The sequence below is a fragment of the Virgibacillus halodenitrificans JCM 12304 genome, from assembly GCF_001310895.1.
In the GTDB taxonomy this organism is placed as follows: domain Bacteria; phylum Bacillota; class Bacilli; order Bacillales; family Amphibacillaceae; genus Virgibacillus_Q; species Virgibacillus_Q halodenitrificans.
The window spans coordinates 1-42,326 of the sequence record NZ_BAZS01000034.1; the positions used below are offsets into that span (position 1 = coordinate 1).

At 37.6% G+C, this 42,326-nt stretch carries 32 protein-coding genes, 4 pseudogenes and 1 riboswitch; of the genes and pseudogenes, 19 read left to right on the plus strand and 17 right to left on the minus strand.

All coding sequences use genetic code 11. The annotated features are described in order from the left end of the window. Positions 1-285: 285 nt before the first annotated feature. Positions 286-1,321 (plus strand): annotated as a pseudogene (locus JCM12304_RS15445) (lactonase family protein). 42 nt (positions 1,322-1,363) lie between these two features. Here JCM12304_RS15445 and JCM12304_RS15450 read toward each other — a convergent pair. From JCM12304_RS15450 to JCM12304_RS15490, 9 genes are all read right to left on the minus strand, one after another. Then, the gene (locus JCM12304_RS15450; protein WP_060681369.1) at positions 1,364-2,629 is read right to left on the minus strand and encodes an MFS transporter; all 1,266 of its coding nucleotides are present in this window, start codon (positions 2,627-2,629) and stop codon (positions 1,364-1,366) included. A 276-nt stretch (positions 2,630-2,905) separates the two neighbouring features. Then, the gene (locus tag JCM12304_RS15455; RefSeq protein WP_060681371.1) at positions 2,906-4,183 is read right to left on the minus strand and encodes an MFS transporter; all 1,278 of its coding nucleotides are present in this window, start codon (positions 4,181-4,183) and stop codon (positions 2,906-2,908) included. 243 nt (positions 4,184-4,426) lie between these two features. Next, a complete protein-coding gene (locus tag JCM12304_RS15460; protein WP_369813176.1) occupies positions 4,427-5,185 on the minus strand; it encodes an ABC transporter permease in 759 nt (252 codons plus the stop codon). A 67-nt stretch (positions 5,186-5,252) separates the two neighbouring features. Beyond that, the gene (locus tag JCM12304_RS15465) at positions 5,253-5,894 is read right to left on the minus strand and encodes an ABC transporter ATP-binding protein (RefSeq protein WP_019376881.1); all 642 of its coding nucleotides are present in this window, start codon (positions 5,892-5,894) and stop codon (positions 5,253-5,255) included. Between the two features lie 170 nt (positions 5,895-6,064). Further along, positions 6,065-6,865: a pyridoxine/pyridoxal/pyridoxamine kinase gene (gene pdxK, locus JCM12304_RS15470; RefSeq protein ID WP_019376882.1), complete on the minus strand. Its 801-nt coding sequence runs from the start codon at positions 6,863-6,865 to the stop codon at positions 6,065-6,067. Between the two features lie 239 nt (positions 6,866-7,104). Next, a complete protein-coding gene (locus JCM12304_RS15475; protein WP_060681373.1) occupies positions 7,105-8,310 on the minus strand; it encodes an MFS transporter in 1,206 nt (401 codons plus the stop codon). Further along, positions 8,307-8,738, minus strand: coding sequence for a MarR family winged helix-turn-helix transcriptional regulator (locus JCM12304_RS15480; RefSeq protein WP_060681375.1), 432 nt, complete (start codon positions 8,736-8,738; stop codon positions 8,307-8,309). The genes JCM12304_RS15475 and JCM12304_RS15480 overlap by 4 nt, the downstream gene beginning before the upstream one ends. 197 nt (positions 8,739-8,935) lie before the next feature. After that, entirely contained in the window at positions 8,936-10,084 is a 1,149-nt protein-coding gene (locus JCM12304_RS15485; RefSeq protein WP_060681377.1) for an AI-2E family transporter, read from the minus strand. 721 nt (positions 10,085-10,805) lie between these two features. Next, positions 10,806-12,596, minus strand: a complete 1,791-nt coding sequence (locus JCM12304_RS15490) for a cation:proton antiporter (RefSeq protein WP_060681379.1) — start codon at positions 12,594-12,596, stop codon at positions 10,806-10,808. A gap of 183 nt (positions 12,597-12,779) precedes the next feature. Between JCM12304_RS15490 and JCM12304_RS15495 the strand changes: the two genes are divergently transcribed. The 5 genes from JCM12304_RS15495 to JCM12304_RS15515 all read left to right on the plus strand — a co-directional run bounded on the left by JCM12304_RS15495 (position 12,780) and on the right by JCM12304_RS15515 (position 20,314). Next, a complete protein-coding gene (locus JCM12304_RS15495; RefSeq protein ID WP_060681382.1) occupies positions 12,780-13,457 on the plus strand; it encodes an HAD family hydrolase in 678 nt (225 codons plus the stop codon). Positions 13,458-13,806: 349 nt separating this feature from the next. Then, entirely contained in the window at positions 13,807-14,991 is a 1,185-nt protein-coding gene (locus JCM12304_RS15500) for an exonuclease SbcCD subunit D (RefSeq protein ID WP_060681384.1), read from the plus strand. A gap of 22 nt (positions 14,992-15,013) precedes the next feature. Then, positions 15,014-18,106: an AAA family ATPase gene (locus JCM12304_RS15505; RefSeq protein WP_060681385.1), complete on the plus strand. Its 3,093-nt coding sequence runs from the start codon at positions 15,014-15,016 to the stop codon at positions 18,104-18,106. Between the two features lie 275 nt (positions 18,107-18,381). Continuing rightward, a complete protein-coding gene (locus JCM12304_RS15510) occupies positions 18,382-19,428 on the plus strand; it encodes a tellurite resistance/C4-dicarboxylate transporter family protein (RefSeq protein WP_231478628.1) in 1,047 nt (348 codons plus the stop codon). A gap of 133 nt (positions 19,429-19,561) precedes the next feature. Then, the gene (locus tag JCM12304_RS15515; protein ID WP_060681389.1) at positions 19,562-20,314 is read left to right on the plus strand and encodes an SDR family NAD(P)-dependent oxidoreductase; all 753 of its coding nucleotides are present in this window, start codon (positions 19,562-19,564) and stop codon (positions 20,312-20,314) included. A gap of 585 nt (positions 20,315-20,899) precedes the next feature. On the opposite strand, the gene JCM12304_RS15520 is transcribed toward JCM12304_RS15515, so the two are convergent. From JCM12304_RS15520 to coxB, 4 genes and pseudogenes are all read right to left on the minus strand, one after another. Continuing rightward, positions 20,900-21,472, minus strand: a complete 573-nt coding sequence (locus tag JCM12304_RS15520) for a cytochrome c oxidase subunit 3 (RefSeq protein ID WP_060681391.1) — start codon at positions 21,470-21,472, stop codon at positions 20,900-20,902. Beyond that, a complete protein-coding gene (locus JCM12304_RS20430; RefSeq protein ID WP_369813177.1) occupies positions 21,465-21,884 on the minus strand; it encodes a hypothetical protein in 420 nt (139 codons plus the stop codon). Before JCM12304_RS20430 ends, JCM12304_RS15520 begins: the two co-directional genes overlap by 8 nt. Positions 21,885-21,934: 50 nt before the next feature. Further along, positions 21,935-23,385: pseudogene (locus JCM12304_RS15525) on the minus strand (cbb3-type cytochrome c oxidase subunit I). Between the two features lie 44 nt (positions 23,386-23,429). Continuing rightward, positions 23,430-24,125 carry a cytochrome c oxidase subunit II gene (coxB, locus tag JCM12304_RS15530; protein ID WP_060681393.1) on the minus strand — a complete coding sequence of 232 codons (696 nt, stop codon included), beginning with the start codon at positions 24,123-24,125 and terminating at the stop codon, positions 23,430-23,432. Between the two features lie 192 nt (positions 24,126-24,317). Between coxB and JCM12304_RS15535 the strand changes: the two genes are divergently transcribed. From JCM12304_RS15535 to JCM12304_RS15545, 3 genes are all read left to right on the plus strand, one after another. Beyond that, on the plus strand, positions 24,318-25,214 hold the full coding sequence (locus tag JCM12304_RS15535) for a c-type cytochrome (RefSeq protein WP_060681395.1): 897 nt from the start codon (positions 24,318-24,320) through the stop codon (positions 25,212-25,214). 208 nt (positions 25,215-25,422) lie between these two features. Continuing rightward, the gene (locus tag JCM12304_RS15540) at positions 25,423-26,001 is read left to right on the plus strand and encodes a cysteine dioxygenase family protein (RefSeq protein WP_060681398.1); all 579 of its coding nucleotides are present in this window, start codon (positions 25,423-25,425) and stop codon (positions 25,999-26,001) included. Positions 26,002-26,155: 154 nt separating this feature from the next. After that, positions 26,156-27,661 carry a glycine betaine uptake BCCT transporter gene (locus tag JCM12304_RS15545; protein WP_060681400.1) on the plus strand — a complete coding sequence of 502 codons (1,506 nt, stop codon included), beginning with the start codon at positions 26,156-26,158 and terminating at the stop codon, positions 27,659-27,661. A 104-nt stretch (positions 27,662-27,765) separates the two neighbouring features. Here the strand turns inward: JCM12304_RS15545 and tenA are convergent, their stop codons facing one another. Next, the gene (gene tenA / locus JCM12304_RS15550; RefSeq protein WP_060681402.1) at positions 27,766-28,464 is read right to left on the minus strand and encodes a thiaminase II; all 699 of its coding nucleotides are present in this window, start codon (positions 28,462-28,464) and stop codon (positions 27,766-27,768) included. A 127-nt stretch (positions 28,465-28,591) separates the two neighbouring features. After that, a riboswitch (TPP riboswitch) is annotated at positions 28,592-28,685 on the minus strand. 210 nt (positions 28,686-28,895) lie between these two features. Between tenA and pruA the strand changes: the two are divergent. From pruA to JCM12304_RS15570, 4 genes and pseudogenes are all read left to right on the plus strand, one after another. Then, positions 28,896-30,442 (plus strand): annotated as a pseudogene (gene pruA / locus JCM12304_RS15555) (L-glutamate gamma-semialdehyde dehydrogenase). 313 nt (positions 30,443-30,755) lie between these two features. Beyond that, on the plus strand, positions 30,756-31,547 hold the full coding sequence (locus JCM12304_RS15560; RefSeq protein WP_019377911.1) for a transporter substrate-binding domain-containing protein: 792 nt from the start codon (positions 30,756-30,758) through the stop codon (positions 31,545-31,547). Between the two features lie 188 nt (positions 31,548-31,735). Beyond that, positions 31,736-32,395 (plus strand): amino acid ABC transporter permease, encoded by a 660-nt coding sequence (locus JCM12304_RS15565; RefSeq protein WP_060681403.1) that lies wholly within the window; start codon positions 31,736-31,738, stop codon positions 32,393-32,395. Then, positions 32,392-33,113 (plus strand): annotated as a pseudogene (locus JCM12304_RS15570) (amino acid ABC transporter ATP-binding protein). The gene JCM12304_RS15565 and the pseudogene JCM12304_RS15570 overlap by 4 nt, the downstream one beginning before the upstream one ends. Before the next feature lie 102 nt (positions 33,114-33,215). Here the strand turns inward: JCM12304_RS15570 and JCM12304_RS15575 are convergent. Further along, positions 33,216-34,052: a YitT family protein gene (locus tag JCM12304_RS15575; protein WP_060681405.1), complete on the minus strand. Its 837-nt coding sequence runs from the start codon at positions 34,050-34,052 to the stop codon at positions 33,216-33,218. Positions 34,053-34,287: 235 nt separating this feature from the next. Between JCM12304_RS15575 and JCM12304_RS15580 the strand changes: the two genes are divergently transcribed. The 6 genes from JCM12304_RS15580 to xsc all read left to right on the plus strand — a co-directional run bounded on the left by JCM12304_RS15580 (position 34,288) and on the right by xsc (position 40,536). Continuing rightward, positions 34,288-35,013, plus strand: coding sequence for a GntR family transcriptional regulator (locus JCM12304_RS15580; protein WP_060681407.1), 726 nt, complete (start codon positions 34,288-34,290; stop codon positions 35,011-35,013). 216 nt (positions 35,014-35,229) lie between these two features. Beyond that, positions 35,230-36,363 (plus strand): alanine dehydrogenase, encoded by a 1,134-nt coding sequence (ald, locus tag JCM12304_RS15585; RefSeq protein ID WP_060681410.1) that lies wholly within the window; start codon positions 35,230-35,232, stop codon positions 36,361-36,363. Positions 36,364-36,405: 42 nt separating this feature from the next. After that, entirely contained in the window at positions 36,406-37,761 is a 1,356-nt protein-coding gene (locus JCM12304_RS15590; RefSeq protein WP_077358474.1) for an aminotransferase, read from the plus strand. 38 nt (positions 37,762-37,799) lie between these two features. After that, a complete protein-coding gene (locus JCM12304_RS20160) occupies positions 37,800-38,129 on the plus strand; it encodes a LysR family transcriptional regulator (RefSeq protein WP_256200845.1) in 330 nt (109 codons plus the stop codon). Continuing rightward, positions 38,083-38,709, plus strand: a complete 627-nt coding sequence (locus JCM12304_RS15595) for a LysR substrate-binding domain-containing protein (protein WP_256200846.1) — start codon at positions 38,083-38,085, stop codon at positions 38,707-38,709. Before JCM12304_RS20160 ends, JCM12304_RS15595 begins: the two co-directional genes overlap by 47 nt. A 51-nt stretch (positions 38,710-38,760) precedes the next feature. Next, positions 38,761-40,536 carry a sulfoacetaldehyde acetyltransferase gene (gene xsc, locus JCM12304_RS15600; RefSeq protein WP_060681414.1) on the plus strand — a complete coding sequence of 592 codons (1,776 nt, stop codon included), beginning with the start codon at positions 38,761-38,763 and terminating at the stop codon, positions 40,534-40,536. 42 nt (positions 40,537-40,578) lie between these two features. Here xsc and JCM12304_RS15605 read toward each other — a convergent pair whose 3' ends face one another. Together JCM12304_RS15605 and JCM12304_RS19640 are read right to left on the minus strand one after the other, a co-directional pair. Beyond that, the gene (locus tag JCM12304_RS15605; RefSeq protein WP_060681416.1) at positions 40,579-41,553 is read right to left on the minus strand and encodes an N-acetylmuramoyl-L-alanine amidase family protein; all 975 of its coding nucleotides are present in this window, start codon (positions 41,551-41,553) and stop codon (positions 40,579-40,581) included. A 558-nt stretch (positions 41,554-42,111) separates the two neighbouring features. Next, positions 42,112-42,326, minus strand: a 215-nt coding sequence (locus JCM12304_RS19640; protein ID WP_218185792.1) for a hypothetical protein, incomplete at its 5' end; no start/stop codon positions are given.

Here is a 42,326-nt window from a genome sequence, read left to right on the forward strand (position 1 = left end):
ACTTCCCCTCAAATATTTTACTGAGCTTTTCATCAATAAAGTTACGTCGCAGTTTCCTCCAAATACGAAAATAGAATGTAGAAGTTACGTTTATGACGTGGCATTACATATTAGAAAATTTTCCATTGCCGAGATGAGACAAGTAGTTTTGTTTAGTATTTATAATTGGTAGATAATGATATTTCTGAAAAGAATACCTGGTCCCTAAACATACAAGATGCTGTCATTAGAAATCAATGCTATACTCAACAGAAGAATATCACTAATGAAAGGATGTCAATATAATTGGGAAAAACAGTTTTTGGTTATGCAGGTACATACACCCGTAAGACAAGTGAGTATTTACAGATTTTCACTGGATACAGAAACAGGTGAATTACGTGAAGTTGAACTCGCAGCTAACGTGGGAAGTCCAACCTATTTAACGATAGATCCAGAGGAAAATAGGCTTTATTCCGTTGCACAAGATAATGAGATGGGCGGTGTACGCGGTTATGTGATTAATAGGGAAACAGGCAATTTAAATGAAATAAATGGACAGCTTGTGGAAGGAGCACCACCATGTCATGTGGATTTTGGTAAAGATGCCCTTGTCACAGGTAATTACCATAAAGGTACAGTAGGATTACATGCTGTTAATGAAGCAGGAGAGCTGGAGCAAGGGGTGTTCAGAAAACATGAAGGAAGCGGTCCACATGATCGACAAGAAAAGCCACACGTCCATTTTACTGGTTATACACCGGAAGGTAACTATATTGTTGTTGCTGACCTTGGCACAGATGAATTGGTAACTTACCAGTCGAGTGAAGAAGGGCTAGAGCATGTATCCACGTTGAAAGTGAACCCTGGAAGCGGCCCACGTCATCTCACCTTTCATCCAGACGGTAAGCATGCTTTTCTATTGACAGAGCTTAGCTCAGAGGTTCTTGTACTTGACTATGATTCAACCACAGGGACATTTTCAGTAAAGCAATCTATTAAAGCGATACCTGGTGACTTTAAAGGAACAAATGATGCAAGTGCCATTCATGTCACTACAGATGGTCAGTTTCTTTATACAGGGAACAGAGGACATAATAGTGTAGCAGTTTTTCAAATAGATCCAAAAACAAAAGAGCTTTCACTTATCGAAATCGTTCCATCTGAAGGAGAATGGCCGCGCGATTTCGTTTTGAGTCCTTGTGAAAATTACCTCGTGGTGTCCAATCAGCATTCAGGAAATATTGTGCTATTTAAGAGAGATATACAAACAGGAAGATTAGAGAAGACTAATTCGCAAATTGATGTACCTGAAGTAGTGTGTGTAAAGTTTCTAGCTTAAAAAAAAGACTGCATATGGAGCAATCCACATGCAGTCTTTCTTTTACTTCCAGAGACCTTGATCTTCAAGTTTTTTCTTACCATTAAAGGCAATAATAATAGCTATTATATTTACAATAAACATACCGATAATAGCATATAACACAGTAGTATAACTTCCAGTGAAATCATAAACGTATCCATATACAGGCAATGCTACGATAGAGGCTACTGCTAATCCTAACGAAGCAGTTGCATAAATCTGACTGTATTCCTTATTTCCGAATAATGCAGTAGTTAGTGTCGGAGCCAAGGTACCAATGGAAGAAGCCATAAATCCAAGGATAACAGCGGCAATACCGATGATTAATGTGCTTTCTGCAAAGAATAAGAACATGATCACCGAAATGATTCCAAGTACCATAGCAAAAAGGGATGTGTTTTTTGCCCCTAGCTTATCACTAAGGAATCCTAATACCAATGCACCGACTAACACACCAATCATGTAAATCCCCATGATATTACCTGCAAAAGTAACGCTGTACCCTTGGTTGGTAAGGTATGTTGGAATATGAATAGAGAAGCTGGCAATTGCTGTAATAAGGAAGAAGAACACTGCCAATGCATAAAAAGCAGATGATTTCTTTGCTACAGCCATAGTTACTCCCTTATCTTCTATTTCTTCATTCGATGGGTTGCCTTCAGCACTAGTAGAAGCTGCACCATATGGAAGTAAACCTTTTTCCTTTGGTGAGTTTCTTAAGATTAATAAAATAATAGGTACTACCACTACAATAACTGCAAGACCAACATATATATATGCACTGCTCCAACCTTGATTAGCGATCAAACCACCAACAACTGGTTGGGCAATAGCACCTACTGCACCACCGGCAGCCCCCATAATACCAAGCGCAAGTCCATTACTCTTTTTAAACCACTGATTGATTAATACTGGGCCTGCAATAACAGTAATAAATACACCACCTACTGCTAATGGTATGGATAAAATGTACCAGCCCCATACTGATCGCATCAAACCAAAGGCCGCAAAGGCACCAGCTTGAAGTATAATAGCGATAGTTAGTAGCATTCGAGTATTATATTTCGCCATCATTTTACCACCAATAGGCAGGAAGATTAGTGTGACGATAGAGGAAATACTTAGATATAATGTTAAGCTTCCCATTCCTATATCCAAATCTTTAGCTACCGGAGGCAGATACAATCCGGCTGAGTTGTTTAGTGCACCTTTACCTAAACCAACCATAACACAAAGACCAATTAGTATTAGCCATGCATAATGAAATTTACTTTTTGACTTACTCATATAAACCCCTGCTTTCTCTAAAATGAAAATCTTCTTCTCCACAATGCCCCGAACCAAATTTATTATTCTTATCTATGAAAATAAACTGTGTAAGAAAATTATTTATTATTGTTTAGGACTGTATAGTTTAACGGATTATATTTTAACATTAAACTATTTTGCTTCTCGATGATATTAAAAAGTAGGCGCAATGTCAAGATATTTTAAGGACAATTGTCGAAATATGTCAATTAAAATTAAAAAAGCACAAAGATTTACTTTGTGCCAAAAGTGCAGTTAGTTCCACAACCCAGCTTTCTTTAATTTTTCCGTACCTTTAAATGCAAATAGAATTAGTAATATATTGATTCCCATCATAGCAATTATTCCAATTAAAACAGGGGTATAGCTTCCTAAAAAGTCAAAGATATAGCCATATAATGGTAGAGCAATAATGGATGCAACGGCTAATCCTAAAGACGCCGTAGAATAAATCTCACTATAATTCTTACTTCCAAATAAACTTGTAGTAAGCGCTGGGGCCATTGTACTAATGGCATTAGAAGCAACAAATCCAAATAGAATCACAGCGATTGTTACTAATACAGCATTACCAGTAATAAAGGTTAAGATAGCGACAGCCACCATACCCAAAAGCATTGCAGAAATAGCTGTTTTCTTTGAACCGATTTTATCAACGAAAAAACCAATCGCTAGAGCACCAAACAGTACTCCAAGCATATAACCACCCATAACATTACCTGCAAAAGTCACACTATATCCCTGATTAATAATATATGTTGGGATATGCACAGTAAAACTTGCAATTGATGTCACAAGAAAGAAGAAGATAGCAAGTGCATAAAAAGCAGAAGATTTTTTTGCGTCGGCCATAGAAACTCCTGTTTCTGTTAATTCTTCTATAGGTGACCCCTCTTTATTTTCATTTGCTAAGACTTCTTTAGCACCATATGGAGAAATACCAATAGCTTGTGGTGATTTCCTGAATAATAGGACGATAACTGGTATGGAAATTATTATTACGGCCCCGCCTAAAGCGATATAAGCAAATCGCCACCCTTGGTCCGCTATCATATTCCCTACGGCCGGTTGAGCAAGAGCGCCAAGAGCGCCCCCTGATGCACCTAGAATTCCTAGTGCCAGGCCATTTTTTTTCTTAAACCATTGATTGATTAGCACTGGGCCCACAATTACAGTGGTAAAAACGCCACCAACTGCTAATGGGATTGCAAATATATACCAGCCCCATATGGAGCTCATGAAGCCAAATGCAACGAAAGCGCCTGCTTGAAGAAGAATCGCTGTGACTAAAACAGCTCTCGTATCATACTTTGCCATTAATTTTCCACCAATAGGTAGAAATACCATTGTAATAACAGCAGCCACACTTAAGTAAAGAGTCAGATTTCCCATACCTATATCCAGATCTTTGGCAACAGGGCTTAAATACAATCCGGCTGAACCATTAAGTGCTCCTTTACCTAATCCAACAACAATGCAGAGCCCAATTAATACCCACCAAGAATAATGAAACAAACCTTTCTTTTTCCCCATCTTTCTACCCCCGAAGTTCTTCTAATTATTTTTCTGAATTCCCTCAGCTACATGCTATTTATTATTGTTTAATGGATTGATGTAGCAGAATTAATTCCTTACGTCAAGAACTTCTAGATCATACATAAATAATGACAGCCTGTCAATTTAAATTTGAGAATAAATGTAGAAATTTGTCAATCGGGAAATGTGAATTTTGTTATAAAAGTAGTGAGCATTCTCTAACTATAAACCTAAATTTCCTTAATGAAACTCTACCGGCTTATCTCCTTTAGAAGGGTTTCGTTTAGATAGCAAAAACTGTTTTTGTTCATTAAAAAAAGATTTATAGGCTAGATGAAGGAAAATTAATACCGTAATAGATACAGTACCTGCCACACCAAGCATAACAGCAATTTGGTATTTCACTGCGGTAACGGGTTGTTGACCTGCAATAATTTGCCCTGTCATCATGCCTGGAAGAAAGACAATTCCCATACCGACCATTGCGTTAATCGTCGGTAGCATAGCAGAATCAAATGCCTCGTTAATAATAGATTTAGCAGCTTGTTTTGGTGAAGCACCAAGCATCAAAGCACCTTCCACTTTATCCTTTTGATCTCGCATTCCATGAATTAAATTATTAACACCAAGAGCTACACCAGTCATTGTCTTTCCTATAATCATGCCACCAATAGGTATAAAAATTCGCGGATCATACCAAGGGTCTAATTGAAGAACTATTAGCATCATGTAGGTTAAACTAATACTAATACCAATCACCATAGCCAATGCTATCATTTTTTTTAAGGGAAGCTGAATGGTTGCTTTTGTACGCTGATAAACATTAAAAATAGCAAAGCCTAACATGAATAAAATAATTCCTACTGTAAGTAATGGGTGGGGATGATCAAAGATATAGATGAGGATATAGCCTACAAGAATTAATTGCAATGTCATCCTTAGAGTTGAGATAATAATTAATTTTTTACGTGGAATTTTCTTTATATGTACAATTGCCAAGACGACGAGGATAAATAAATAGCGGAAACAACCTGCCAAAAAACTAAGTCCATTGCCTCACTATTATTCATACTTTTTCTCCTTCCACATTGTAACTGTACATGTCCATTTTAATTAACTTATCTGCATACTTCTTTGCTAAATCTTGATCATGGGTTACCATAATAAGCTGCTTATCATGATTCTTTGAAAAGTCGATTACCTTTCCTAATACATGCTCAGCTGTTTTATCGTCTAGAGCAGAGGAGGGTTCATCAAGTAAATATACTTCAGCAGTATCCATTAACAATACCCTTCCAAGGGCTAAGCGTTGTTTCTCTCCTCCAGACAGTTCGCTTGCATTTATATATAGATCTTTGTCTAACTGCAGCATTTGTAGCATTTCCTGCAATTCTTTCTCTTGAGGACTTCTTTGGCCACAGAATTCATGGCCAATTACCAAATTATCATATATGGTTCCATCAAAAATAACCGGTGTTTGAGGTACCATTACGACTTTTTGGCGAAGCTTTATCGGATCTATATCAACCAATGATCTATCGTTATAATAAATGTTACCTTTTGATGGTGTATCAAGGTTATTCAGTAACCTGAGAAAGGTAGATTTTCCACTACCACTCTGACCGACAATACCTGTCACTTGTTCTTCGATTTTTACATGGTTCATTCCGAAAATGGAGGCTACTTCTACGTCTACTATTTCAAACAAGTTGCTTATCTCCTTTCAATTTTCACACAAAAACAGAATACATCTTATTCTATACCCCAAGGGTAGGATTTTAATCTTGTATTTAACAAACTGTTATGAGATGAATGGAATGAATACAATAAAAAAAGCTTGGCACGAATTCATGCCAAGTCTTTTATTCTACGCTTTTTTTATTGATTATAAGCACCGTGCTTAACAGGACCCACATATTCATTAAGCTTCCAACCATGTTTAATAGCTTCATACACAAAATCTTTTGCTGTCTCAACAGATTCTTTTACAGACTTTCCAAGTGCAAGATTAGATGTAATAGCTGCTGCAAACGTACAGCCAGCTCCATGGTTGTAAAGGGTGTCAATTTTCTCATTTTCTAACCAACTGAAATCTTTCCCGTCATAAAAAAGGTCAATAGCTTTATCATGTTCCAAAGCTTTTCCACCTTTTATGACAACATTTTTCGCGCCTAGTTCATAAATTTTCACTGCAGCATCTTTCATTCCGTCCATTGTTTTAATTGGACCTGTACGAGCTAATTGACCAGCTTCAAATAAGTTCGGAGTAATAATATCAGCACGAGGGAGAAGTAGCTCCCGCATTGCATCTGTGTTCTCCGGCTGTAATACCTCATCTTCCCCTTTACAAACCATAACGGGGTCAATTACCACATTTTCCAATTTATGTTCATCTATTTTCCTGGCGCCTAGCTCGATAATCTCTACAGATCCAAGCATCCCCGTTTTCATTGCATCTATGCCAACGGATAAGATCGTATTTAGTTGCTTTTCCACGATTTCTACATCAATTGGATATACTCCATGGCTCCAATTGTTATCCGGGTCCATTGTTACAATAGAAGTCAAAGCGTTCATGCCGTAGACCCCGTGTTCCTGGAATGTTTTCAAGTCTGCTTGTATTCCTGCTCCACCACTAGAATCAGATCCAGCAAGTGTTAGTGTTTTTTTCATTGTCATGTGAAAGCCTCCCTTAACAAGTAAGTATAATTCGTACTATGTTAATAGGATATAATAAAAATAATGAGAAAAAAAGAAATACAGACTGAAATTTTTAGTTTACTTTTATATTCATTTCAAGGATAGTGAACACATCCCTTTAAGTCCTTATACTGGCTTTAACATTTAATTAACAATAAATACGGAGGTACTGTGCATTAACGAAGGCTGATGTTCATAACGTACCTTAGCTATGTTAATTAATTTTCTCCTGCAGCCTTGCGAGCTACATTTTGTTTTTTATTAGCTTTTGTATAATAAAAATTAAATAAAATAGCTGTTAAAATGACTAGAACCGCACATATCAAATAAAGGTTTTTAAAGCCAAATCCTGCAACTACGGCTCCCCATATAAAAGAACCTAAAGCAATACCGGCGTCATATAGCATAAAAAAAGTAGCTGTTGCATGACCACTTCGGGCTACTGAGGCGGTCTGAATGGACATGGTTTGAAAACTTGGCAACAATGTACCGTAGCCCAACCCGATTAACCCAGCGGCAACTAATAGCAATAAGGCTGTTTGCGTGAAACTAAGCACGATAAGCCCAACTGCGAATATAAGAAGACAGGGGATAATAACAACCCGCGGGCCCTTTGTATCAAATGCCCTACCAAAAGAAGGTCTTGAAAGAATCATAACTACTGCAAAGACAAGAAAGAAGAAACTTGCGGCAGAAGCAAGTCCGAGGGAATCAGCGTATACAGAGATAAACGAAATAATACTTGCATAAGATAGTGATACAATGCTGCTAATTAATGCAATTGGTATCGCCTTTACTTCAATTAGTTGATGGATGGAAAAATTTTTAGCAGGTTTAGTATCCATATTTTCAGTGCCTGGAGATACTTGAACAAGCATGGAACAAAACACACCTGTTACCATAATGATACTTAAAATGATAAAAACAGTTTTGAAGGACACAAACTGAAGTAAAGATAGACCGATAAAAGGACCTACTACTACTGCAAGGTTCATTGCCATAGCAAAATATCCAAGTCCTGCGCCTTTACGGGAAGCAGGAATTATATCAGCTGCAATAGCTCCTGTCGCGGTGGTTATTACCCCAAAAGATAATCCGTGAAAGAATCGGATATATAGTAACGGTGTAAGGCTGTCTACCCAGATGTATAGAAAAGTAGTAGCGGTAAAAATAGAAACACTTCCCACCAATCCTTTTTTCTTACCGACTTTGTCTAGTAGATTTGCTGAGAATGGCCGCACAATAATTGCGGCGATCAACATAACGGTAACAATCAGACCACCCTCAGCCTCTGAACCATCTAAATTATTAATAACATAAATTGGTAGGGTAGTAAGTAGTAAATAAAACGCAATAAATACTAAAAATTGTGTTAGTGAAATACTTATAAAGCTTTTTGTCCAAATCTTAGGTTGGTTGTTCATTCTTTCGATGCTCCTGTGTTTGTCATTTTTTTTAATAAAAAGTAAAGTTGTTTCTTTTCCTGCTCTGATAATAAAGCAAGCATATCGTGATCAAATTGATCCATTGTTTGGCGTAAAGCCGAATATTCGGTTCTAGCTTTTTCTGTTAATTCAATGACGCGTTCTCTTTTATCTTTACCAGGTTTTCGAATTAGCCAGCCATTTTTCTCCATACGTGAAACGGTCCGTGTAATTGTGGGAGCTTCTGTATGAAGGTATTTCCAGATTTCAGTTTGAGTCATTGGCCCAAAACGGTTAAGACAGAAAATAACAGACCATTGAGATGAATAAAGGTTATGTTCCTGTAGACGGTAATTCATTTCCTTATTTAAATGGCGATACCGCTGGTTAAATAAGTGGATAATTTCCCAATTATCTAAGCTGCTCATATTTACACTCCTTAATTACTTACCTAGGTAAATAAGTGATTTAACTATCCTATCATACTAGCTTATTTATTTCTATAGTTTTATTACAAAGGTTGATAACAAAGTAGTGTTTATAAAAATTAAAAAAGTCGATTCCATTCGAACATACAAAATTCGAATGAAATCGACTTTTACACTTACACAGCACCTATTAGGCGTTATTTATATAATCCATATTTATCTCCATAGTATTCATTATGTCTTCCTTTAAGCTTCTGGAACATGTGGACAACAAAAACTTTAAGTATTGCATAGCCCGGAATACCAAGTATTACTCCGATTAATCCAAATAAATTTCCAGCTACCAAAAGGATCAAAATGATGGTAAGTGGATGAATGTGCATGTTTCTACCCATTACGTTTGGTGTTATAAAATGCCCTTCGAAAAATTGAACAGCTGCCCAAACAATGATCATTTTGACAAGCATAAAAGGGGAATCGACGATCGCGATGATAATTGCCGGAGATATTGCAATCATAGGCCCTAAATATGGGACGACACTCGTAACAGCTGCGATAATTGCCAGTGTAATCGCGTAAGGAAGCCCGATGATCAAGTAACCTATAAACAATAAAACACCAATACAGGATGCCACTATGATTTGACCTTGAATATATGTTCCCACTTGTCTGTCCATATTTATTAAAATTTGATTTGCATCGTTTCTAAATTGAGGAGGCAGCAACTTCAAAGTATGTTGCTTAAAGCGTTCTCCATCTTTTAATAAGAAAAATAGAACAAAAGGAAAAGTGATAATCGCAATTACTACCTGTGTTATTGTGCTTGCTACATTACGAATTCCTTCCATTGCACCACCAAAGTAGTTACTGATCTTGCTTGGCAACTCACTGAGGTTTGTTGTTACCCACTGGTACGCATCATCGTAGTATGGAGCGAGAAAGGAGTGTGAAATCCAAGACTTTATTCCATTGCCCATTTCCTTTAAATACTTGGGTAGCTCCACGGCTAATTCCTTAATTTGTGATTGTATAGCAGGTGCAGTTAAGAGAATGATACCTGTTAGTAGTCCACTCACTCCAAGCAGAATAATAATAATGGCTCCCAAGCGATTTATGCGTAATTTCTCTAGTAAATGGATAATCGGTTTCACTAAATAGTATGCAATTAATGCTAAAATAATTGGGGCTGCCAGAGTTGAAATAATAACAAGTAATGGGTGGAAAATAAACGAAACTTTATCATAAATATAAATTGTTATACCCAGCAAGAAAAGGATCAGTAATCCAAACAGTAAGTCTCTGCCACCAAGAAATTTTATAAAGCGAGTGTTAAAAAATGATTTCATGTGACTCTCCTTTATTATTGTTTAATATAAAATCGAGTTATCACGGTCCCGCTAGGTTTATCACTGCTAGGACAGTGTTTGAACGTGGTTGAAAATTATGTTGCTCCAACTCTTATAATAACTATATCATGGTTACATATGGGGTAGGTAATAATTAGATAGGTAGCGAAAACTCCAGATAAGTAATTGATAATTTGCAAACCTTCTCTTAGGTCTCTCCTTTATATTTCCTGGAGACATATGAGCTAAACATAAATATTAGATTTTATCTCAAATGTTGTGGGATAAAAAAATAATACATTTACTACACAGTAGGAGTAAAGTGCGAACTAAATAGGAATATAGAGGCTGCGTAAATCACCGCTACGGGGAAATATTCCGCTTTCCCATATTTCCCCTTCGCTAAGGGTTACTTTTTAGCAATAAATTAATTTAGTATTAGGTGTAAAAAGGTCGCTTTACATCGTCAAGAAGCAAGTGAAAAGCCCACTTCGCATTTGAGACTTTAAAGCTCATACAAATTGATTGGAGTGGAAGGCGTCCGCCTGAAACGCAAATCAATGGGTGCTTACTCTGTAAAATTAATTACTCCATCCACAACAAGTTATTTCGCATTTTATCTATTTTATGAATTATTAGAAGGCCTTAATATATTTTTGAATCTATAAAAGAGCTAAAAAGCCGTTGGGGAAATTTTTATGTATCCCCCAACGGCTCATTATTATCCTTTCTTTAACACTACAAGCTGATCTCCTTCATCTAAAACCAGTTTCTTTTTTAAGGTGATAAATTGGATATTCTTGTTTTCTTTAATAATAAACAAAGGGATTACATCTTGAGGGATATGATCCTTTGTTATTTTATTTTTTTCGGTAATGGCTATCTCCTGTATTGTATAACCAGTGTTGATCTTGCGGTTTAGCTCGGTAAAAATAGCCTCTTCCGCAAATAATATATGGGCCTTTGCTGAATGGGATACATTACCTTGATTAATTCGTTTGAAACTCCCTGCTGGAAGAGAAAACGTATTATTGTACCCAAATTCAGGTGCATACGATTGACTGACAAGTGCATTGTATGAGACGTCACCTGTCATAGAAAGAATTGTTTCATATGGTGTTAAGTCAACATCATATTGTGTATGTTCTGCAAGAATTTGCCCTTGGTATGTTGGAATTCCCTTTTCAACTGCTCCACGCAGCCTTCCGCCAGAGGAATCACTAATCAATACAGGAATGTCCAGTTTTCTTAAATATTCTGCAAAGGCAATCGAGAAGCTGCTTGCTCCTACAATTAAAACCCCTGGAGCTTCCGTATTGCCAAGTTTTAATGCCTTTGCTAAAGGCCCTAGTGTAAAACCGTGCGCACAAACCGTTATAAATACAAGTGCAAAGGTCAGTGCCGTAAGCATAGACGCACCTTCATGGCCCTCTTCAATTAATATTGCAGCAAAATAACCGGAAACTGTTAATGCTACAATACCACGTGGCGCAACCCATCCGATTAAGGTTTTTTCCGGCTTTGTGAGCTCTGTACCAATTGTGGAAATCCATATCGATGCAGGTCTTACTATAAATAGCATGACAAGAACAAATCCGATGATTGGTAAGGTAAACACTTCTGCAATTGTTTCTCTGGAAAGAGAAGCTGTTAGCAAAATGAAAATGGTAGAAGTTAAGAGAACCGATATGTTTTCAACAAAATGACTGACATTCCCAATTGCTGAAACATAACGTTTTGTACGAGCCATAGTTAACCCCATCACTGTTACGGCAAGCATGCCTGTTTCGTGCATGACTACCTCTGCCAGAGTGAAACAGAGAAGTACAAAAGCAAGTATAATCGGGGATTTTAAGTACTCAGGTAAATACCCTTTACTCACCAATATACTTACAAGCATTCCTATAATATAACCAAAAACAATAGCTACTAAGGCACTAAAGAAAAATTTAAGTAAATAATCGAGATGCAATTCAGGTGTAGTAAGTACTTTTATTACCTCATAAGCGAATAGTGCGAGTAATGGACCAAAAGGATCTACGATAATTCCTTCCCATTTCAATACTGCAGCTGTTCGTGGTTTTAATTTTGCATTACGTAGGAGAGGTATAATTACCGTGGGGCCAGTAACTACAAACAAACCACCAATAATAAAGGATATTTCCAAACTTAATCCAGCTATCATATGTGCTGCGAGTGCGCCTCCGACCCAAGCAAGGAAAGCTCCCAGGGTTACGATACGGAAAACAGATTTAGATATTCCTTTTATCTCTCTAATATCCAAGCTGGAGCTGCCTTCAAAAAGTACAATAGCAACAGCGAGTGATATAAGGGGACTATACAAATCACCAAGTGCTTCCTGAGGGTTCATCAATCCAAATATAGGGCCAATTAACAGACCAGTAATCGACATAATCACAATTGACGGCCATTGAATTCTCCACGCAAGCCATTGAGAGAATATCCCCAGCACAAGGATTACTACCATACTTACTAAAACTATCTCTTCCATGAGATCACCTTCGTTCATACGTAATATAAAACAGTTTATCAATATTTCTATTTCCTGTCGAAGCAAAAGAGGCAGTTGTTTACTAATATAATGAACTGCTAGCTATAAGTGGAGAAAGGGAGACTTTAATGTAAATGTGTTAAACTGAAGATACAGGTAAAACAAATAGAGGAGAGGTGTATCATGGCTATTGTAACTGTAGATTTCGATGGGACCCTTTACAAGGGAGATTCCTTTAAAATTATGTTTCAAATTGCTAAAAAGGAATACACAAGTAAGGAATGGATCCCTGTGATAGGTGGATTGGGTAAAGCTGGTATATCGGGCATAATAAATGGAAAAAACGCTTTTAAAAAAGAATTTTTTAAAGCATTTGCAAAGGGATTTAGAGGAAAGACAAAGCAGGAAATGGATACCTTTTTTGAAAAGCTGGTAGATTTGGGTAAAACGGAAGTACATACAGAACTTATTGACCGAATCAAGGAGCATCAAAGTAATGGAGATACCATTATCTTATTGTCTGGCGCCCTACAGCCATTTTTGGAGGCATTCGTAAAGGAAGTTGATCTTAAGAATATTCATATTATAAGCACAACGCTGGCCTATTATCCAAATGGTGTTTGTACGGGTGAACTAGGTAACATAGTAAATGGAGAAGGAAAAGTAACAGAAGTAAAAAAATGGATTATGCGTGCAAAGAAAGAAGGCCATATTTCTAATGAAGAGCTTAATGAAATATGGGCATACGCCGATAGCGAGACAGACATCCCGTTATTTCAGCTCGCTGACTACCCTGTAGTTGTAAATCCAACTCCAGCAATGAAACAAGTAGCTGTTAATAATGCTTGGCCATTATTTTAAAAATAGCGGAAATGTAGATTTTAACCTATCTAAAAGATATAATTTTAAATTTCTCTTAAGCGAAAAGAACAATTTCCTTAATCATATTGTCAACCATTTGAATAATTGTCAAGTTTACTTCCAGAATGGAATTGTTTATGCTAGAAATATAATTAACAGTCTGAGCCGGTCTCTCCTGGATCGGCTGATTTTCCACTTTTTTTCACCATCTAACTAGAGGCTACACTTCCCTTTAATCTCCTAGTACAACCACAACTTAAATAAGAACCTTGCATGTTACAATAGAAAAAAACTATGAATCTTTTAATAAGCAAATATAAGTAGTCAATAAAATAAGAGGGGGATGTATATGAAATTTTTTCACACTGCAGATTGGCATTTGGGTAAGCTAGTTCAAGGTATTTATATGACAGAGGATCAAGACTATATTTTACAGCAATTTATAAAAGCGGTGGAAGAAGAAAAGCCGGATGCAGTCATTATTGCAGGAGATCTATATGATAGAGCTGTCCCTCCAACAGAGGCAGTACATCTGTTGGATGAAGTGCTAGATACAATTGTTTTAAAATTAAAGACACCGATTTTAGCGATTGCTGGAAACCATGATAGTCCCAGTCGATTAAATTTTGGCAGTAAGATCATGCGAGACAACGGCTGTCATATTGTTGGGAATTTCACAAGCGAACCTAAGCCCGTTGTATTACACGACGAGCATGGCGAAGTGCATTTTCATTTAATTCCATATTGTGATCCAAGTGTAGTGAGGAATTCGTTTCAAGATGACAACATACGCACCCATAATGATGCAATGGAGAAAATTACACAGCAAGTTACCTCTACGATGAATATGGAAGCACGTCATGTTTTTGTAGGTCATGCATTTATTACTCCATATGGCGAAGAAGAAGAAAACACAAGTGATTCAGAACGGCCATTGTCTATTGGTGGCTCTGAGTATGTTGACGCCAAGCATTTTACAGATTTTCATTACACTGCACTTGGCCACTTGCACCAGGCGCACTTCGTATCGAGTAAGACAATTCGATATGCTGGTTCACCTCTAAAATATTCTATTTCTGAGGAAAATCATAAAAAAGGCTTTCATATTGTGGAGATGAATGGAAATGGTGAGGTTGAAGTAGAAAAACGCCTGCTTTCACCTAGAAGAGATATGCGCACAATAGAAGGAAAGTTGGAAGAGCTTCTCTTGCTGCCAGTCAGTAATGATTATGTGTTTGTTCGGCTCATGGATGAGACTCCTGTGCTTTCACCAATGGAAAAAATCCGTTCGGTGTATCCAAATGCGATGCATGTTGAACGTAAAAACTATTTGCTTTCCCCGGCTGAAGAACTGAATGAAAATACAGAACGGACGCAAATGAGTGACTTAGAGCTATTCAGAGCATTTTACAAAGAAGTTAAAGGGATAGAGGTTGGGGAAGAGACAGAAGCAATTTTTAAAGAAGTTCTTGATGAGCTGTTAAAAGAAGAAAATGAAACAACAGCTGAAAGAAAAGAATTTATTACCAAGTAAATTCTATTAGGGGGGATTTGTTATGAGGCCATTAAAACTAAAGATGACCGCATTTGGTCCGTATAAGAGAACGGAGATTGTTGATTTTAACGAATTAGCAGATAATCGTTTATTTGTTATTTCCGGAAATACTGGAGCAGGAAAGACAACAATTTTTGATGCAATTTGTTTTGCTTTATACGGAAGTGCAAGTGGACAAGACCGGGAAAATACATTGATGTTGCGTAGTGATTTTGCAGAGGATGATACACACACTGCGGTTGAACTACTATTTGAATTAAAGGGTCGTTATTATCGAGTGCTCCGGCAGCTTGGTCATATTAAAAGAGGAAATAAATCCAAAACAGGAGATCGATTTGAATTTTATGAACAAGTGGAAGGACGAGAGATTCCATGTGTAGACAGGCAAATTGTCTCAGAAATAGATAAGAAGATAGAGATGTTAATTGGGCTCACTCAGGATCAGTTCAAGCAAATAGTTATGCTTCCGCAGGGAGAGTTTCGAAAGCTATTGACGTCGCAAACTGAAAATAAGGAAGAGATTTTAAGAAGACTTTTTAAAACACAAACATATCAACATATCAATGAACGTTTACGTATACGAAAAAGCAAAGTAGAGGAAGCATATAATAAAGCATTACAAACCAGGGATACATATATTCAGCATATTAGTGCTACGCTCCCTTTTCGAGAAGATGCACAACTGTATCAGGTGTTGAGTGAAGAGCATTTTAATGAGAATCAAGTTGTATCAGGTTTAGAGAAAGAAATTGAGTTTTATGAGGAACGGATTAAACAAGATGAGGAAACATATGAACAAGCGTACAAGCTACATGCACAAAAACAAGTAGAATTTTCCCGCGCGGAGGCAATTAATAAGCAGTGGGAAGAGCTTTCAGATAAAGAAGCACAGCTAAAAGAATTGCAGGAAAAAGCTCCTCAATATAAAGAAAAAGAAAATAAACTTCAACAAGCTGAACGGGCTACACAAATTTATCCATATGAGAAGCAACGTGTTGATTTAAAGAAAGATTATCAACAGAAAGAACAAACACTGCACCAAGTTCAAAAAGAAAAACAAATTGCTGCTAAAAAAGTAGATGAATCTCTTGCTTCTTTTCAAAAGGAAGAAAAGAAGCAAGAGGAACGGGAGGCGCTTCGTAAAAAACTTGATCAGTTATATGAGTTTTTGCCAATTGTAGAAGAAATAGATAAAACAAAGCAATTATTACAGCAACAAAAACAAGATGGAAAACAGATAGCCGAAAGACTTAAAGAATTGACTGCTACACTTAAGAATTACAAAAATAGACGTGATTCTTACAAAAATGAGATAAAGGTGTTAGATCAATCCCCAAACGAGTTAGTAAAAAAGAACAATCAACGCAATGAAATGTTGAATCAATATAAATTAGTTGAAGAGTTTATTGATACGAAAAATAAACAGGCTAAATTGGAAAAGGAAGTTCAACAAAAGCAAGCTAATTATAATTTAATAAAGGAAAAATATGAGAACATAGAAAATACGTGGTTGAACGGTCAAGCAAGCATACTTGCAAGCCATCTCCATGAAGGTGGAGCCTGTCCCGTTTGCGGAAGTGAGCACCATCCAAACAAAGCAGTTGGTGAGGAAGCTAGTGTAACGAAAGAGGAATTAGAGCAGGCTCGCAAGGAACTAGAAAAAACAGATGATATTTACCGCAATAGTGTTGCAGATTGGAAAGCGGTAAAAGCACAGTATGAAAAGAGAGCTGTAGAATTATCTGAGATTAACATCCCAGTAAATGAGGCTGAAGAAGCAAAGACTACTATTTTGCAGCAAGGCCGCCAGCTAAAAAAAGATATTACAAATTTGGAAGCTGCGACAGAAAAAGTTGCACAACTCAAAAAAGAGTTGGAAGAAATGGAGCAGCATATTGAACAGGTAACTGTACAGGAAGAAAAACTGGAGAAACAATACCAAGAATTAAATGAGAAGTATAATACTACTTATGCAGTTTATCGGGAGCGCATTGGTAAAATTCCTGAACAAATTCGGCAGCTTTTTGAACTAAAACAAGCTATTACCGAGACCACTAAAAAGAAAGAGGAAATGGAAGAAGTGTGGGAAAAGGTTCAGCGAGAGCTTCAGAAGTCAAAAGAAGAGCAGACAAAGGTAAACACGGATTTAATTCATGCTACAAATCAACTTGAAGAGACAAAAAGAAAACAGCTAGACGCTGAACGTGAATGGAACAATGCGCTTGACCAAGCAGGTTTTATGAACACAAAAGCGTATGAAGAGGCGAAGATGTCGGATATTGCTCGTGAAGAAGCAAAGCAAGAGATCGAAGAATACAATCAGAAACGAGTAACCCTACAATTTCGGGTAGATGAATTAAAAACTGCATTAAAAGACAAAAAACAATTGAATCTTTCTTTGCTGGAAACTCAACTTCAGGAACTTAAAAACGCTTATGAAACAGCACTTAAAGCAGTACAACAATCAAGAGAATGGTTTAAGGAAGCTCAACAGCTTAAAGATAATATATTAAAAGCAAATGAGCAGGTTCGCAAAATAGATCAACAACTGCGCACAGTTTCTGACTTGTTTAATATTGTGCGTGGACAAAATGATCGTAAGATATCGTTTGAGCGATACTTGCAAATTGAGTACCTTGAACAAATTATAGATGTTGCGAATCATCGTTTGCGGAGATTATCCAATGGACAATTTCAACTTATTCGAAGTGATCGGCAGGAATCGCACGGAAGGCAAAGCGGATTAGCTCTTGATGTGCATGATGCCTACACCGGCCAAACAAGAGATGTAAAGACTTTATCCGGGGGAGAAAAGTTCAATGCTTCCCTATGTCTTGCGTTGGGAATGTCAGATGTAATTCAGAGTTTTCAAGGAAATATTAAGATTGACACGATGTTTATTGATGAAGGATTTGGCACATTGGATGAGGAATCACTTAATAAGGCAATAGATACGTTAGTTGATTTACAACAATCAGGTAGAATGATCGGAGTTATTTCTCATGTCCAAGAACTTAAAGCTATTTTCCCTGCAATATTAGAAGTGAAAAAAACAAAGGAAGGCTCAAGTGAAACGGCTTTTGTTTTAAAATAATCGTGCATTTCATAACTCACATTCATTTTTTTACAGAAATGAAGCAACCTATGATTAAAGGAGGTTGTGATGATGAGTGATAAAAATAAAAAGAAGAAAAATAAGAGTAAACAAGAGTTGAATGATATGAAGGATGATAAGAAATACAAACAAAATCGTCCACCAAAGTAAAAGTAAGTTAGAAGGGAGGTCAGTATGCACTGATCTCCCTTATTGATTACTTATATGTGTTAATCTAGTAGTAGAATTTAATTTAGATGAGGGGAGGGTGTGTGGTGATTTCGTTTATTACGAAAAAAGCAAAGTATCTTTTTCCAGGGTATTTTGCATTAGTCATGGCAACTGGAGCTTTATCCATTGGTTCCTACATGCTGGGATATTCGCTTTTTTCAACTATATTATTAGTCATTAATACGGTAGCATATTGTGTATTATGGGTGTTGACAATTATTCGGATTCTTTTTTACTTCCAAAATATAATTCATGACGTAACACATCATATGAAGGGCCCAGGCTTCTTTACTCTCGTGGCAGGTACTTCTGTTTACGGAAGTCAATTAATTATTGTGGGTCATAGTCATCTGATGTCTCAAGCATTATGGGTTTTTGCCATCATTCTTTGGGTTATTATTATGTATACTTTTTTTACAGCTGTCACAATACGAAAAGAGAAGCCGACCATAGAGGAAGGGATAAATGGAGCGTGGCTGATTGCGTCTGTTGCTACTCAGTCTGTGTCTATTTTAGGGACATTGTTATCCCCTTATATGAACGGACAAGCACGGGAGGCAGTATTATTTTTCACATTAGCTATGTATTTTCTCGGCTGTATGTTATATCTGAATATAATTACACTGATTTTTTACCGTTTTACTTTTGTGAAATTTAAATTTGAAGCTTTGACACCACCTTACTGGATCAACATGGGGGCTGTTGCTATAACTACTTTAGCCGGATCCACACTGATCCTTCATGCGGAACTTTGGCAACTGCTTAATCAGATTACTCCATTCCTAAAAGGTTTTACATTGTTCTTCTGGATTACAGGCACATGGTGGATTCCATTATTGTTTATATTAATGATCTGGCGACACGTTATTAATCAACATCCCATCAGCTATGAGCCACAATATTGGGGGATGGCGTTTCCTTTGGCTATGTACATGACAAGTACATATCAATTTTCAAAAGCAGTAGAAGTAGAATTTCTCATGTTTGTACCCCATGTCATGTTTTATATTGCTATAGCTGCGTGGTTATTTGGTTTTATAGGTCTGTTTCGACGTTTATGGATGGAATGGAAAGGGGAAATTTATTTATAAATGTATGATTAAGAAATATATAATAGGCAAAAATAACTTGGATTAACCATAAAGACATAATAATTTACCGTTAAATAGTTTAGTGATAAAATATAATAGAATTGTTTATTTCAGTATTAAAGGAGTGTTTTTAATGGGTAGATTAGATAATAAAGTAGCTATAGTAACTGGTGCAGGTGGCGGCCAAGGTAAATCAGAAGCATTACTTTTTGCAAAAGAAGGTGCAAAAGTTGTTGTAACTGACGTACAAGAAGACAAAGTAAAAGAAGTACTTGAAGAAATTAAAAGTAATGGTGGAGAAGCAATTGGATTTTTCCACGATGTTTCCAGTGAAGATGGTTGGAAGGAAACAGTTGAAAAAGCTGTATCAGAATTTGGGAAAATTGACGTACTTGTCAACAATGCAGGTATTACTATTCAAAAACCAATGCATGAAACTACTGTAGCAGAGTGGGATAAAATTATGAACATCAATCTTACTGGTACATTCCTTGGTATGAAGCATGTTGTCCCAGTTATGCAAAAAAATGGTGGAGGAAGCATTGTTAATATCTCTTCCACTTCAGGTTTAACTGGTGGTGGCGGCGCAAGCCCTTATACTGCTTCTAAAGGTGCAGTAAGAATGCTTTCCAAAGCTGCAGCAGTTGATTATGCAAAAGATAGAATCCGTGTTAATTCTGTACACCCTGGTATCATTATCACTCCAATGACAGAAAAAATGTTCCAAGATGAGCAAATGAGTAACTGGGCTCATTCTGTAACACCACTTCCAGACCTTGGTGATCCAGATGATGTAGCTTATGGCGTATTGTACTTGGCTTCAGATGAAGCAAAATTTGTAACAGGTATTGAATTACCAATCGAAGGCGGATACACAGCTAAATAATGAAAATAGAAAACTGCCGGCAAACATATGCCCGGCAGTTTTTTGATGCTTTTTTAATGCTTCTAAAATATATGCTGGAGGTCTCGAATAATTCGCGTAATATATAAACTGCGACGTAACTAAGAATATAGAGGCTGCGTAAATCACCGCTACGGGGAAACATTGCGCTTTCCGCGGGCGGCTGATGAGCCTCCTCACGCTACGCGTTCCGGGGTCTCATCGAGGCCTCTCCTCCCGCAGGAGTCTCCATATTTCCCCTTCGCTACTATGTACATTTATATCTACGAAGAAAAATTGCGTTCACATAGATCCAGAATATGCTATGCACGAATTGATTGGAGTGGGATGCGGCGCCTCCTGCCGGAATAGCATGAGGCGAAGACCCTGGACGGAGCGTAGCGGAGGAAGCGGCTGAGGCCATGCCGGTGGAAAGTGCCCGCCTGAAACGCAAATCAATGGGGCACTTCACCTCAAATATTTTACTGAGCTTTTCATCAATAAAGTTACGTCGCAGTTTACTCCTACTTTGAATATACGAGATAACATTTGCACCGCAACCTTTACAATAGAATCTTTATAAAGCCACTATATTAAATACCTCACATATACGATAAGGATAATAAACACCCAGATCACATCTACAAAATGCCAGTAGTAGGAAAAGATTTTAAATTTTTCCATATAAAGAGAATATGGTATAGCACGTTTGAGTTGAATAAATAGAATAGTCATCCAAGCACAACCGAAGGCTACGTGACTGGCATGTAATCCGACAAGTACGTAATAAGAACTGAGAAAGGAGCTTGTACTTAATGTATATCCTTCACCGACGTATTTAGAAAACTCACGAATTTCCAATCCTAAAAAAATCATACCGAATAATAGAGTAATTCCCAACCATGGTAACAGCTTTTTAAGTTGTCTATCCTTAAGCCCCCGTTCGGCTAACCATAATGTTCCACTACTTGATAACAAGAAAATGGAAGAAATGATCACACTTTTAGCCTCAAATACTTTAGAGGGATGTGGCCCCTCAGAAGAAGGAGTGAATACCAGATAGGTTGCAAACAGGGTGAGAAACATAATTGCTTCTACAAAAAGGTATATGAAGAAACCAATTTGCTTATCCTTGAAAAGGGTAGCTTCGTAATTATTCATCTTCTGTCTGCTCCTTTCCGTAATGCTTTGCTCTCTCATCGTGAAATGCCCTGATAATAAAGAAGGTGAATACGCCTGCTCCAAATATAATTGCTGGTACGTACCATTTATAAATCATACAAAAAGACATTAAACCTAAAGTGATTGTCATAAGAAAAGGAAGTATGGAATTTCTTGAAATAGGGCTGGCTCTATGTTCTTTTGTTGTTTTTATTCTTTCGTTACGCAACTTTGCATACCAAAAAGGATCCATTTCTTCCACAACCGGCATGGGTGAAAAAGTCTGCTCCGGAGAAGGGGAAGCTACCGTCCATTCTAATGTTCGTCCACCCCATGGATCGTTGCCAACTTTTTCACCTTTTCTATGAGTTTTATATAAATTATAAAAGAAAAATAGCATGCTAATTCCCATGGTAAATGCACCTATTGTACTTAATAAATTGGTGATTTCTAAGCCCTCTCCTACTCTAAACGTATAAACCTTCGAGGCATACCATTCAATCCGGAGATATGCATTGGAAAGAAGGTTAGATGAAACCCAATAATAAATAGCCAGAAATGCCATTTTCCGAGTTTATCATCAAGCACCAAACCAGTGATTTTAGGATAATAGTAATAGATGCCTGCAAAGATTCCCAAGATAGTTGAGGCGATAATTACATAGTGAAAATGAGCAACAACAAAATGTGAATCGTGAAACTGAAAATCAGCTGCTGAAACTGACAGCATAACACCAGTTACTCCCCCCATAACAAAAGAAGGAATAAATCCTAAGGAGAACAGCATGGGAGTGGTAAATCTTATTACACCACCTCGCATTGTAAATAGCCAATTAAATATTTTAATCCCAGTTGGTACGGCAATTGCATGGTGGTAATCGCAAATATTGTATTTGTAACAGGACCCAGACCAACGGTAAACATATGATGAACCCAAACCATAAAGGATAAGAATCCAATTAGAACAATGGAAAGGACCATTGCTGGATAACCAAAAACGCGCTTCTTTGAAAATGTTGAAATGATATCTGAGAAAATACCAAATGCCGGCAATGCAAGTATATACACTTCAGGATGACCAAAAATCCAAAATAAATGCTGCCAATACACAGGATCACCATCAGGCCCGTGGAAAAACTTTGTTCCAAACATGCGATCAAACATGAGTAAATAGAGACCAATAGCCAAAACTGTAAATGCAACAAGAATTAAGAATGCTGTAATCAGTGTGGCCCACGTAAATAAAGGCATTCTGGTAAATTTCATGCCAGGTGCGCGCAATCTTACAATCGTTACTATTAAATTTAATGCTGTAAAAATGGTCCCTAACCCGGAAATTTGTAAACTGAAAACATAAAAGTCTGATCCAACTCCTGGGGTAAAAAGAGAAGTTGATAACGGTGCATACCCTGTCCAGCCTATTGCAGGTGCACTATTTAAAAAGAATGCAATATTAAACAGCATCCCCCCTGTAAAAAATAGCCAGAATCCAACCGCATTTAAAAATGGAAAGGCCAAATCACGAGCTCCAATTTGTAATGGTACAGCAATGTTCATTAACCCCAATAACATGGGAGTTGCTGCAAAAAAAATCATCATAGTGCCGTGGGTTGTAAATACTTCATTATATTTCTGAAATTGAAAAACCCAGAAGTCGTTATTAGGTACAGCAAGTTGAGAACGAATAAACAAAGCATCTATTCCGGCCCTAAGGAAAAATATGAAGCCAAATAGTATGTATAGAGTACCGATTTTGCGATGATTTGTTGTACGCATAAATTCCCAAATGACAGGCAACTTCTTATATTTAAAGATAGAAATTAAAACAATGCCACCCATGATAATGGTAAAAACCCATGCGGCTATAACATCAGATGGAATAAATAGTGATTTACCAAAGATTGATAGATTCATGCCTCACACTCCTTACTAATCCATTTATGTTACTGTGCTTCTTTTTAATTGCTTGATTGTTTAAGATATTGGTTATATTCATCTAATGAAACAACCTTCACATCAAATGTCATATTCGCGTGTTGAATACCACAAAACTCTGCACATTTTCCATCATATTCGCCTATCTCTGCGTTTTTAATCACGTATATAAGTTCCTTGTTCGGGATAACATCTACTTTTCCTGCCAGTTCAGGTATCCAAAAAGAATGGATTACATCCTTTGATGAAAGATGAAATACAATATCCTTATTTTCAGGAATAATTAATTCATTATGGACTGTTTTACTATTTTTGTGTTCAAACGTCCACCGGAATTGCTCCGCAGTAACGTTAATATGAACGCCATTTGTATTTGCTTCGGCTGCCATCTCAGGTGATTGATCAAAAGTGATTTTTAATGTTGGAACGGCAAGAACAGCAAGCAATAAAAATGGGACGATTGTCCAGGTTAATTCATATTTTAAGTTTCCTTTTACGTCTTGAGGTATATATTCTGCCTTTTTTTCTGTATACCGATATCTGATCACAAACCGGGTAAACAGAATAAAAACAACAAGCAAAACAATTACCATTATTGCTAAACTGAACCAAATTAAGTAAGCCTGTTCTTTCCCGGTAGAGCTTTTGGGATCGAGTACCGTGATACTCTGGCAGCCTGCAAGCAACATTATAAAAGGAAGTATAGCTATTTTCTTCATTAAACTTTGCTCCCTTCCGATATGTATTTACAAAATAATTTTGCGCTCTAAATCCCTACCCTTGTTGTTTGAAAATTAAACGTTAGAATACTTTGAGCAGTTATTTTGATCAATACATCCAAATATATGTTAGTAAACAGAATGAGTTGGGTATTGGTAAAATAGTACTTTGGCAAGGAAGGAGGAATATGTGTGTTTAAGGAAAAATATGTTTGGCTATTATTTATTTCATTAACATTACTAACTGTCGCATGTAGTGATCAGGCTCGGAGTGAAGGGGAAATGTATGACGCAAACCAAATACGTGAGGAGTTAAGCCAGCTGGATCAAAATAGTGACATAATTTATGGTAAAGAAATTTTTGATGATACTAAGGCAGTGGTACCAGATCATGTAGGAAATGAGCTTTCTTGTTTAAGTTGTCATGGAGATGGCGGTCTTGCCCCGAACTCTCCGATGGTTGGTATTACTAAGAAGTTTCCTGAAATGCGGAGAGGCAAGCTGACTACGATTGAAGATAGAATAAACGGTTGCTTTGTTCGCAGTATGAACGGTGATAAATTAGATGAAGACAGTAAAGAAATGAAAGCAATGGTTGCTTATTTTGAATTTATATCCAAAGATGTTGAATCAAAAAAGGACATTACATGGAGAATGAATAATGATAAAAAGAAAGTACCTGAGCCAGATCTTACTAATGGGGCAAGATTGTTTGTAGAGAAAAATTGTGTATCCTGTCATGCTACAGATGGTTCTGGAACAAGTGACCACACAGGTCCTGCGTTATGGGGAGAAGGATCATTTAATGAAGCAGCAGGTATGACAAAAATTGAAAAGGCGACCGGATTTATTCAAAACAACATGCCAAAGGGGATGGAAGGGACCTTAACAGATCAGGAGGCAGCAGATATCGCAGCATTTCTTCTGTCACATGAACGGCCATCAGGTGATCCTGAGGAATTGACAGATTATCATCTTGATCCAAGTCGTTCTTATATAACGAAAGACCGCAGAGACAAAATCAGAAATGGAAACTTTGACTGGACCAGTCTAGATGTTATTGTACCTAAAGAAAAGAAACAAAATTAATTTTTTTATTGATAATGTTTTATTTTTGTAACTAACCTTAAGAGTTAAGATAATAAATAATTTATAAACTTTCTCGAAAGTATTGATTTTTCTTCTTATTTAATAGAACCTAAAGGTAGTAACTTGTAAGATAACGATGCTATCAGTCAACTTTTGACAACAATTGTTTTACTTACAAAAATTTAATACCTACAGGGAGTGCGAAATTGTGACCACATTAGAACCGTATAGCTTGAATGATTTTGTACAGGATATCACAAAGCTAGTAGAAGGAAATACAAAAGAAGCGACAATTGTGGAAAAAGCAGAAGAATTAGTCGGTGAACTAATAAAAACAGATAGTTGGTTGCCTAAATCTGTTTACCAATTAGATGAAGATGGTTATACAAGACATTCTTTATATCGTGACCCTGAGAATCGTTTTGAAGTTTTGGCATTAGGATGGAAATCCGGTCAAAAAACTCCTCTTCATGATCATGATGGTACATGGGGAGTAGAGGGGGTAGTGACCGGTATGATGAAAGTCAAAAATTTCGTGCGGGAGGAGAGGGAAGAAGACGAATTTGTGAAATTGATCCCCGCTGGCACGGTACGTCTAAACGAGCAAAGTACCGGTGAATTATTACCACCTGCAGATTGTCATATACTTGAATCTGTTGGGGAAAAAATGGCGGTGACCATTCATGTATATGGAAAACAGCTTAATAAATTTCGTATATTTCAACTGCAGAATGATCAGTCGTATAAGGTGAAATGGGTAGAGGTTGGTTATACAAAAGAATATTAGGAATGTTTGGCAGATAAGACATATTACTTGTCTGCCTTTATTTTTAACTATAAACTGAAACAGTTGCTTAATTCACAAAATAGCATCTATACATATTTTGTGAATACTGGAGGAAAATAATTAAAACTTTATTCGTCGGAAAGGAGAGATAGTAATGAAAAGAGCTACATCAGTCTTTTATATATCTGCCTCCATCATTGCAGTAATGGTTATTATCGGGGCTATTATGCCAGAAGCCTTTCAAACAGTAACAACAAATATCAAATCTTTTATTGCCACATCTTTTGGCTGGTATTATTTGATAATTGTTACGGCCATTACGTTAGTATGTATATTTCTATTAATTAGTCCTGTGGGTAAGATAAAATTAGGAAAGCCAGATGAAAAACCTGAATTCTCCCGGCCAACATGGATAGCTATGTTATTTAGTGCTGGAATGGGTATTGGATTGGTTTTCTATGGTAGTGCGGAACCACTTAGCCATTACGCTCTCAGTTCACCTACTGGAGAGACCGGCACGAATCAGGCTATTAAGGATGCTTTACGGTTTACGTTTTTCCATTGGGGTATTCATGCATGGAGTATTTATGGGATAGTAGCATTAGTGTTAGCCTATTTCAATTTTAGAAAGGATGAGCCTGGTTTAATTAGTGCTACATTACGTCCTGTTTTAGGAGATAGAGTAAAAGGAACGACTGGTAGAGTGGTGGATATTATTGCTGTAGTCGCTACTGTACTTGGTGTTGCAACAACTTTAGGCTTTGGAGCGGTACAAATAAATGGGGGGTTATCTTTTCTTTATGACATCCCTGTAAATATTGGCGTTCAATTTATAATTATAGCTATCGTAACCGTTCTGTTTATGATCTCTGCTTGGTCAGGTCTTGGAAAAGGGATAAAATATTTAAGTAATGCCAATATGGGGCTTGCTACGATTTTGCTTCTACTTATTTTTATATTTGGCCCAACCATTTTCATTCTAAATTTATTTACGGATACAATAGGTACGTATCTTCAATCATTACCGAAAATGAGTTTTCGAATTGCTCCACTTGATACGGATATTCATCAGTGGATTAATGATTGGACTATTTTTTACTGGACATGGTGGATCTCTTGGTCTCCATTTGTTGGAGTGTTTATTGCCAGAGTTTCAAGAGGAAGATCGATACGTGAATTTATATTAAATGTATTGTTCGTTCCTTCAATTGTGAGCTTTTTCTGGTTTGCTGCATTTGGTGGTGCTGCCATCAAGGTTGAAAATTCAGGTTTAGCAAAGATTTCATCACTTGCAACAGAAGAGGTTTTGTTCGGTATGTTTGAACATTACCCAGCAGGCTTAATTGCTTCTATTATTGCAATGCTGTTGGTAGCTACTTTCTTCATTACGTCTGCAGACTCTGGTACATTTGTGCTTGGGATGATGACAACAAATGGTTCTCATTCGCCGAGTAATCAGATTAAAATTGTGTGGGGTGTATTACTATCAGCTGCTTCGCTCGTTCTTTTATATTCTGGAGGATTACAAGCACTTCAAAATATGATGATTATCGCAGCTTTACCATTTTCGGTTATTATGGCCTTAATGATCGTCAGTTTATTTAAATCCTTATCTGATGAAGCAAAGCAATTAGAAATAACGAAGAAAAAGAAAAATTAATACTGACTAAACAAGAAAAGTATATACCCAATAAAGCGATCTATCTTAACGATAGATCGCTTTATTATATTGAATAATTTTATATGGAGAACTAACTACGTTTATTAATTATTATGGGAAACAGTTGCATGCCATTGTCTGTCAGAAAACCATTGTTCCTTTGTATAGGCCATTTCCCAGAAAGCCAATTCGTACTCCTTAGCAATAACAAATTGTTCTTTCATCTTCTCTTTTTCACTCTCGCTGGATTTTTCGGCTATAGAATTTAGTAGATCGATTTGCTCTTGAGTAGAGGTGTGAAACCAATCGTCGGCATACGTATTAATCCAATTCTGATATATTTTCTCTTTTGGTTTGGCGTCTTTATAGGTTTTGCCAATATCCGCATATAACCAATAACAAGGTAAGAGTGCGGCAACGGTTTGTCCAAGGCTGCCTGAAAGAGCTGCTCGATATAAGTGTGCAGTATATCCATAAGCTGTAGGAGCAGGTTTAAAATTTTCAGTATCTTTTTCATTAATATTAAGGATTTCTGCATGCGCTTTATGAACAGTTAGCTCAGCTTGTGCCGTACTTTTAGCTTTTTCAGCAAGCATTGCGGTTACATGAAAATCCTCAGCCTGAGCTGCAGCCATAGCATGCACTTTTCCAAAATGCTTCAAGTAATAGATATCTTGAAGAATGTAGTATTTAAAAGTTTCCAGCGGTAAGTCACCATCCACAATTCCTTTTACAAATGGATGATTTAAGCTTTGCTCCCAGCTTTTCTCAGTTGCTTCCCGTAATGTGTCGGTAAATTGCATAAAAAATCCTCCTCTTTTTAATTTCTGGCTGATTGAGGAGGGAACGGATGAACTTAAGCAAGCGTCAATTAATTCAAGAGTGCTTTAAGACAATATCTTCAACTCAAAAAATAAATTGATTGCAAGAATAAGCATTTTTCCACTTCCCTCCGCTGGTGTTAACCAGTTCAGGTTCCAAGGGTCTTCATTCTCAGCCATCATAGGCTCCCCTAGCAGAAATAATAGTTAATACAAATGTAGCATATCATATAAAAAATTAAAGTCAACTTACTTATCGGAATAGTTATGTAATTTTAAAATTAAATGAAAACGTTTTAGATAAACTTTTGATGGGAACCGTTTACTATAATGATTATTTGTTGTGCTTGCTGTTAATAAAGTTGAGCATGAACAGCAAATGACATATTTTATTTAACTAGAGGAGGTAAAAGATGGTTTTACCATTTAAACATGAACCTTTTACTAATTTTAATGAAGAAACAAATCGAAAGGATTTTCGCCAAGCGTTAAAAAGCGTTGAAGAACAATTAGGTAAAGAAATACCTCTTGTTATTAAGGGCGAAAAAGTGTATACGGACGATAAAATTACTTCCGTCAATCCTGCTAAGAAGGATCAGGTAATTGGAAAAGCTTCTATGGCTACGAAAAAACATGTCGAGCAAGCAATGGAAGCAGCAGAAGAAGCATTTAAAGATTGGGGTAATTGGAGTGCAGAGGCTCGAGCGAGGTAATGTTCCGCACCGCAGCCATTGTAAGAAAAAGAAAGTTTGAATTTGCTGCCACTCTTGTATATGACGCAGGTAAGCCTTGGGGACAAGCAGATGCAGATGTGGCAGAAGGCATCGACTTTCTTGAATACTATGCCAGAGAAATGATTGAATTAGCGAAAGGAAAGCCAATGGAAGATAGACCAAATGAAAATAACAGCTATTTCTATCAACCACTTGGTCCAGGTGTAGCTATTCCGCCATGGAACTTTGCTTTTGCTATTGTATGTGGAACGACAGTTGGCCCATTAGTGGCTGGAAACACGGTGCTATTAAAGCCTTCAGAAAATACACCTGTGATTGCATATAAGCTAATTGAGGCATTAGTTGAAGCCGGCGTGCCGGATGGAGCAGTAAATTTTGTGCCAGGTGATCCTTCTGATATTGGGGATTATCTTGTGGATCATCCAAAAACGAGATTCATTAATTTCACGGGATCCCGGGCAACAGGGACACGAATTATAGAACGGGCTTCTAAAGTTCAAGAAGGCCAAGATTTTCTGAAGCGTGTTGTAGCTGAAATGGGCGGTAAGGACACAATTATTGTCGATGAGAATGCTGACCTTGAACTTGCTGCAGATTCTATCGTACAATCTGCTTTCGGCTTTCAAGGCCAAAAATGTTCTGCTTGTTCAAGAGCTGTTATTCATGAGGCTGTTTATGATAAAGTGCTCGAAATGGCAATCGAAAAAACAAAAGAGATTACAGTAGGAAATGCTGCTGAAAAAGACGTATTTATGAGTGCAGTAATCAATCAAAAACAGTTTGATAAGATAAAAAACTACATTGATATTGGTAAAAGCGAGGGCGAGCTTGCATATGGTGGCGAGACGGATGACTCCGAAGGATATTACATTTATCCAACCATTTTTAAAGATGTTGATCCAACAGCCAGAATTATGCAAGAGGAAATATTTGGTCCAGTGGTCGCATTCGCCAAAGCCAAAGACTTTGATGAAATGCTTGAGATTGCTAATAATACCGAGTATGCCTTAACAGGCGCAGTTATATCCAATAATCGTAAACATCTGGATCGCGCTCGCTATGAATTTCAGGTTGGAAATTTATATTTCAATCGTGGTTGTACTGCAGCTATCGTTGGATATCAGCCATTCGGCGGATTCAAAATGTCAGGAACAAATGGAAAAGCAGGTGGACCAGATTATCTTCCGCAATTCTTGAATGCTAAAACAGTTTCTGAAATGTTCTAAACGAGGAAATTAAATATCGATCTAGAAGGCCTATTCTCAAAAAGGATAGGTCTTCTTTTGTTTTATAAACTTTAAGCTTTTGACTATATTCATCATATATGAATTTTATTATTAAATAATTGTATAAATTTTCAGTATTCGGAAGTAAAACGTACTATATAAAAGAATTTCAACATATTAATGGGTCAAGGCCTTGTAAAAGACCAGTATTCACGTTTATTGCTAATAAACCGAATTTTTCTAAAAAATCAATATTTGATAAACTAAAATGGTATTAGTGCAGATTAACCAGAAAAGAGGGGGCAACTAAATAATGATTAATAAGAACTGGAGATTAATCTCTACATTTCTGCTCACAGCACTTTTGATATTGGTGCTTGCAGCTTGCGGAGCTGAAGAAAAAGCAGATGGAGAGGGGAAATCAGAATTAAAAGAGGAATATACCGTAGTAAGTGATACTTCCTTCGTTCCTTTTGAGTTTAAAGAGGATGGAGAATATGTTGGCTTTGACATTGATCTGATCAATGCAATTGCTGATGAGGCAGGATTTAAAATTAATATGGAAACAACAAATTTTGATGGTATCATTCCTGGCTTGCAAACAGGACAATTTGATATCGCAATCGCGGGAATTAGTATTACAGATGAACGTGCTAAAAAGATTGATTATAGTGAACCGTATTACCAATCCGGACTGAGTATTGGGGTGCGGGAAGAAAATGAGGACATAAAGGGTATTGAAGATTTAGAAGGAAAGACAATTGCAACAAGGTTGGGTTCAACAAGTGCTGCATATATTGCTGATAACATAAAAGGCGCAGAAGCAAGTCAATTTGAACAACTGGATCAAGCATATATGGCTGTTGAAAATGGAAGCGCGGATGCTGTTCTTTATGACGCTCCGAATGTCGCCTACTATATTAAGACAAAGGGCGACGGATTAAAAGTTGTTGGAGACTTGTACCAAGCAGAAGACTATGGAATTGCTATTTCAAAAGGAAATGATGAGCTAGTAGCTGCTATTGATGATGCACTTGCCACATTAAAGGAAAATGGAAAATATGATGAGCTTTATGAAAAATGGTTTGGAGAGAAGCCTGAATAACACTTTACTTAAGAGGGTGTAACTAGCCTGATGTTACACCCTTTTCTAATTTATAAATATAAGTGATTTGTAGAATTTTGCCAGGGAACTTTTTATTATAACGCTTCAGCTAAATATTATTTTAGCAAAAGATGACTAGTATGAGATAGAAATTAATTTAGTACAGTATACATTGAAGAGGTGAAAGCATGTTAGGTAGGTTTGATTGGGCAGGTGTTATAGATTTTTTACCAGAACTGGGGATAGGGTTGTACTATACCTTACTAATCTCCGTTCTAGGATTGCTTATTGGTTTTATATTAGGGGCAATCTTTGGTATTGGAAGAATTTCCAAGAATAAATTGGTTTATGGACTTTCAACTGTATATGTGGAAGTGATTCGAGGAACGCCGGTATTGGTACAGGCGATCTGGATTTTCTTTGCATTACCATTAATTATTGGACAAAACTTAGGCTCCATTACTGCAGGGGTCATTGTTATCGCTCTAAATTCAGGTGCATATATCGCTGAGATTGTCCGTGGTGCAGTAGATTCTATTGAGAAAGGACAAATGGAAGCTGGAAGATCGCTTGGATTAAATCAAGGTCAAACGATGCGTTACATCGTATGGCCACAAGCATTTAAAAGAATGATACCACCACTAGGTAATCAATTCATTATCAGTATAAAGGATACCTCATTACTATCTGTCATCCTTGTTCCTGAACTAATATTTCAAGGGCGGTTGATTGCGGCAAATCATTTTAATGCTGTTGAAATTTATACCACGGTAGCGTTATTCTACCTTGCGATTACCTTGAGTTTATCTGTTGTATTAAGGTATGTAGAAAGAAGGTTGACGACATGATAGAGATTAAGAATTTACATAAAAAATTTGGTGATTTAGAAGTATTGAAAGGAATAGATTGTTTTATTAAACAACAGGAGGTTGTTTGTGTAATTGGTCCCAGTGGGTCAGGGAAAAGTACCTTTTTACGCTGCTTGAATTTATTGGAGGAAGTGACAGAAGGAGATGTAATTATTGATGGAAGCAACTTGGTCGCTCCACAAACAGATATAAACAAAATTCGTACGGAAGTTGGCATGGTCTTTCAGCAATTTAATCTATTTCCCCATAAATCGGTTTTGGAGAATATCATGCTCGCACCAAAAAAGGTTAGAAAAATAAGTCACGAAGAAGCTAAGAAACGTGCACTTGGTTTATTGGATAAGGTTGGTTTGAATGATAAAGCCACTATGTATCCAGGTCAATTATCTGGAGGACAGCAGCAAAGGGTAGCAATTGCGAGAGCACTTGCGATGGAACCCAAGATTATGCTTTTTGATGAGCAACTTCAGCGTTGGATCCCGAATTGGTGGGAGAAGTGCTCGAGGTTATGAAGCAGTTGGCACATGAAGGAATGACTATGGTAGTAGTTACACATGAAATGGGTTTTGCGAGAGAAGTGGGAGACCGTGTTCTTTTTATGGATGGCGGGGTCATTGTAGAAGAAGGCGATCCAGAGCAAATTTTTAACCAACCACAATCTGAACGAACACAGGACTTTTTAAATAAAATCTTATAGCAAGTTTCGTTTGTCCAATGTAGTAGATAAATAGGAGAGCTGCATGCGTTATCAAGTCATTGATAAAAACATGCAGCTTACTGTGTTGAACAAAGCATTATGCTATTTAGCTCCTTTATAGCCTTTTCGTAATATTTCTTGAACGGTATGGACGGTGACATAGGCATCTTCATCAATTTCTTCGATGATTTTTCTGAACTTAACAATCTCCTGTTTATTAATAACGAGATAAAGTACTTCTTTATTCCGATTTGTATATCCGCCTCTTCCTTCAAGAATAGTAATTCCTCTAGCCATATTTTGCGTAACTGCTTCTAAAACTTTATCAGGATGCTTAGAAATAATTAAAACGGAAGTTCGTTCATTTGCGCCTTCAACAACGACATCAATAACCTTAGCACCAATATAAACGGCAATTAGTGTGTACATTGCTTTTTCTTGCCCGATTACAAAAGCGGAACCGGCAATTACGAGAATATCTATAACAAGCATTCCTTTTCCCATGCTCCAACCTAGATATCTGCTTAATATTCGAACAATAATGGCCGTTCCACCTGAGGTACCGCCAGTTCGGAAGATCATACCAAGACCAAGACCTACCGTACCACCTGCGAAGAGGGCTGCTAACAGCGTATCTCCATTTATTTCACTCCCCACGCCGGAGGTGAAGTGAAGAAATCCGGATGAAAAGATAATCGCAACAATCGTATATATCATTACACGATGATCAAAAAATCGATAACCAACGAGCAACAATATTGCGTTAATCACAAAGTTTACCAACCCTGGTGACCATTCAAAGAGATAATAGGTAACAATGGATATACCAATAATGCCGCCTTCGGAAAGGTTATTTGGTATCGCAAAATAATTAATACCGAGTGCGAAGATTAATGAACCTGAAACAATAAGAAACATGTCTTTTATTACTTTTTGCATAAATCGACCTCCTACGTGACATATTCTACACTAAAAAAGTAAAACTGTGAAAATAAATACATAATAAAAGTCACCTACTAATACAAGCTTAAGTGCACCAGTCAACCTTAATGTTCTTTTAGTCTATTAAAGATTGGAATTCTTTCATAAACAACAAATATAATAAAGAAAATTACAATTTTCTTTATTATTTGCTAGAATAACAGATAACCAAACAATTAGGAGGAAATTTTAGGTGACACTTGACTTCAACAGTTCATTACCACTACATATACAACTAAAATCATCTATTGAATATAAGATAAGCAATGGGGTTTATTCTGATCAAATCCCTAGCGAGCGGCAATTTATGGAAGAATATAATGTGAGTAGGAGTACAGTTCGAGAGGCTATTAATTTGCTGGTACGTGAAGGAGTTTTAGAGAAAAGACATGGAAAGGGCACCTTTGTATCGTTTAAACCTATTCATGAATGGCTTGGCAATTTAAGTAGTACGACAGAAACTATTCATCAAATGGGAATGAGACCGGGAGCTAAGTTAATTACCCATTACAGAACAATACCACCTGCTTACATTCAAGAAAAAACAGGATTTTCAGAAGCATATTTTATAAAACGACTACGTTATGCTGACGATATTGCAATCGGTATTGAGAGACACTATTATCCTGTCAGTATTGGAGAAAAACTCATAGAACATGACTTGGATAATGCAACTTTATACGATTTATTGGAAAATGAGTTAGGTATGAACTTCGCAGAAGCGTCTCAGACGATCCGCAGTGGTGAACTGTTTGAAGAAGATAAGCAATATTTAAGGATCCCATCTCATGGTCAAGCATTAATTGCAGAACGCATAATAAAAGGCGCTACCCGAGATGTAATTGAAGTTGAAGAGGCTTTTTACAGAAGCGATATGTATAATTTTAAAATTAATCTTTCAAGAAAACTTGGCTCTTGATCTTAAAAGGTAGAGCATGTAAAACATTCATAAAGGATTTAAATATGTCTTATTATATTTTTAAATGTTAGAATTTATAAAATATATTGAAATATTTTTAACCATCCCATATACTTTAAGTAATCTACTACAACATAACTGGTACGGACGTCACGATGTAAGCATAGCTTGGAAGGTTTATTGTAGTGGTTAATTACGAATGTAGGAGGGATTAATATGATCGTTGGTGTTCCGCGTGAGGTAAAAAATAATGAACGGCGGGTTGCTCTTACTCCATCAGGTGTAACTGCGTTTGTTAATGCCGGACACACAGTCCTAATTGAAAATTCTGCAGGAAATGAAAGCGGTTTCCTTAATGAAGAATATAAAGCTGCTGGTGCTACTATTGTATCTTCAGCGGCAGAAGCGTGGGCTGCTGAAATGGTAATGAAAGTAAAGGAGCCACAGCCTCAAGAATTTCAATACTTGCGTGAAGGACTTATTCTATTCACATATCTTCATCTTGCAGCAGAACCTGAATTAACCGAACAGCTACTTAAGAACAAAGTGACAGCAATTGCTTATGAAACAATACAGAACAGTGACCGATCCCTGCCATTATTAGCCCCGATGAGCGAGATAGCAGGAAGAATGGCTGTGCAGATAGGGGCGCAATATTTAGAAAATGTCAAAGGTGGAAAAGGAATACTCTTAGGTGGCGTTCCTGGAGTTCAACCAGGAAATGTAGTAATTATTGGCGGAGGAGCGGTCGGTACCAATGCAGCCAAGATGGCACTTGGATTACGAGCAAAGGTTACTATCATTGATATTAATGCCAATAGGCTTCGAGAGCTTGACGATCTATTTGGCGGAGCGGTAACCACATTGATGTCGAATCCTCTTAATATTAGAAACGCGGTAAAAGAGGCAGATCTCCTTGTCGGAGCTGTGCTAATCCCTGGTGCGAAGGCGCCGCAGCTTGTATCAGAAGAAATGGTGAAAGAAATGATGCCAGGTTCAGTCATTATTGATGTAGCGGTTGACCAAGGAGGTTCTATTGAGACAATTGATCGTGTGACGACTCACGATGATCCTATCTACAAGAAACATGGGGTGCTTCATTATGCTGTTGCGAATATGCCAGGAGCGGTAGCACGAACAGCCACTTTATCTCTAACGAACAATACAAGTCAATTTGGTGTGTTTCTAGCGAATAAAGGATTAAAGAAAGCAACAGAAGCAAATCCGGCATTTGCCAAAGGTGTTAATACGCATGCAGGTATGATTACGCATGAAACAATTGCCAATGCTTTCACCAAAGAATACACTCCACTGGCTGAAGCTTTGACAAACCCGGTTGCATCGTATTAAAGAATTGTTTTTTATCATTTTACGAGAATGGAGGAGTTAATGATGAAGACAGAATCCGAAATGAACACAGGAGTAGGGGTAGAGACCCCGCGTTTATGGAATGCGATGCATCGGTTTAACCCAGATGCACTGCAAACAGTAGCGGCAAAGGGAGAAGGCGCATGGTTCACTGACGAGGCAGGAAATAAATACTTGGATGGCGTATCTGGACTTTGGTGCTTAAATTTGGGGCATGGTCAACAAGAGATCGTGGATGCTGCAGCAGAGCAAATGAAAAATCTCTCTTATTTTCCTTTAACGATGAGTCACCAGCCTGCAATTAAATTAGCAAGCAAAATTAGCGAATTGTTGGGTGCAGATTACCAGACGTTTTTCTCAAATAGTGGTTCAGAAGCAAATGAGACTGCATTTAAAATTGTAAGACAATATCATAACCAAACAGGTAATCCAGGAAAGTTTAAATTTATTTCCCGTTATCGGGCATACCACGGTTCTACTTTGGGTGCATTAAGTGCGACTGCACAGGCAAATCGCAGGGTGAAATATGATCCAGGAATACCCGGATTTTTACATGTGTATCCACCATATAGTTATCGTTCGATTTTTGGAGGAGACCCAGAAGAATCCGATTTGAAGGCTGCACAGTTAGTTGAAGAAATGATTAATTGGGAAGGGGAAGAAACCGTAGCAGCATTTATTATGGAACCGTTTATTTCGGGTGGAGGGGTAATTATTCCATCAATGAAATACATTCAGCGTATTGCTGAAATATGTAAACGTTACAATGTCTTGCTGATTATGGATGAGGTTGTCTCAGGGTATGGCCGCACAGGGGAAATGTTTGGTTTCAAACATGCTGAAGGCGTTCAGCCGGATATTGTAACAATGGCAAAAGGATTAACTAGTGGATACCTGCCACTAGGAGCTACAGCTGTTAAATCAGACATCTATGAAGCATTTAAAGAAGCAGGTAAAGACAATCATTTTCGTCATGTATCCACATATGGCGGTCACCCGGCAGCATGCGCTGTAGCACTTAAGAACATTGAGATCATTGAAAGAGAGAACATAGTGGAACGGGTTCGCGAACTGGGTAAAACAAAACTTGGTAAACTACACGACCTAATTAACCATGAAAATGTTGGAGAAGTTCGCCAAGTTGGCTTTTTACTTGGGTTAGAGATGGTGACGGACAAAGATTCCAAGCGGCCGTTAGACGATGCAAAAATGAATGAAATTGTAGGAGCTTGTAAAGCAAGAGGTTTAATTATTGGAAGAAATGGAGATACCGTTCCAGGCCAAAACAACGTTATTATTGTTGCACCTCCATTAACTAGTACAGAAGAAGACTTGGATTTCCTGGTAGAAACAGTAGATTCAGTAATTCGAAACATTTAGCGATGAGTAGAAAGGTAAGCTGAAGGGATGGGTTTCACTTGAATTACGAACGCTTAAAAACATTTATTGCAGTAGCGGAAAAGAAAAGCTTTTCCGAAGCTGCGAGAATTCTTTTTGTAACTCAGCCCACAATTACTTCACAGATAAAAGCATTGGAAGAGGAATTAAATACAAAGCTATTTGAAAGAACAACAAAAAAGGTGAAGATGACACAGTCAGCTAAAATTCTTCTTCAACATGCTAAAGAAATTGTTCGTCTTAGTGACCTTGCAAAGAAAGAAATTCAGGATATTGAAGAAACGACCTATGGAGAACTTGGAATTGGCTGCAGCTTTACAATTGGAGAATACATTCTTCCATCTTTTTAAAAAGTTTAAAGATTTATATCCACTTATTCAAATGCGGATGGAGATTTCCAATTCAGACAGAATTGTGACCCATATTAAGGATCAGATAATCGATGTAGGTTTAATAGAAACGCCGATGGATGACCCACGGATTATGATTGAGCCTTTCTTGGAAGATGAGCTTATATTAATCACTGCACCAAATTACTTCGATAATGAAGATGAGATTACATTAGAGCAATTAAAAAACGTGCCGCTCATTACTCGTGAAAGAGGGTCGGGAACAAGAGCGGTAGTGAATCAATATCTTAAACAGGCAGGGGTCACCATGGATGACCTTAATGTAGTAATGGAGCTGGGAAGTACAGAAGCGATTAAATCAGCAGTAGAATCAGGCCTGGGGGTCTCCATAATATCAAAAAATGCAATTGTGAAGGAGAAACAATTAAATTTGTTAACTTCTTATCCAATAAAAGACTTGTCTTTTTATCGTTATTTTTATATAGCTTTTCGAAAAGATCAAGTGCTTAAATCTACTGTAGACCTATTTATAGATGAATTGAAACAAATGAATGATGGTGGTTTGTTAATAAGTTGTTAATAGCAACAGCTCAAAAGAGAGTCAATAAGTTAAACAAAGGAGGAATTTAAAATGGCAAAACAACAAACAGAAGTAAAAGCAGCAGTAAACAAAAAGGTGAAAATGACCCCAAGTGAGGCCATCGTGGAAACACTAGTACAAGAAAATGTAAAAGAGGTGTACGGGATTGTAGGATCTGCGTTTATGGATATGTTAGATTTATTCCCAACAGCAGGAATCCGTTTTCTACCTGTTCGCCATGAGCAGAGCGCGGCACATATGGCAGATGCGTATACACGTGTTTCCGGTACAGCTGGTGTTGTAATTGGTCAAAATGGTCCTGGTATCACAAATATGGTCACATCTGTTGCAGCAGCAAATCAAGCTCATACGCCAATGGTAGTGATTTCTCCCTCTGCAGGTACTCCAACAATTGGCTGGGATGGTTTCCAAGAAGCGAATCAGGTTTCTATTTTTGAAGATATAACAAAGGAAACAGTACGTGTTACACATAAAAGTCGTGTGGCAGATTGTCTTCGTACTGCATTCCGTATTGCGTATGCTGAACGCGGTCCGGTCCTTTATGATATTCCGAGAGATTTATTCTACGGTGAGTTGGAAGATTATATTTTGGAACCAAGTCAGTATCGTACTGATAAGCGAGGCAGTGGGGATCCGGCAGCAATTGAAGAAGCAGTTTCGCTTTTGAAAAATGCTGAAAAACCGGTTATTATCTCTGGACGTGGTGCTGTTGATGCAGACGGCGTGGATACGGTAGCTAAAATTGCTGAGCATTTGACTGCTCCTGTTGCTGTATCATACATGCACAATGATGCGTTCCCAGCAGATCACCCGCTTGCTGTTGGACCAATTGGTTATATGGGAGCAAAGTCTGCAATGTACTCCTTGCAGGAAGCAGATGTCGTTTTGGCAATTGGTACACGTTTATCCGTATTTGGTACGTTGCCATGCTACGACATAGATTATTTCCCAAAGAGTGCTAAGATCATTCAAGTAGATATTAATCCGAGAAATATTGCAAGAACGCACCCGGTAGCGGTAGGGATAATTGGCGATGCCAAGGCAACTGCAGATGATTTATATGAAAAACTACAAGAAGATTTACCAAATGCCACATCTGATACCTCTCGTTTACAGAAAATCAGTAAACTAAAAGAAGAGTGGGAAAAGGAGCTAGTTGATTTAGCGTTGGAAGATGGGGATCCGATTAACCCACGTCGTGCCTTGCTCGAGCTAACGAAAGCTTTACCGGAAAATACCATTATCTCTACAGATATTGGTAACGTATCATCAACAGCAAATGCATACTTGAAATTTAATCAGACTCGACGTCATATTGCAGCTCTTACTTTTGGTAATACTGGCTTCGCATATCCTGCAGCGTTAGGCGCTCAATTGGCTGAGCCAGACGCACCAGTTGCAGCAATTATTGGTGATGGAGCATGGGGAATGAGTTTGCATGAAGTAAGTACAGCTGTCGAACAGAACATCCCGGTTATTGCTTGTGTATTTAATAATAAATCATGGGCTGCAGAAAAGAAAAATCAGGTCGACTATTACGATAATCGTTTTATCGGTTCAGATATTGAAGCACCTGAATTTGCGGAAGTGGCTAAATCTATGGGAGCACTTGGCTATACAATTGAAAAGCCGGAGGATATTGGCCCTGTTGTAAAGGAAGTCCTAGAGCAAAGAAAACCTGCTGTCTTGAATATTTTTGTTGATGGAACACAATTGGCACCTCCATTCCGTAGAGATGCATTGAAAATGCCAACACGTTTGTTGGATAAATATAAGCATCTGGATTATGGTGTATGGGGTAAGTAACATAAAAAACTGCGCAGCTCAACTGGCTGCGCAGTTTTTTGGCTAGTCATTCTCCAAAAAATATTTTTTAATACCTTCAACAACACCTTCCGCAGCATCTTTTTGATAGATGATCGATTTTATTTTATCTAGTTCGTCCGGGTTTGTAATAAACCCAAGCTCCAATAGTACCGCAGGCTTTCTGTTGCTTCGTAATACTTTATAGTTTGCTTGCTTTGTTCCTCGATCGTTCATAGACGTAGTTATAACTAAAGCATTTTGAATTTTATTTGCTAGTTTACTATGCTTACTTGAATGATAGAAGGTACTAATGCCTGCTGCTTTTGGGTTTTTGTTTGCATTATAATGTATGCTGATAAATGCATCAGCATCACTTGTATTGCTAATGATAGTTCTATTATCTAGTGAAATGTAGGTGTCATCTTTACGGGAAAGGGTGACAGCAGCGCCCTCTTCTTTAAGCTCTTCAGCAAGTAGTTTTGCTGTTGATAAGGTCAAATCCTTTTCTTTCATCTTTTTTGCCATAGCGCCTCCGTCTTTTCCGCCATGTCCAGCATCTACAATGAAATGATAACCAGATAAATTATTTTCTTGCTTCCTAGTAATCTCCATTGATGCTGATTTCAAGATGGGTGAGTCTATTTTTGTTGTTTCAGAAGGTAGATTAATCAGTCCACCCTCAAAAGTAATTGCTTTATATGATTGGGAAGACTTTTCTGAGGTGAGCTCTCCTTCGCCATTTAGATAGATAGCTTGTAAATTCTTTTCAAGTACCCACGCAGCCTCCCCGCGGAAAAAGGTTTTTACCCAACCATCATGTTCCTCGAAAGTAGTCAGTTTATCGCCTTCTATTAAGTTACCTATTACATTAGCATTGCTTTTTGGAGCATCTCTTAATTCTATAGTATCTACATCTACAAGATACATTTGGCCTTCAGCTGCATGGACTGCAGGGATAATAGTAAAGAAGAATACTAGAATAAAACTACTTAATATACATTTTTTTAACACGTTCATCGTTCCTCCTGTATAAATAGGTTGTTAGTATACAAGAGTCTCCAAGTAAGTATAGATTTATACCTGCTTTTCAAATATTTCTAGTTTAGTATAGAAATGATAGGTGGTAATATCATAGTTTAGATATACTGCGACTTAACTAAGAGTATAGAGGCTGCGTAAATCACCGCTACGGGGAAATATTGCGCTTTCCGCGGGCGGCTGATGAGCCTCGGGCCAACACGATGTTGGTCATGAAGGCGTTGCGACAATGGGTTTCGATGGGGCGAGTATGCGCAGCCCCAGGACGTCGCGACTTTAGCCTTCCAGCCCCTATACGCGTTCCGGGTTCTCATCGAGGCCTCTCCTCCCGCAGGACAAGGAAAGCTTCGTCAGCAAGGCATCGCACGAAGAAAATGTGTATTTTCATTTTCGAGGAGTCTTCATATTTCCCCTTCGCTACTATGTACATTTATATCTACGAAGAAAAATTGCGTTCACATAGATCCAGAATATGCTATGCACGAATTGATTGGAGTGGAGGGCGGCAATCTAAGAACGCCACGTCCTGGGACTGCGCTAACTCGTCCCACCGAAAACATTTGTGGCAACGATTGCATGACCAACGTCCTGTTGGCCCGGGGCTCCTGCTGGAATAGCATGAGGCGAAGACCCTGCACGGAGCGTAGCGGAGGAAGCGGCTGAGGCCATGCCGGGCGGCAAAGAAGACACTGTGAGGTAACGAACAGATGTCGCGCTTGTACCCGGAGGTGTGAAAGCGTCCGCATGCAACG

What these genes read in the sequence shown, in the direction of transcription:
- JCM12304_RS15520 (WP_060681391.1), bottom strand. Translation starts at nt 21,472, where the DNA reads ATGAATAATTACGAAGCTACCCTTTTCAAGGATAAGCAAATTGGTTTC.
- JCM12304_RS15485 (WP_060681377.1), bottom strand. Translation starts at nt 10,084, where the DNA reads ATGAAATCATTTTTTAACACTCGCTTTATAAAATTTCTTGGTGGCAGA.
- JCM12304_RS15605 (WP_060681416.1), bottom strand. Translation starts at nt 41,553, where the DNA reads ATGAACGTGTTAAAAAAATGTATATTAAGTAGTTTTATTCTAGTATTC.
- tenA (WP_060681402.1), bottom strand. Translation starts at nt 28,464, where the DNA reads ATGCAATTTACCGACACATTACGGGAAGCAACTGAGAAAAGCTGGGAG.
- ald (WP_060681410.1), top strand. Translation starts at nt 35,230, where the DNA reads ATGATCGTTGGTGTTCCGCGTGAGGTAAAAAATAATGAACGGCGGGTT.
- JCM12304_RS15565 (WP_060681403.1), top strand. Translation starts at nt 31,736, where the DNA reads ATGTTAGGTAGGTTTGATTGGGCAGGTGTTATAGATTTTTTACCAGAA.
- JCM12304_RS15495 (WP_060681382.1), top strand. Translation starts at nt 12,780, where the DNA reads ATGGCTATTGTAACTGTAGATTTCGATGGGACCCTTTACAAGGGAGAT.
- JCM12304_RS15475 (WP_060681373.1), bottom strand. Translation starts at nt 8,310, where the DNA reads ATGAACAACCAACCTAAGATTTGGACAAAAAGCTTTATAAGTATTTCA.
- JCM12304_RS15490 (WP_060681379.1), bottom strand. Translation starts at nt 12,596, where the DNA reads ATGGAAGAGATAGTTTTAGTAAGTATGGTAGTAATCCTTGTGCTGGGG.
- JCM12304_RS15545 (WP_060681400.1), top strand. Translation starts at nt 26,156, where the DNA reads ATGAAAAGAGCTACATCAGTCTTTTATATATCTGCCTCCATCATTGCA.
- JCM12304_RS15515 (WP_060681389.1), top strand. Translation starts at nt 19,562, where the DNA reads ATGGGTAGATTAGATAATAAAGTAGCTATAGTAACTGGTGCAGGTGGC.
- JCM12304_RS15455 (WP_060681371.1), bottom strand. Translation starts at nt 4,183, where the DNA reads ATGGGGAAAAAGAAAGGTTTGTTTCATTATTCTTGGTGGGTATTAATT.
- coxB (WP_060681393.1), bottom strand. Translation starts at nt 24,125, where the DNA reads ATGAAGAAAATAGCTATACTTCCTTTTATAATGTTGCTTGCAGGCTGC.
- xsc (WP_060681414.1), top strand. Translation starts at nt 38,761, where the DNA reads ATGGCAAAACAACAAACAGAAGTAAAAGCAGCAGTAAACAAAAAGGTG.
- JCM12304_RS15450 (WP_060681369.1), bottom strand. Translation starts at nt 2,629, where the DNA reads ATGAGTAAGTCAAAAAGTAAATTTCATTATGCATGGCTAATACTAATT.
- JCM12304_RS20430 (WP_369813177.1), bottom strand. Translation starts at nt 21,884, where the DNA reads ATGGGAATTAGCATGCTATTTTTCTTTTATAATTTATATAAAACTCAT.
- JCM12304_RS15480 (WP_060681375.1), bottom strand. Translation starts at nt 8,738, where the DNA reads ATGAGCAGCTTAGATAATTGGGAAATTATCCACTTATTTAACCAGCGG.
- pdxK (WP_019376882.1), bottom strand. Translation starts at nt 6,865, where the DNA reads ATGACAATGAAAAAAACACTAACACTTGCTGGATCTGATTCTAGTGGT.
- JCM12304_RS15560 (WP_019377911.1), top strand. Translation starts at nt 30,756, where the DNA reads ATGATTAATAAGAACTGGAGATTAATCTCTACATTTCTGCTCACAGCA.
- JCM12304_RS15500 (WP_060681384.1), top strand. Translation starts at nt 13,807, where the DNA reads ATGAAATTTTTTCACACTGCAGATTGGCATTTGGGTAAGCTAGTTCAA.
- JCM12304_RS15575 (WP_060681405.1), bottom strand. Translation starts at nt 34,052, where the DNA reads ATGCAAAAAGTAATAAAAGACATGTTTCTTATTGTTTCAGGTTCATTA.
- JCM12304_RS15505 (WP_060681385.1), top strand. Translation starts at nt 15,014, where the DNA reads ATGAGGCCATTAAAACTAAAGATGACCGCATTTGGTCCGTATAAGAGA.
- JCM12304_RS15590 (WP_077358474.1), top strand. Translation starts at nt 36,406, where the DNA reads ATGAAGACAGAATCCGAAATGAACACAGGAGTAGGGGTAGAGACCCCG.